This window comes from Arthrobacter sp. TJ-270, assembly GCF_058269075.1.
This window is the reverse complement of the sequence record NZ_JBZCNB010000003.1, coordinates 252,902-309,115: the sequence shown is the minus strand read 5'-3', so window position 1 is coordinate 309,115 and position 56,214 is coordinate 252,902. Positions and strand designations below refer to the sequence as shown.

57 protein-coding genes and 3 pseudogenes (1 of these 60 running past the window's edge) are annotated in these 56,214 nt (G+C 62.4%); 35 read left to right on the top strand and 25 right to left on the bottom strand.

The window, feature by feature from the left end:
- From ptsP to AC4D2M_RS08750, 3 genes are all read left to right on the top strand, one after another.
- A protein-coding gene (ptsP, locus tag AC4D2M_RS08760; RefSeq protein ID WP_490891302.1) for a phosphoenolpyruvate--protein phosphotransferase crosses the window boundary here: on the top strand, window positions 1-344 show its 3' end. Its footprint begins 1,342 nt before the window's first position; 344 of the gene's 1,686 nt are visible here — the last part of the coding sequence; its start codon lies beyond the left edge, outside the window; it ends in the stop codon at window positions 342-344.
- A gap of 79 nt (window positions 345-423) precedes the next feature.
- Window positions 424-639: a hypothetical protein gene (locus AC4D2M_RS08755; protein ID WP_490891301.1), complete on the top strand. Its 216-nt coding sequence runs from the start codon at window positions 424-426 to the stop codon at window positions 637-639.
- 61 nt (window positions 640-700) lie between these two features.
- Window positions 701-1,348, top strand: coding sequence for a hypothetical protein (locus tag AC4D2M_RS08750; RefSeq protein ID WP_490891300.1), 648 nt, complete (start codon window positions 701-703; stop codon window positions 1,346-1,348).
- 90 nt (window positions 1,349-1,438) lie between these two features.
- Here the strand turns inward: AC4D2M_RS08750 and AC4D2M_RS08745 are convergent, their stop codons facing one another.
- From AC4D2M_RS08745 to sigK, 3 genes are read right to left on the bottom strand one after another with little or no spacing between them, the layout of a single operon-like run.
- Window positions 1,439-1,861, bottom strand: coding sequence for a DUF3151 domain-containing protein (locus AC4D2M_RS08745; protein ID WP_490891299.1), 423 nt, complete (start codon window positions 1,859-1,861; stop codon window positions 1,439-1,441).
- Window positions 1,861-2,919 carry a class II fructose-bisphosphate aldolase gene (fbaA, locus tag AC4D2M_RS08740; RefSeq protein ID WP_490891297.1) on the bottom strand — a complete coding sequence of 353 codons (1,059 nt, stop codon included), beginning with the start codon at window positions 2,917-2,919 and terminating at the stop codon, window positions 1,861-1,863. The genes AC4D2M_RS08745 and fbaA overlap by 1 nt, the downstream gene beginning before the upstream one ends.
- A 57-nt stretch (window positions 2,920-2,976) precedes the next feature.
- Window positions 2,977-3,576, bottom strand: a complete 600-nt coding sequence (sigK, locus tag AC4D2M_RS08735) for an ECF RNA polymerase sigma factor SigK (protein ID WP_490891295.1) — start codon at window positions 3,574-3,576, stop codon at window positions 2,977-2,979.
- Between the two features lie 164 nt (window positions 3,577-3,740).
- On the opposite strand from sigK, the gene AC4D2M_RS08730 reads away from it, so the two are divergent.
- The gene (locus AC4D2M_RS08730) at window positions 3,741-4,247 is read left to right on the top strand and encodes a MarR family winged helix-turn-helix transcriptional regulator (protein ID WP_490891293.1); all 507 of its coding nucleotides are present in this window, start codon (window positions 3,741-3,743) and stop codon (window positions 4,245-4,247) included.
- Here the strand turns inward: AC4D2M_RS08730 and AC4D2M_RS08725 are convergent.
- Complete coding sequence (locus AC4D2M_RS08725; RefSeq protein WP_490891292.1) at window positions 4,244-4,891, bottom strand: TrmH family RNA methyltransferase; 648 nt, start codon at window positions 4,889-4,891, stop codon at window positions 4,244-4,246. The genes AC4D2M_RS08730 and AC4D2M_RS08725 overlap by 4 nt on opposite strands.
- A 64-nt stretch (window positions 4,892-4,955) precedes the next feature.
- Here AC4D2M_RS08725 and AC4D2M_RS08720 point away from each other — a divergent pair, with 64 nt between their 5' ends.
- On the top strand, window positions 4,956-5,735 hold the full coding sequence (locus tag AC4D2M_RS08720; protein WP_490891290.1) for an HAD-IIA family hydrolase: 780 nt from the start codon (window positions 4,956-4,958) through the stop codon (window positions 5,733-5,735).
- A gap of 12 nt (window positions 5,736-5,747) precedes the next feature.
- Here AC4D2M_RS08720 and AC4D2M_RS08715 read toward each other — a convergent pair whose 3' ends face one another.
- The 3 genes from AC4D2M_RS08715 to AC4D2M_RS08705 form a co-directional block, all read right to left on the bottom strand.
- Window positions 5,748-6,743, bottom strand: a complete 996-nt coding sequence (locus tag AC4D2M_RS08715) for a thioesterase domain-containing protein (protein WP_490891289.1) — start codon at window positions 6,741-6,743, stop codon at window positions 5,748-5,750.
- Window positions 6,743-7,306, bottom strand: coding sequence for an orotate phosphoribosyltransferase (pyrE, locus tag AC4D2M_RS08710; RefSeq protein WP_490891288.1), 564 nt, complete (start codon window positions 7,304-7,306; stop codon window positions 6,743-6,745). Before pyrE ends, AC4D2M_RS08715 begins: the two co-directional genes overlap by 1 nt.
- A 79-nt stretch (window positions 7,307-7,385) precedes the next feature.
- Window positions 7,386-8,429 carry an ROK family protein gene (locus tag AC4D2M_RS08705; RefSeq protein WP_490891287.1) on the bottom strand — a complete coding sequence of 348 codons (1,044 nt, stop codon included), beginning with the start codon at window positions 8,427-8,429 and terminating at the stop codon, window positions 7,386-7,388.
- A 287-nt stretch (window positions 8,430-8,716) separates the two neighbouring features.
- On the opposite strand from AC4D2M_RS08705, the gene AC4D2M_RS08700 reads away from it, so the two are divergent.
- The 12 genes from AC4D2M_RS08700 to AC4D2M_RS08645 all read left to right on the top strand — a co-directional run bounded on the left by AC4D2M_RS08700 (window position 8,717) and on the right by AC4D2M_RS08645 (window position 21,251).
- Window positions 8,717-10,222: a sugar ABC transporter ATP-binding protein gene (locus AC4D2M_RS08700; protein ID WP_490891285.1), complete on the top strand. Its 1,506-nt coding sequence runs from the start codon at window positions 8,717-8,719 to the stop codon at window positions 10,220-10,222.
- Entirely contained in the window at window positions 10,219-11,232 is a 1,014-nt protein-coding gene (locus tag AC4D2M_RS08695) for an ABC transporter permease (protein ID WP_490891283.1), read from the top strand. The genes AC4D2M_RS08700 and AC4D2M_RS08695 overlap by 4 nt, the downstream gene beginning before the upstream one ends.
- The gene (locus tag AC4D2M_RS08690) at window positions 11,229-12,338 is read left to right on the top strand and encodes an ABC transporter permease (RefSeq protein ID WP_490891282.1); all 1,110 of its coding nucleotides are present in this window, start codon (window positions 11,229-11,231) and stop codon (window positions 12,336-12,338) included. Before AC4D2M_RS08695 ends, AC4D2M_RS08690 begins: the two co-directional genes overlap by 4 nt.
- Window positions 12,338-13,567, top strand: a complete 1,230-nt coding sequence (locus tag AC4D2M_RS08685) for a substrate-binding domain-containing protein (RefSeq protein WP_490891395.1) — start codon at window positions 12,338-12,340, stop codon at window positions 13,565-13,567. The genes AC4D2M_RS08690 and AC4D2M_RS08685 overlap by 1 nt, the downstream gene beginning before the upstream one ends.
- A gap of 83 nt (window positions 13,568-13,650) precedes the next feature.
- Window positions 13,651-14,523 carry a sugar phosphate isomerase/epimerase family protein gene (locus AC4D2M_RS08680; RefSeq protein ID WP_490891281.1) on the top strand — a complete coding sequence of 291 codons (873 nt, stop codon included), beginning with the start codon at window positions 13,651-13,653 and terminating at the stop codon, window positions 14,521-14,523.
- A complete protein-coding gene (locus tag AC4D2M_RS08675; RefSeq protein ID WP_490891279.1) occupies window positions 14,520-15,689 on the top strand; it encodes a Gfo/Idh/MocA family protein in 1,170 nt (389 codons plus the stop codon). Before AC4D2M_RS08680 ends, AC4D2M_RS08675 begins: the two co-directional genes overlap by 4 nt.
- A 44-nt stretch (window positions 15,690-15,733) precedes the next feature.
- Window positions 15,734-16,480: a sugar phosphate isomerase/epimerase family protein gene (locus tag AC4D2M_RS08670; RefSeq protein ID WP_490891278.1), complete on the top strand. Its 747-nt coding sequence runs from the start codon at window positions 15,734-15,736 to the stop codon at window positions 16,478-16,480.
- The gene (locus tag AC4D2M_RS08665) at window positions 16,477-17,580 is read left to right on the top strand and encodes a Gfo/Idh/MocA family protein (protein WP_490891277.1); all 1,104 of its coding nucleotides are present in this window, start codon (window positions 16,477-16,479) and stop codon (window positions 17,578-17,580) included. The genes AC4D2M_RS08670 and AC4D2M_RS08665 overlap by 4 nt, the downstream gene beginning before the upstream one ends.
- A gap of 22 nt (window positions 17,581-17,602) precedes the next feature.
- Entirely contained in the window at window positions 17,603-18,601 is a 999-nt protein-coding gene (locus AC4D2M_RS08660; RefSeq protein ID WP_490891276.1) for a sugar phosphate isomerase/epimerase family protein, read from the top strand.
- An 84-nt stretch (window positions 18,602-18,685) separates the two neighbouring features.
- Window positions 18,686-19,522 (top strand): NAD(+) synthase, encoded by an 837-nt coding sequence (nadE, locus tag AC4D2M_RS08655; RefSeq protein WP_490891275.1) that lies wholly within the window; start codon window positions 18,686-18,688, stop codon window positions 19,520-19,522.
- A gap of 76 nt (window positions 19,523-19,598) precedes the next feature.
- Entirely contained in the window at window positions 19,599-20,399 is an 801-nt protein-coding gene (locus AC4D2M_RS08650; protein WP_490891274.1) for an exodeoxyribonuclease III, read from the top strand.
- Between the two features lie 3 nt (window positions 20,400-20,402).
- The gene (locus AC4D2M_RS08645; protein WP_490891273.1) at window positions 20,403-21,251 is read left to right on the top strand and encodes a DUF8083 family protein; all 849 of its coding nucleotides are present in this window, start codon (window positions 20,403-20,405) and stop codon (window positions 21,249-21,251) included.
- Here the strand turns inward: AC4D2M_RS08645 and AC4D2M_RS08640 are convergent.
- The 5 genes from AC4D2M_RS08640 to AC4D2M_RS08620 form a co-directional block, all read right to left on the bottom strand.
- Window positions 21,248-21,976: an alanine--tRNA ligase-related protein gene (locus AC4D2M_RS08640; protein WP_490891271.1), complete on the bottom strand. Its 729-nt coding sequence runs from the start codon at window positions 21,974-21,976 to the stop codon at window positions 21,248-21,250. The genes AC4D2M_RS08645 and AC4D2M_RS08640 overlap by 4 nt on opposite strands.
- A gap of 30 nt (window positions 21,977-22,006) precedes the next feature.
- A complete protein-coding gene (locus AC4D2M_RS08635) occupies window positions 22,007-23,017 on the bottom strand; it encodes a LacI family DNA-binding transcriptional regulator (RefSeq protein ID WP_490891269.1) in 1,011 nt (336 codons plus the stop codon).
- A gap of 6 nt (window positions 23,018-23,023) precedes the next feature.
- A complete protein-coding gene (locus AC4D2M_RS08630) occupies window positions 23,024-23,968 on the bottom strand; it encodes a carbohydrate ABC transporter permease (RefSeq protein WP_490891267.1) in 945 nt (314 codons plus the stop codon).
- Window positions 23,965-24,930, bottom strand: a complete 966-nt coding sequence (locus tag AC4D2M_RS08625) for a carbohydrate ABC transporter permease (RefSeq protein WP_490891265.1) — start codon at window positions 24,928-24,930, stop codon at window positions 23,965-23,967. Before AC4D2M_RS08625 ends, AC4D2M_RS08630 begins: the two co-directional genes overlap by 4 nt.
- Window positions 24,931-25,027: 97 nt before the next feature.
- Window positions 25,028-26,380 (bottom strand): ABC transporter substrate-binding protein, encoded by a 1,353-nt coding sequence (locus AC4D2M_RS08620; protein ID WP_490891263.1) that lies wholly within the window; start codon window positions 26,378-26,380, stop codon window positions 25,028-25,030.
- 159 nt (window positions 26,381-26,539) lie between these two features.
- Here AC4D2M_RS08620 and AC4D2M_RS08615 point away from each other — a divergent pair, with 159 nt between their 5' ends.
- Window positions 26,540-28,255 (top strand): glycoside hydrolase family 13 protein, encoded by a 1,716-nt coding sequence (locus tag AC4D2M_RS08615; RefSeq protein WP_490891261.1) that lies wholly within the window; start codon window positions 26,540-26,542, stop codon window positions 28,253-28,255.
- Window positions 28,256-28,297: 42 nt separating this feature from the next.
- On the opposite strand, the gene AC4D2M_RS08610 is transcribed toward AC4D2M_RS08615, so the two are convergent.
- From AC4D2M_RS08610 to AC4D2M_RS08570, 9 genes are all read right to left on the bottom strand, one after another.
- Window positions 28,298-28,906, bottom strand: coding sequence for a hypothetical protein (locus tag AC4D2M_RS08610; protein WP_490891260.1), 609 nt, complete (start codon window positions 28,904-28,906; stop codon window positions 28,298-28,300).
- Window positions 28,903-29,490 (bottom strand): DUF6286 domain-containing protein, encoded by a 588-nt coding sequence (locus AC4D2M_RS08605; RefSeq protein ID WP_490891259.1) that lies wholly within the window; start codon window positions 29,488-29,490, stop codon window positions 28,903-28,905. The genes AC4D2M_RS08610 and AC4D2M_RS08605 overlap by 4 nt, the downstream gene beginning before the upstream one ends.
- Window positions 29,487-29,861 (bottom strand): hypothetical protein, encoded by a 375-nt coding sequence (locus tag AC4D2M_RS08600; protein ID WP_490891258.1) that lies wholly within the window; start codon window positions 29,859-29,861, stop codon window positions 29,487-29,489. Before AC4D2M_RS08600 ends, AC4D2M_RS08605 begins: the two co-directional genes overlap by 4 nt.
- A complete protein-coding gene (locus AC4D2M_RS08595; RefSeq protein WP_490891257.1) occupies window positions 29,858-30,049 on the bottom strand; it encodes a DUF2273 domain-containing protein in 192 nt (63 codons plus the stop codon). Before AC4D2M_RS08595 ends, AC4D2M_RS08600 begins: the two co-directional genes overlap by 4 nt.
- An 8-nt stretch (window positions 30,050-30,057) precedes the next feature.
- The gene (locus AC4D2M_RS08590) at window positions 30,058-30,498 is read right to left on the bottom strand and encodes an Asp23/Gls24 family envelope stress response protein (RefSeq protein ID WP_490891256.1); all 441 of its coding nucleotides are present in this window, start codon (window positions 30,496-30,498) and stop codon (window positions 30,058-30,060) included.
- A 67-nt stretch (window positions 30,499-30,565) separates the two neighbouring features.
- A complete protein-coding gene (locus AC4D2M_RS08585) occupies window positions 30,566-31,042 on the bottom strand; it encodes a hypothetical protein (protein ID WP_490891255.1) in 477 nt (158 codons plus the stop codon).
- A gap of 135 nt (window positions 31,043-31,177) precedes the next feature.
- The gene (locus tag AC4D2M_RS08580; protein WP_490891253.1) at window positions 31,178-32,626 is read right to left on the bottom strand and encodes a glycosyltransferase family 2 protein; all 1,449 of its coding nucleotides are present in this window, start codon (window positions 32,624-32,626) and stop codon (window positions 31,178-31,180) included.
- Window positions 32,627-32,634: 8 nt separating this feature from the next.
- On the bottom strand, window positions 32,635-33,606 hold the full coding sequence (locus tag AC4D2M_RS08575) for a HEAT repeat domain-containing protein (RefSeq protein WP_490891252.1): 972 nt from the start codon (window positions 33,604-33,606) through the stop codon (window positions 32,635-32,637).
- Between the two features lie 5 nt (window positions 33,607-33,611).
- Window positions 33,612-33,980 carry a response regulator transcription factor gene (locus AC4D2M_RS08570; protein ID WP_490891250.1) on the bottom strand — a complete coding sequence of 123 codons (369 nt, stop codon included), beginning with the start codon at window positions 33,978-33,980 and terminating at the stop codon, window positions 33,612-33,614.
- A gap of 841 nt (window positions 33,981-34,821) precedes the next feature.
- Between AC4D2M_RS08570 and AC4D2M_RS08565 the strand changes: the two genes are divergently transcribed.
- The 8 genes from AC4D2M_RS08565 to AC4D2M_RS08530 all read left to right on the top strand — a co-directional run bounded on the left by AC4D2M_RS08565 (window position 34,822) and on the right by AC4D2M_RS08530 (window position 44,395).
- Entirely contained in the window at window positions 34,822-35,736 is a 915-nt protein-coding gene (locus AC4D2M_RS08565; RefSeq protein ID WP_490891249.1) for a glycosyltransferase family 2 protein, read from the top strand.
- Window positions 35,733-37,913, top strand: a complete 2,181-nt coding sequence (locus AC4D2M_RS08560; RefSeq protein ID WP_490891248.1) for a glycosyltransferase family 2 protein — start codon at window positions 35,733-35,735, stop codon at window positions 37,911-37,913. Before AC4D2M_RS08565 ends, AC4D2M_RS08560 begins: the two co-directional genes overlap by 4 nt.
- Window positions 37,910-38,710 (top strand): polysaccharide deacetylase family protein, encoded by an 801-nt coding sequence (locus AC4D2M_RS08555; RefSeq protein ID WP_490891247.1) that lies wholly within the window; start codon window positions 37,910-37,912, stop codon window positions 38,708-38,710. Before AC4D2M_RS08560 ends, AC4D2M_RS08555 begins: the two co-directional genes overlap by 4 nt.
- A complete protein-coding gene (locus AC4D2M_RS08550) occupies window positions 38,707-39,747 on the top strand; it encodes a GNAT family N-acetyltransferase (protein WP_490891246.1) in 1,041 nt (346 codons plus the stop codon). Before AC4D2M_RS08555 ends, AC4D2M_RS08550 begins: the two co-directional genes overlap by 4 nt.
- Window positions 39,748-39,860: 113 nt before the next feature.
- Entirely contained in the window at window positions 39,861-41,816 is a 1,956-nt protein-coding gene (locus AC4D2M_RS08545; protein WP_490891245.1) for a lipopolysaccharide biosynthesis protein, read from the top strand.
- On the top strand, window positions 41,794-42,180 hold the full coding sequence (locus AC4D2M_RS08540; protein ID WP_490891244.1) for a hypothetical protein: 387 nt from the start codon (window positions 41,794-41,796) through the stop codon (window positions 42,178-42,180). The genes AC4D2M_RS08545 and AC4D2M_RS08540 overlap by 23 nt, the downstream gene beginning before the upstream one ends.
- On the top strand, window positions 42,177-43,973 hold the full coding sequence (locus AC4D2M_RS08535; protein WP_490891242.1) for a hypothetical protein: 1,797 nt from the start codon (window positions 42,177-42,179) through the stop codon (window positions 43,971-43,973). The genes AC4D2M_RS08540 and AC4D2M_RS08535 overlap by 4 nt, the downstream gene beginning before the upstream one ends.
- Window positions 43,970-44,395, top strand: a complete 426-nt coding sequence (locus AC4D2M_RS08530) for a hypothetical protein (protein ID WP_490891240.1) — start codon at window positions 43,970-43,972, stop codon at window positions 44,393-44,395. The genes AC4D2M_RS08535 and AC4D2M_RS08530 overlap by 4 nt, the downstream gene beginning before the upstream one ends.
- A gap of 119 nt (window positions 44,396-44,514) precedes the next feature.
- Here AC4D2M_RS08530 and AC4D2M_RS08525 read toward each other — a convergent pair whose 3' ends face one another.
- Window positions 44,515-44,904, bottom strand: coding sequence for a hypothetical protein (locus tag AC4D2M_RS08525; RefSeq protein ID WP_490891239.1), 390 nt, complete (start codon window positions 44,902-44,904; stop codon window positions 44,515-44,517).
- Between the two features lie 178 nt (window positions 44,905-45,082).
- Between AC4D2M_RS08525 and AC4D2M_RS08520 the strand changes: the two genes are divergently transcribed.
- The 5 genes and pseudogenes from AC4D2M_RS08520 (at window position 45,083) to AC4D2M_RS08500 (ending at window position 49,406) form a co-directional block, all read left to right on the top strand.
- Window positions 45,083-45,940 (top strand): glycoside hydrolase family 16 protein, encoded by an 858-nt coding sequence (locus AC4D2M_RS08520; RefSeq protein WP_490891237.1) that lies wholly within the window; start codon window positions 45,083-45,085, stop codon window positions 45,938-45,940.
- A 196-nt stretch (window positions 45,941-46,136) separates the two neighbouring features.
- Window positions 46,137-46,325, top strand: a pseudogene (locus AC4D2M_RS08515) (IS110 family transposase); the annotation flags it as partial.
- A gap of 459 nt (window positions 46,326-46,784) precedes the next feature.
- A complete protein-coding gene (locus tag AC4D2M_RS08510) occupies window positions 46,785-47,423 on the top strand; it encodes a phage integrase central domain-containing protein (protein ID WP_490891236.1) in 639 nt (212 codons plus the stop codon).
- 12 nt (window positions 47,424-47,435) lie between these two features.
- Window positions 47,436-47,918, top strand: a pseudogene (locus tag AC4D2M_RS08505) (tyrosine-type recombinase/integrase); the annotation flags it as partial.
- Between the two features lie 166 nt (window positions 47,919-48,084).
- Window positions 48,085-49,406 (top strand): annotated as a pseudogene (locus AC4D2M_RS08500) (ISL3 family transposase).
- 245 nt (window positions 49,407-49,651) lie between these two features.
- On the opposite strand, the gene AC4D2M_RS08495 reads toward AC4D2M_RS08500, so the two are convergent.
- The gene (locus tag AC4D2M_RS08495; RefSeq protein WP_490891235.1) at window positions 49,652-50,812 is read right to left on the bottom strand and encodes a GNAT family N-acetyltransferase; all 1,161 of its coding nucleotides are present in this window, start codon (window positions 50,810-50,812) and stop codon (window positions 49,652-49,654) included.
- Between AC4D2M_RS08495 and AC4D2M_RS08490 the strand changes: the two genes are divergently transcribed.
- Window positions 50,805-51,545, top strand: a complete 741-nt coding sequence (locus AC4D2M_RS08490) for an ISL3 family transposase (protein ID WP_490891234.1) — start codon at window positions 50,805-50,807, stop codon at window positions 51,543-51,545. The two genes, AC4D2M_RS08495 and AC4D2M_RS08490, sit on opposite strands and share 8 nt — an antisense overlap.
- Window positions 51,506-51,811, top strand: coding sequence for an ISL3 family transposase (locus AC4D2M_RS08485; RefSeq protein WP_490891394.1), 306 nt, complete (start codon window positions 51,506-51,508; stop codon window positions 51,809-51,811). The genes AC4D2M_RS08490 and AC4D2M_RS08485 overlap by 40 nt, the downstream gene beginning before the upstream one ends.
- Window positions 51,812-52,015: 204 nt before the next feature.
- On the opposite strand, the gene AC4D2M_RS08480 is transcribed toward AC4D2M_RS08485, so the two are convergent.
- Window positions 52,016-53,512: a tyrosine-type recombinase/integrase gene (locus tag AC4D2M_RS08480; protein ID WP_490891233.1), complete on the bottom strand. Its 1,497-nt coding sequence runs from the start codon at window positions 53,510-53,512 to the stop codon at window positions 52,016-52,018.
- A 5-nt stretch (window positions 53,513-53,517) separates the two neighbouring features.
- Complete coding sequence (locus tag AC4D2M_RS08475; protein WP_490891232.1) at window positions 53,518-54,285, bottom strand: hypothetical protein; 768 nt, start codon at window positions 54,283-54,285, stop codon at window positions 53,518-53,520.
- Window positions 54,286-54,420: 135 nt separating this feature from the next.
- On the opposite strand from AC4D2M_RS08475, the gene AC4D2M_RS08470 reads away from it, so the two are divergent.
- The gene (locus AC4D2M_RS08470) at window positions 54,421-54,657 is read left to right on the top strand and encodes a helix-turn-helix domain-containing protein (protein WP_490891230.1); all 237 of its coding nucleotides are present in this window, start codon (window positions 54,421-54,423) and stop codon (window positions 54,655-54,657) included.
- Between the two features lie 776 nt (window positions 54,658-55,433).
- Entirely contained in the window at window positions 55,434-55,790 is a 357-nt protein-coding gene (locus AC4D2M_RS08465) for a helix-turn-helix domain-containing protein (protein WP_490891228.1), read from the top strand.
- The last annotated feature ends 424 nt before the right edge of the window (window positions 55,791-56,214 follow it).

Sequence of the window (56,214 nt, the reverse complement as noted above, 5' to 3'; positions counted from 1 at the left end):
AACTGGGGCCGCTGGCCGCCCTCAACACTCCTTGGCAACCGGCGGTGCTACGCCTCGTGCGCCTCTCCGTGGAAGGCGCCGGCACGGAAGGCAACGGCAAGCCGGTGGGCGTGTGCGGTGAGGCCGCAGCGGATCCTGCCCTCGCCGTCGTACTTGTGGGCCTGGGTGTCACCACGCTGTCCATGACAGCGCGGTCTCTGGCTGCCGTCGCGGCCGTTCTCAAGACCGTGACATTGGAGCAGGCGCAGGAACTGGCGCGGCTCGCGCTCACCGCGCGCACCGCCGAGGACGCACGTAATCTGGTCCGCGAGAAGCTTCCCGTACTGGACGAGCTGGGGCTCTGACGCTGTCGAGCGCCTTGACGCCGGCTGTCGCCGGGGCGTAGGACTCAGATGTCAGTTATTGCGAGCGTGAGGAGAGACCATGAGCGAAAGCACGTCGGACGAGCCGCAGGAAATCAACGAGGACCTGCCGGGCAAGCCGCCCGTTGACCCGGACGTCCAGTCCGATCCCGCCGCTGACGCCAGCAACCAGGGCGACTGGACCGGCGAGGGCGGGGCGACGCCGTCGGGCGCCGCAACGGACAGTGCGGATGACGACCGCCCCGTCAACGAGGAAGACGAACAACGCGAGGGTTAACGGCGCCGGTGCGCTCGACGCTCCAGTGGCGCGGACGGGCGCACCGTACATAATGGAAACCATGAGCGCCGAGACCGAACAATTCGTAGGACATATCGCGAGCCTGGGCACCACATCAGGGGTGCGCATCGTGATAGGCATGTGGGCCAGCTCCCCCCTGGGCGCATTCACCGACGTCATGGTGCAGAGCGCGGAAGGTACGCGAACGCTGCTGGCGCCGACGCAATCCGTTGCGGACTACGTTGCCGGAGCCTATTCCTTCGATATTGTGCGCACGGTTCCCCTGACCGTCAGCCTGGGTGAAGACTCGCTCGCTCTTGACGCCGGACCCCTGAAGGTCCGGGCGGACCTGGGCGAGATGACCACGGTCGGGCGTGTGCTCGGCCTCGTTCCCCGGTCAATCGGAACACATCCGCGCTGGCTCACCGCGATCAACCCGATCGCCAGGGTGCTCATGCCCGGTGTGCGCACCGCAGGCACCACGAAGGACGGCCGCCGGCAGTACTACGGCGTCACCGGTTCCCGGCTGATTACGTCCGCAACGGCGTCGTGGGCGGGCGATCCGCTCGGCGTGCTGACCAATGTGCGTCCGCGGGTACGTTTCGGGTTCAGTTCCGTACCGAAGAAGCCGCAGGTTGTAGACGTGACGACGACGGTGCTTCCGCTGACCGAATCGCCCTCCCGCGACACGGCGGGCGACCTCCTCTAGATCATCGCTAAAGAACCATCGAGAAACAGTACAGCGCCTGAGGGCCGCTCTCCCGCGGGAGAGCGGCCCTCAGTCATTACTGCCGAATGGTCAGGTTCCGGCGAGCTTTTCGCTTGCCTCGGGATCCGATTCACGCAGCAATTTGGCGATGCGTTCCGCTTCCTCGATCTCTCCGATGGAGGCAGCAGCACGGCCGAGCGCGTTCAACGCCCGCAGGAACCCACGGTTGGGTTCGTGTGAGTACGGCACCGGACCGGCACCACGCCACCCATTGCGCCGAAGGGAGTCCAGTCCACGATGGTAGCCGGTGCGCGCGTAGGCGTAGGACTCGATGGTCCGGCCTTCGCGGTACGCCTCGTCGGCGAGAATTGCCCACACCAACGACGACGTCGGGTGCTTGGCCGCCAGATCGACAGCCTCCTCCCCGGCCGCCAACCGCGACACCACATCGGGTTCCTCGGGCAGAAGAGTGGGCTCGGGGCCGAGGAGGTTCCTACGGAACTCGTCGGACATCAGAGTTTCTTGCCGGCTGAACCGAGGGACTTGGCAGCCTCGACAACGCGGGCAGCCAGGCCGGCTTCTGCGGAAGCGCCCCACACGCGGGGGTCGTAGGTCTTCTTGTTGCCTACCTCGCCGTCGACCTTGAGGACGCCGTCGTAGTTCTTGAACATGTGGTCCGCTACCGGGCGGGTGAACGCGTACTGCGTGTCGGTGTCGATATTCATCTTGATCACGCCGTAGGAAACGGCGTCCGCGATCTCCTGGTCAGAGGAGCCGGAACCACCGTGGAACACGAGGTCAAACGGGTTATCCTTGCCGATCTTCTGGCCCACCTGCTCCTGGATTTCCTTGAGGATCTCGGGGCGCAGCTTCACGCCACCGGGCTTGTAGACGCCGTGCACGTTTCCGAACGTGAGCGCAGTGATGTAGCGGCCGTTCTCTCCGGCGCCGAGAGCGTCGATGGTTGCCATCGCGTCCTCGACCGTGGTGTAAAGCTTGTCGTTGATGGCGTTTTCGACGCCGTCTTCCTCACCGCCGACGGTGCCGATCTCAACTTCGAGGATGATCTTCGCCGCCGCGGCGCGGGGCAGGATCTCCTTGGCGATCCGCAGGTTCTCCTCGAGGGTTTCCGCGGAGCCGTCCCACATGTGCGACTGAAACAGGGGGTCCTCGCCGCGCTTGACGGCTTCCTCGGATGCAGCCAGCAACGGCAGCACGAAGTCGTCGAGCTTGTCCTTCGGGCAGTGATCGGTGTGCAGGGCGATGTTCACGTCATAGCTCTTCGCGACCTCCTTCGCGAACGCTGCGAACCCGAGGGAACCGGCAACCATGTCCTTGACGGAGGCTCCGGACCAGTAGGCCGCACCGCCGGTGGAAACCTGCACGATGCCATCGGATCCTGCCTCGGCGAAACCACGGATAGCCGCGTTCAGGGTCTGGGAAGACGTAACGTTCACCGCGGGGTAGGCGAAGCCGCCTGCCTTCGCGCGGTCAATCATCTCGGCGTAAATGTCCGGTGTGGCGATGGGCATGGCAACTCCTCGTATGGTTTTGGGCGACTTGAGGCTCATGGGACATGCACCTCACTTCCGTCCCATCCTAACGAGGGCGGTAAATGCGTGGAAACCTTACGACACCAAGGAGGAATCCGGTTCGAGCGCGCTCCTCAGCCGCCCGAGCCCGTCCCTGATACGGGCCTTCACCGTTCCAAGCGGGGCTTCAAGCGCCTCAGCGACCTGAGCATAGGTAAGCCCCTTGTAATAAGCCATCTCAATTGCCTGCCGCTGCTTCTCGGTCAGTGCGGCGAGCGCCGTCCTCACCGCGAGCGATTCGTCCCACGCAATGACCGACTCGGTGACCTCATCGAACGGGGTGAGGACTTCCGTGGAGGACCAGCGGTCCAGCCTGTCGCGATGTGCCTGTTCGGAGCGGATCCTGTCAACCGCGCGCCGGTGCGCGAGAGTCATGAGCCAGGCAAAAGGCGAGCCAAGATCGGAAGAGAATTCACCGGCCTTATTCCAGACCTGGAGGAAAACCTCCTGGGTCACCTCCTCGGAAATGGTCGGGTCGACGACGATCCTGCGGACCAGGCCGAATACCCGCGCGCTGGTGAGACGGTAAAGAGAAGCAAAGGACTGCTCATCGCCGAGTCCCACCCGGGTCAACAGGTAGGCGAGGTCCGGCTCGGTTGACCGCCGGACAGACGGCGCTTCCCCGGGGAATGTCATTGCGAGACCAATAACCGCACCTCGTCGGGACCGATGAGCGACATCCTGGGCACCTCCGTACAGTTACTAGGCATCCTAGTAATTCGATAGTCTTCTCACTAGAGAACCTATATACAAGCTGACCATCCCGCAAGGCCGACTAGCAAAATGCTACGATGTTGCGCATGAGCACCGTTCCGCAAGTCGCCCCCAGCCCCTCGGGGTACTGGTATGAGCGAGCAGAGGGAATGGACGTTCTCAATGCGCTTCGGGACTATCGGGCCGCCGAGACAGCCATGCGTCGTCGTACCCGTTCCTCAATGGGAATGAATGAGAACGACCTCCTGGCGCTGCGTTACCTCTTTGAGGCGCAGCGGGACGGACGCGAAGTCAGCCCCAAGGAGCTCGCCACGAAGCTCGGTATCTCATCAGCGTCGACCACCACGCTGATCGACCGGCTTGCTCGGATGGGTCATGTCAGGCGCAAGCCGCACCCCAGGGACCGCCGTGCGCTGGTGTTGGAGGCGACCGCCGAATCAGACTGCGAAGTTCGCGAAACTATGGGCGACATGCACAAACGGATGATGAACGTAGCCCGGACCCTCACGCCCGCGGACGCCGCCGTCGTCGTTGATTTCCTGAACCGTATGCGGGAGGCCGTGGACACGATCGACAGCCGTCGCCGCGCCTAGCTTCGAGGAATGACCGGTTGCCCGAAGACGTGGCGCCGCACCCAGCCGTGCATGGCTATGGCAGCTGCCGCTGACGCGTTGATCGACCGGGTGGAGCCGAATTGGGCAATGGACAGCGTGGCATCGGCTGCAGCATGGACTTCGTCCGTAAGACCTGGGCCCTCCTGGCCGAACACCAGGACGCAATTGCGCGGAAGCTCGTAGGTTTCGAGCGGAACGGAGTCTGGAAAGTTGTCGATACCGATGACCCTGAGGCCGGCCGACTGCGCCCACTCGACGAATTCCTCCACCGTGGGATGGTGCCGTACGTGCTGGTAGCGGTCCGTGACCATGGCCCCGCGACGGTTCCACCGGCGTCGTCCGATGATGTGGACCTCACGCGCGAGAAACGCATTGGCGGTGCGTACCACTGAGCCAATGTTCAGGTCGTGCTGCCAATTCTCTATGGCAACGTGGAAGTCGTGTCGCTTCGAATCGAGGTCCGCGACGATGGCGTCGTGGTTCCAGTAGCGGTACTCATCGACAACGTTGCGGGTATCACCGTGCGCCAGCAGTTCCGGATCCCACTGGGGTCCGGACGGCCAGACGCCCTCCCAGGGCCCCACGCCCACGGCTGCCGGGGTGTTCTCGACGGTTTCATCCACCCCCCAAGACTAAGGTGAAAGACTGAAGGTCGGATTTATGTCCCTTTCAACACGGAAGAAGCGAATGCGCGAAAACGAACACATCGAATGCTGGCTGACCGATATGGATGGCGTCCTCGTCCATGAAAACCAGGCCATCCCAGGAGCTGCAGAGCTGATTGAACGCTGGGTAGCCACGTCCCGCCGGTTCCTCGTCCTCACGAATAACTCGATCTACACACCGCGGGACCTCGCTGCGCGGCTCAAGGCGTCCGGGCTGGAGGTCCCGGAGGAGAACCTGTGGACGTCGGCGCTTGCCACCGCCCAGTTCCTGCAGGATCAGCTGCCCGGCGGTCGCGCCTACGTGATCGGTGAGGCCGGACTAACGACGGCGCTGCATGAGGCAGGCTTTGTCCTCACCGACCAGAACCCGGACTATGTGGTTCTCGGCGAGACCCGCACCTACTCCTTCGAAGCGATCACGAAAGCCATCCGCCTCATCCTCGACGGCGCCCGGTTCATCGCCACCAACCCGGACACCACCGGCCCCTCCAAGGAGGGCCCGCTTCCCGCCACCGGCGCAATAGCGGCACTCATCACGGCAGCCACCAACCGCGAACCCTATATCGTCGGCAAGCCCAACCCCATGATGTTCCGCTCGGCCATGAACCAGATTGACGCACATTCGGAGACCACGGCCATGGTGGGTGACCGCATGGACACCGACATCATCGCGGGCATGGAAGCGGGGCTGCACACGGTCCTCGTCCTTACCGGCATTACGCAGCGCGCAGACATAGATGCTTACCCGTTCCGTCCGGCTCAGATTGTGGACTCCGTACAGGACCTCATCGAGCAGGTGTGACCGCCGCGGATTTCAGTAGAAGCTCTTGGTTGCTCCACCCGTCGGTATCGGGAGGAAATCCTGCTGCAGTTCCTGGACCACGGCCTGATAGATCAACGGATTCCATTGCGGGCTGGCGTGTGCCGGCAGTGCACCTTCGGTGATCAGGTCGGCTGAGACCATGTTGTCGGGAAATGCCGCCGCCCAGCCGGGCCGCGCCGTGGCATAATCCACCGTGCGGTCGTTCGGGTTGCCGACGAAAGCCAGTTTCGTGTTGCCCAGGTTGAACCGGGCAACGTTGTAGTGGAAGATATACGAGGCCTGCGACTGGATCAGCACACTGGACGGAGCCAGCGGCGAAAGCTGCTCGAGGGTCTGATCGACAATCTGGGACCAGGTGCGCTCGTTCTTGTGCACAATGCGCTCGGCCAGCTCATACCCCCCGCGAAGCACAGTCGGGACGCGGTAACCGGCCTCGTACAGGTAGACCACGCCGTCGAACATGGCCTGGTCGATGACGTCGAACCGGACATGCGGACTGGAATCCAGCACGATGAAGCGGACCTCGACGCCCACCTCCCGCAGCCGTGATGCAACCTCGACAGCCACCATCCCACCGAAACTGTGCCCGTAGAAGTACAGTGTCTTGATCTGCTGAGTGCGGATGTACCGCCGGAGGGAACCCACAATGGTGGAGACGTCGAGGCCGAGGTTGGAGTAGCCCATCACGGCCAGCCGTGCCCGCCGGCTCAGAACCGGGCGGAGCGAGTTCATGATCCACACGCCCTCCTCCCAGCTGGTCTTGTATCCCGGGAAGAGGATCCAGAGAGCGTTTGGGAAAGTGGCGTCCGCATATTCGTCCGCCACGGGAATGATAGTCAGTTCCTCCCGGGCTTCCTGGATCTGCCGCGTGACGAACAGGTCCGTAGCCAGCGCCAGGCTAAGGGCGGATCCCGTGAGGAAACGACGACGCGACATGCCCTTCAGGGCATGCGCGTATTCCAGTAGCCGCTCGGGATCGTTGGTCATTACTCCAGACCGAGTTCATCCTTGCTGTAAGCGAAGAGGTAGGGGACGCCGGCGTCTGCCTCGATCCGTTCCTTTGAGCCGGTATCGCGGTCCACGATGACGGCGACTGCCTTTACATTGCCGCCGGCCCTGCGCACGCCCTCCACCGCAGTTAGCGCGGACCCACCGGTAGTCGAGGTGTCTTCGAGAACGACGACGTCGCGGCCGGCGACATCGGGACCCTCAACTTGGCGTCCCATTCCGTACGTTTTCTGGGCCTTGCGGACAACAAAGGCGTCGATAGCGCGTCCATCCCGTGAGGCGACGTGCATGAGCGCAGTTCCGACGGGGTCGGCCCCCATTGTCAGCCCACCGGCGCACTGGAAGGTGATACCGGCGTCGTCGAGCAGGTCCAGCATGACCTCACCCACCAGAGCTGAGGCTTCGTGATGCAGGGTGACGCGGCGGAGATCGATGTAGTAATCAGCTTCCTTGCCGCTCGAGAGCGTTACCTTCCCCCTCACCACCGCCAGGTCCAGAATGAGATCGCGGAGTCGGTCACGGGCGGTGGGGAGATCGGTCATGGGATCCAGTTTAGTAGGCCCCGTCCTGTAGCCCGATACGTACGACGTCGGGCTGGGTGTCAAGCCTTCGGGCGGCGAGTCAGGTGGTGAATGTACTGGCTGCCTCGATGGCTTCAGGCGAAAGAACATGCGAGATTGCCATCGCCGCCGCGCCCAAGACACCGGCCCGCTGCCCTGCCACCGACGGCACAATCCGAAGGTGTTCAGTGGCAAGAGGAAGCGAACGGCGGTAGACCACCTCACGGATTCCAGCCAGCAAGTGCTCCCCCGCCTGGGCCAGGGAGCCGCCAATGACCACGACGGAGGGGTTGATGAGGTTCACGCAGGTGGCTAGAACGTCGCCGATGTCCCTACCAGCCTGCCTGATCACCCCAATGGCAGAAGCGTCTCCTGACCTCACCAGTTCGATCACGTCACGGCTGCTCGCGAGGTCCCTTCCGGTCAGTTCGTTCAGTGCGGAGGCGAGGGCCGGCCCGCCGGCGAGCGCCTCAAGGCAGCCCGTGTTGCCGCATCGGCACAGAAGTTCCCCTCCCCGAGGAACACGCACATGCCCGAGGTCGCCGGCGGTCCCTTGCGCACCGCGCTGCAACTGTCCTCCCGAGATGATCCCCGCCCCAATTCCGGTGGCGACCTTGATGAACATCAGGTCGGTCACCTCCGGCCAGCTCCCCGTCTGCTCACCCAAAGCCATGATGTTCACGTCGTTGTCCACGAGAACAGGGACATCGAAGCTGCGCTGCACAAAGTGGGGAACATCGAAACGGTCCCAACCGGGCATGATGGGCGGGTTGATGGGCATGCCCGTCTCATGCTCAACCGGGCCCGGAAGTCCGATTCCGATTGCTGCCAACTCAGATAGCCCCCGCTTCCCTCTGTCGAGGAGCAATCCGACAGCATCGATCAACCAACCGAGTACTCTTTCCGGTCCATCAGAGATGGTAATTTCTGCGCGCTCACTGACGATTTCTTTTCCGGACAGATCTGTCAGAACGACTATGGCATGCGTAGCTCCAATGTCGGCTCCGACCACAACGCGGGCGCCGGGATTCAGAGCAAACAACGACGGCGGCCGTCCGCCGGTCGACGCTGCGCCTCCGTAGGGAGCTATCAATCCGGTGCGCATGAGCCAGTCCACCCGAGATGCCACTGTAGAGCGGGCCAACCCGGTCAACAGTGCAAGCTCAGCGCGAGTGCGTGGCTGACCGTCCCGCAACAGTTGGAATACTTCGCTAGCCCCGGGCGCGGGCAGCGATGAGGACCGCTGAGTCGGGAATTCTGCGGTTGACTTGGGCACGCTTTTAGTAAAACACGCCACACTTCATGTCGTCACGCAGGTCGCTATCGGGCGTTCGTCGCCTGACTTTTGCCTGACTCTCGACAGAAGTATGCGACCTGTGTCACAGTGAAAACGTGGATGATGAAGTCAACGATCCAGTCCTGAGAGTCGAAGGGCTCACGAAGGCCTTCTATGGCGTTCAGGTCCTCAAGAATGCACACCTGGAACTGCATGCAGGTGAAGTGCACGGGCTTGTCGGTGAGAACGGTGCCGGGAAATCAACGTTGATGAAGCTCCTGGCAGGCGTCTACCAGCGGGATGCCGGGACTGTGGAGATTGCCGGCAAGTCCGTCGATTTCCATCACCCGACCCAGGCCCATGAGGCCGGGTTGTCAACCGTGTTCCAGGAGTTCAATCTGCTACCTGACCGCACCGTTGCGGAGAATATCTACCTTGGCCGGGAACCTCGCAAGGGGCCACTCGTGGACCGCAAGGCGATGCACGCCAACACTGCTGAACTACTGGGTCAGTTAGGCATCACGAGCATCGAGCCCTCCACCGAGGTGCGATCCCTGTCCGTCGCACAGCAGCAGATCGTCGAGATCGCGAAGGCTGTAAGTTATGACGCCCGCATCATCTCGATGGATGAGCCAACAGCCGCACTGGCGGGGCCAGAGGTCGCGTTGCTGTACGCGATCATCCGCCGTTTGAAGGATCGCGGCACTGCAATCCTCTACGTTTCACACCGGCTCAAGGAGATTTTCGATCTATGCGACACCATCACCGTGCTGAAAGACGGCGAGGTCGTCGGAACTCAGCCCGCGTCGAGCATGGACGACGCCGCTCTCGTGCGCATGATGGTTGGCCGCCCCATCTCGGCGTTCTTCCCGGACAAACTGGCCGGAACTGAACGCGGCAACGCGCTACTGACGATCGACGAGGGCGGAAATTTCCAGCTCGATTCGATTAACCTCACTCTTCACGCGGGTGAGATTGTCGGAGTCGCCGGCCTGCAGGGTTCGGGACGCACCGAACTGGTCGAGGCGATATTCGGGAGCCAACCTTTCACCCGTGGCCGGATGGAACTTGCCGGTGAACCCTACGAAGCACACAGTCCACGCCACGCGATCCGCCATCGTATTGCCCTCATTACCGAGGACCGGAAGTCGCAGGGGCTGAGCCTCAACCAGTCCATCCTGGACAACGCGCTTGGCGTCATCCGGTCCGTCTTCCCGGGGAAAACAGCAGCTGCCCGGGCGGGCGTACCCGGCGTATTCTCTTCGCTCGAGGTGGTCGCTCGCGACCTCGACCAGGAAGTTCAGTATCTCTCCGGCGGGAACCAGCAGAAGGTAGTGCTTGCCAAGTGGCTTGCGATCAACCCGCAAGTTGTCCTGTTGGACGAACCCACGCGCGGGATCGACGTCGGGGCGAAAGTCGCCGTCTATAACTTGATGCGCTCCCTCGCGGCGGAAGGAAGGGCCATTCTGATGGTCTCGAGTGAACTACCCGAAGTACTCGGCATGTCGGACCGAATCGTGGTCATGCGCGATGGCCGGATCGCAGGCGAGGTGTCCCCTGACAGCAGTGAAGAACAGGTCCTGCACCTCGCAACCGGTGCGCGAACGGAGGCCTTGTCATGAAGCGTCTGTCCTCAACCCACGTCGTTTACGCCGTAGTTCTGCTGACCATCATTGTGGGCGCAATCCTCGTCGGCGCTGCGGGACGCAACTTCTTCAGCACCGGCAATATATCCGCCGTCTTGACCGGCACCAGCGTGCTGGGTTTCATCGCCATCGGGCAAACCCTCGTGATCCTGGTGGGCAGTCTGGACCTCTCAGTTCCGTACGTTGTGAGCATGAGCAGCCTCATCGGAGCAGGGATTATGGCCAATCAGGCGTCCAACATCCTCCCCGCTGTTCTGCTCGCGCTACTCACCGCGGCGGTAATAGGACTGCTGAACGGGATCATCGTGTCCGGGCTCAAGATTCACGGTTTCATCGCCACGCTGGGCGTGGGCCTCATCGTTAGTGGCTACCTCGCTACCAACTACAAGGGCAGTTCAGGTCAGACGCCCCTGGAGTTCCGGCTCATCGGTGCCACTGGAATCGGTCCCGTTCCGATCTCAACACTGATTATGCTGGCATGCGCCGCCATAGTACTGCTCATGCTCACGAGAACGAGGCTGGGTCATCATATCTATGCAGTCGGCGGCGACATTTCGGTGGCGCGAATGTCCGGGATTCAGACCCACACTCCCATCATCGCAGCGCACGTCATCTGCTCAGTGATGGCGGGGCTCGCCGGCCTGCTGCTCGCTGCGCGCCTCGGCGTCGGCAGCCCGACAATCGGTACGCAGGGCGGGTACGCTCTGCTCTCCATCGCTGCGGTCGTACTCGGCGGCACGCTGCTCTCGGGCGGGAAGGGGTCACTGGTAGGCACTCTTGGCGGTGTTCTCATCTTCGCGATGATCGACAACATCATGAGCGTCATGCAGATCAACCCGTTCCTCAAAGACGTTGTGCGCGGGATCGTGATCGTGGTGGCGGTCGCCGTCTACGCGCGGCGCAAGACCACCAGCCGCACTGACAGATTTCCCACGACGCCGCGATTCAGGGGGAAGGATGCCATCAGGCAGGAGGTCGCCGCATGAGTACCGCTACCACGGCCCGTAACCAGCCTCTGAAGCAGAACCGGTCGTCTTCCGCGGAACGGTTCCTTCGCGCGCTGCGGACTCCGAGCGGAGCAGTCTTCGTACTCCTCCTCGTCCTCCTCATCGCCGTCATCGCGGCCAACCCCTCCTTCGGCGAGCCAGGGTCGCTGATCCGCTTCATCGGAAGGACGGCGCCCATAGCTATCGCAGCAATGGGTCAGTACTTCGTCATCGTAAGCGGCGAATTTGACCTATCGATGGGGTCAGTGGTGACCGCGCAGGTCATCATCGCAGGGAACCTTATCGGCCAGGATGACAGCCGAGCAATTCCCGTACTTGTTCTCATGCTGGTATTCGGTGCCTTCGTCGGCCTGGTCAACGGCCTGATCACCACTTTGCTGAAAGTGCCGAGCTTCATTGTCACGCTCGGAATGATGCTTGCCCTGCTCGGGCTGGTGCTCTACTGGACAGGGGGCGCTGCCACAGGCAACCCTGCGGACAGTTTTCGGCAGATTGGTCGAGGCGGCATCGAGGGTATCCCCGTAGTGGAGGTGCTGCCCTACCCCGTGATCATCCTAGTGGTTCTGGCTGTCGGCGCGTTCTGGATGATGCGCCGCCCGTACGGCCGTACGCTCATCGCAGTAGGTGACAATGCGCAGGCCGCCGCTCTGACTGGCGCACGGGTCTGGTGGGTCCGGACGAGGGCATTCATGCTTTCATCGCTCGCCGCGACGGTGGCCGGAGTCATCCTCGTCGGCTATGCCGGCGTGCACCCTTCAGTAGGGCGAGGCTATGAGTTCACCGCTATCACCGCCGTCGTGCTTGGCGGGGTCGTCCTCGGGGGCGGACGAGGCTGGGTCCTTTCCGCAGCGGCCGGCGCCTTCGCGCTCGAGATGTTGTTCACACTGCTGAATTTCGTCGGAGTCCAATCCACCTGGCGCGATACCGTCCAGGGCGCCATCATCATTCTCGCCGTTGCTGCGGGAACCCTAACCTGGCAGCGCCGTCGGCGCCGTCGGAGCAGTACCGCTCATGAACCGCAACATGCAGTAGCAGAAACAGTTGCACCATTGCCCGCTGTGGGCACCGATGAGGGAGGAAAATGATGCGCCGACGCATCCCAACACAGGTCACCGTGCTCGCAGCCGCAACGCTGCTCGCCCTGACCGCCTGTACCACTGATTCATCAATAGAAAACCCACCCTCCGCCGACGCCGGCGGAGATCCGGCAGCCACTCCAGCTGAAGAAAGCAGCGATGAATGGTTTGTCCAGGAGGAATACGACGAGCAGTTCGAGCAACGATCGACCACCTTCGAGGGTGACCCTGAAGCACCGTGGCTACAGTACATCGACGGTGAAATGACCGATACCTCGCAGTTCGCTGCCGAGGGCGGCCAGAAGGTCTGCTTCGCCAACGCCTCGATTTCCAACCCGTGGCGCCAGACCGGCTGGATCACCATGAACGAGCAGCTCAAGGTTCTGCAGGAGTCAGGGGTCATTTCCGAGATGGAGACCCGCGATGCGCAGGACGATGACAATACACAAATCGCCGACATCGATTACTTCATCGCCGAGGGCAACTGTGATGCGTTTGTCATCTCGCCGAACTCCACGGCGGCGCTTACCCCGGCGGTGGAACGGGCATGCGAAACCGGCAAGCCCGTAGTGGTCTTCGACCGGGGGGTCCAAACCGACTGTGCGACAACGTTCATTCACCCAATCGGCGGTTTCGCCTGGGGAATTGACTCCGCGAACTTCCTTGTCGATAACCTCGAAGAGGGCAACAAGGTCGTAGCCTTGAGGATTCTCCCCGGCGTGGACGTGCTTGAGCAGCGCTGGGCGGCAGCGGAGAAGATCTTCGAGGAGAACGGCATCGAAGCGGTGGATTACTTCACCGGTGCCGATCCGACCGAGATCAAGAAGATTATCTCCGACGAGCTGGCCACCGGGGATGTCCATGGCGTCTGGATGGATGCAGGTGACGGCGCGGTCGCAGCCATCGAGGCTTTCGAGGACGCCGGCGTGGACTACCCGGTGATGACCGGTGAGGACGAGATGAGTTTCCTGCGCAAGTGGGAAGATACCGGTCTGACCGGACTTGCGCCCGTCTACTCGAACTTCCAGTGGCGCACGCCGCTCCTGGCGCTCGAGAAGATCTTCGCCGGAGAGGAGATCCCAGCCGAATGGGTCCTGCCGCAGGAACCGATTACCGAAGACCAGCGCGCCGATTTCCTGGCTGATAACGAGGGCATGCCAGACGGTCACTACGCGAAGTTCGGTGGAGAGGACCTCCCCGGCTACCCCGACGTCTGGCAGGAACGCATCATCCCGTAACCCATCCATGAGTTGTCGCCTGGTTGCCCGCTCGACGCCGTTGAGTGAGCAACCAGGCGACAAGAACGTCAGGACAGAGAAACATGCACCGGCCTATCGGCGTCAACACCTGGGTGTGGGAATCGCCCCTGACCGACGCAACCATAGCCGAGCTCCTTCCGCGAATCGCAGGACAGGGCTTTGACGCGGTCGAGTTGCCGCTCGAGAACATCGGAGACTTCTCCGCACAGTCGGTCTCCAGCTCCCTCTCGGGCCTGAAGCCCTACATTGTCGGAGCAATGGCTCCCGGACGTGACCTGGTGCTTGCCGATCCCGCCACGATTACGGAGACGCAGCGGTACTTGAGCGCCTGCATACAGTTGGCTCACGAGGTCGGTGCCCCCGCCGTCTGTGGTCCGTTCTATTCGTCCACCGGCCGGCTGTGGCGCATGAGCAAGGATGAACGCAGCGAAGCCTATGCCGAACTACGCCGCAATCTTGCTCCACTGGCCGGCGAAGCGGCGAGCGTGGGCGTCGTGCTCGGCATCGAACCGCTCAACCGCTACGAAACATCGCTCCTCAACACCACTGCCCAGGCGCTGGAGGCGCTCGACCCTCTGCTCGGCCACGGAGTCGGGCTAGCGCTCGATACCTACCACCTGGGAATTGAAGAGCGGTCATCTGCCGACGCGATCAGGGCAGCCGGTGAACATCTGGTGCACCTGCAGGTCTGTGGGAATGATCGCGGCACCCCCGGCGGCGACCAGACTGACTGGGACGGCATCTTCGACGCCCTGGATACCATCGGTTATACCGGCGCGCTCAACATCGAAAGTTTCACAGCACTCAACGCGAGCATCGCCACGGCGGCCTCAATCTGGCGACCGCTGGCTGCCACGCAAGACAGACTGGCCGAGGACGGCCTCGCATTCCTGCGCATCATGCAGGACAGCACTACTAAGGAGAGACAGATATGACGACGGCGGCGCCAGCTCCCACTGCGGGAGACCTTCGCCCTGCCAGCCCGCTCGGAGTGGCTGTGCTTGGTTATTCGTTCATGGGGAAGGCACACTCCAACGCGTGGCGGAACGTCAACGCGTTCCATCCATCACCGCAGGTGGCTCAGAGAGTGCTGGTCGGCCGGGATGCCGCGCAGGTAGACGAAGCCGCACGGCAGTACGGCTGGGAGGAAAGCCTCACCGACTGGAGGCAGGTCCTCGACCGGGATGACATTCATATCGTCGACATCTGCACACCGGGCCACCTACACGCGGAGATAGCCCTTGCAGCACTCGAGGCCGGCAAGCATGTAATCGTCGAGAAGCCCCTGGCCAATACCCTTGCGGAAGCCGAGCTCATGGTCACGGCGGCCCAGCGCGCACGAGCCCGCGGGGTCCACTCGATGGTCGCCTTCAACTACCGCCGTGTTCCCGCACTCGCCCTCGCAAGGAAACTCATCAGCGAAGGCCGCCTCGGCGAGGTCAGGCAACTGCGTGTGAGCTACCTGCAGGACTGGTTAGCCGACGATGAGGCACCCATGACATGGCGACTACGACAGGAAACGGCTGGATCGGGCGCACTCGGCGACTTGGCCTCGCACGCCACCGACCAGGTGCGGTTCCTATGCGGTTCACCTATTGAGTCAGTCAGCGGATCAGTGAATACCTTTGTGAAGACACGCACGGGTCCAAACGGTCCGGAAGAGGTAACCGTCGACGACGCTGCCTGGGCAACCCTACGTCTCGCTTCCGGTGCGGTTGCCAGCCTGGAGGTGTCCCGTTTTGCCACCGGGCGAAAGAACTCGTTCGAGGTTGAGGTCTATGGGTCTCGAGGAAGCCTCTCCTTCAATCTCGAACGGTTGAATGAGTTGCAGTTCTTCGACGCAACAACGGATGTCGACTCCCAGGGCTTCAGGACCATCATGGTCACCGAACCCACGCACCCTTACCTGGAGGCGTGGTGGCCAGCCGGGCACATCGTTGGCTGGGACTCCACCTTCATCAATCAGGCGGCTGAATTCACCAATTCGATACGGACAGGTACCGCCCCCACGCCTTCCTTCGAGGACGGGCTCGAAGTACAGAAGGTGCTGGCCGCGATCGAAACGAGCGCTGCGCAGTCCAGCGCCGCCGTCGCACTCTGACCCACCTAGCTCTACTGCCAAAACCCCCACCGAAGGAGCAATGCGTGCAACTCTCCGTACAGCTGTACACCGTCCGAGACGCCCTCGAGTCAGACTTGGATACCACCATCGACAGACTTGCGTCGATGGGCTTCGAACGGGTCGAGCCCTATAACTTCGCGGCCAATACCGATGCGTTGGGTGCGGCACTCTCGCGTAACGGGATGAGCGCACCCTCGGGCCATGCACCGCTGCTCGACGGCGACCGGGACCTCATCTTCGAGGCCGCCCGCACGTTGGGCATCGGTACTGTCATCGACCCTCTTGTCGATCCCGTCCGCTGGACTACCGAGGAGGCGATCGTACAGACCGCCCAGGCACTCAATGAGGTTGCCGCCCTCGGAGCTGAGTACGGCATTACGGTCGGTTACCACAATCACTGGTGGGAAGTCGGAACCGACTTCGGCGGCCGCACCGGGCTTGAGGTGCTCGCTGAATCCCTGGACCCCGCCGTCGTGCTTGAAGTGGACACCTACTGGGTGGCTGTGGGTGGCCATGATCCCGCGGAGCTGCTCGGGAAGCTGGGCGACCGGGTCCGCTTCATCCACATCAAGGACGGGGCCGTCGACCAGGACAACAAGTCGCAGGTGGCCGTGGGCGCCGGGGGGATGAATATTCCCTCGGTGCTCGCGGCGGCCGCCTCCGTGGAGGTAGGCGTCATCGAACTGGACGACAGTGCCGGAGACCTGTTCCAGGCGCTGGAGGACAGCCTTCGGTATCTGCAGGCTGACGCGAAGCAGACGAACGCATGAGCGGGACTGTGGGGGTCGGCATCATTGGTGCCGGTGTTATCAGCAAGGAGTACCTGACCAACCTGACGGCGTTCCCTGATGTGCAGGTTCATATCGTCGCGGACCTCTTCGGGGAGGCGGCCCAGTCGCGTGCCGAGGACTTCGGTGTCCCGGCATGGGGGACGGTCGAGGATGCGCTGCAGCACCCCGAGGTAGAGATTATCGTCAACCTCACCACTCCCGCTGCGCATGTGCCGGTCGCGCTGGACGCGGTGGCGGCCGGGAAGCATGTGTGGAGTGAGAAGCCCTTCTCCCTCGACCGGGAGTCAGGCCTGTCTCTTCTGAAGGCGGCGTCCGACGCTGGCCTGAGGTCGGGATGCGCCCCGGACACGTTCCTCGGTGCCGGCCTGCAGACCGGCCTCCGCATGATCCAGCGCGGCGATATCGGAGTCCCGCTCACTGCGCTGACTCTCATGCAGTCCCCCGGTCCGGAAGCCTGGCACCCCAACCCGGCGTTCCTGTTTCAGGAGGGCGCCGGTCCGTTATTCGAAATGGGGCCCTACTACCTGACGGCCCTTGTCCAGGCTTTCGGCACGGTGAAAACCGTGGCAGCGCTCGGCTCGCGCTCTCGGGAGACCCGCGTGATCGGTTCCGGCCCGCGCGCCGGCGAGGAGTTCGCCGTTACCGTTCCCACGCACGTGAGCGCGCTGGTCCAGTTCGAGAGCGGCGCCTCCTCCACAAGCAACTTCAGTTTCGATTCCCCGCTCCCCCGGCACGGTTTCGTGGAGATCACCGGATCGGAAGCCACTATTGCCTTCCCGGACCCGAACATGTTCGACGGCGCCATCCGCCTCCACCGCCACGGCGCCGATGACTGGGAAACCCTCCCGGCCGTCGGTTCCACCTTCGGCCGCGGCACCGGAGTGCTCGACATGGCCCGCTCGATCCGCGCCGGTGTTCCGCACCGTGCACAGGGTGAAACGGCCTTCCACGTCCTCGACACCATGGCTTCGATTGCCGAATCGGTGGAAAACCGCACGTTCATTGACGTCGCTAGTTCCGCTGTGGCGGCCGAGCCCCTGCCCGAGGACTGGGACCCCACCACCCGGACGCTTTCCTGACCAATCACGCAAGGAGAAGATTATGGCACGCAACTTCACCCTGTTCACCGGCCAGTGGGCGGACCTGCCGTTCGAGAAGGTAGCCGAACTCGCCGGCCAGTGGGGGTACGACGGACTGGAGATCGCAGTCTCCGGTGATCATCTCGACGCCTGGCGCTGGGACGATGACGACTACATCCAGGAGCGGCTCGACATCCTGGAGCGCAACAACCTCAAGGTGTGGACCATCTCGAACCACCTCAAGGGCCAGGCTGTCTGCGACAACCCGATCGATTTCCGCCACGAAGCCATCGTCGGCCCCAAGGTCTGGGGCGACGGCGACCCCGAGGGCGTCCGGCAACGCGCCGCCGAGGAAATGAAGCTCACCGCACGGCTCGCCAAGAAGCTCGGGGTGAAGACCGTCGTCGGCTTCACCGGCTCGTCCATCTGGCAGTACGTCGCCATGTTCCCTCCAGTCAGCCAGGACGTGATCGACGCCGGCTACCAGGACTTCGCCGACCGCTGGAACCCCATCCTCGACGTATTCGATGAGTGCGGCGTGCGCTTCGCCCACGAGGTACACCCCTCCGAGATCGCCTACGACTACTGGTCCACTCGCCGCACGCTCGACGCCGTCGGAAACCGGCCCGCTTTCGGGCTCAACTGGGATCCGAGCCACTTCATGTGGCAGCAGATCGACCCGGTAGCCTTCATCTCCGACTTCGCGGACCGGATCTACCACGTGGACTGCAAGGACACGAAGATGCGGATGGGCGGAGGCCGTAACGGCATTCTGTCCTCGCACCTGCCCTGGGGAGATCCCCGCCGCGGCTGGGATTTTGTCTCGACCGGACGCGGCGACGTCCCATGGGAGGACAGCTTCCGGGCCCTCACCGCAATCGGCTATGACGGGCCCATCTCGGTTGAGTGGGAGGACGCCGGCATGGACCGTCTCGACGGTGCCCCCGAGGCGCTCGCTTTCCTCAAGAAGTTCGACTTCGCGCCGTCGTCGTTGTCCTTCGACGCTGCGTTCAAGCAGTAACCCACTGAAGTTTTTGTAGCCGATCTGCTGCTCTGATCTTGTTTTAACGGCAGATCCGCGACAAAAACTTAGTAACCTGTCCCCATGCGTGAACTCCAGGCGAAGATCATCGACGAAATGGGCGTAAGCCCCACCATCGACCCTGTAAAGGAGATCCGCCAGCGCGTGGACTTCCTGAAGGACTACGTCCAGGCCTCCGGGACCAAGGGCTTCGTGCTCGGGATCAGCGGCGGCCTGGACTCCACCCTCGCGGGAAAGCTGGCGCAGCAGGCGGCGGAGGAATTGCGGGCCGAGGGAACCGAAGCCTTCTTCGTGGCCGCCCGTCTGCCATATAAGGTCCAGCATGACGAGGATGACGCGCAGTCTGCCCTGGCCTTCATTTCTCCGGACCGGTCCGTCGTCTACAACGTTGCTCCCGCCGTCGACGGTTTTCAGCGCGAGTTTTCCAGTGCTGCCGGCAAAGAGATGTCCGATTTCAACAAGGGCAACGTGAAGGCCCGTGTACGCATGGTGGCCCAGTACGCACTGGCTGGCGAGGACAACCTGCTGGTCATCGGCACGGACCATGGAGCGGAATCCGTCACGGGCTTCTTCACGAAATACGGCGACGGCGGTGCGGACATCCTCCCGCTGTTTGGTCTGAACAAGAGGCAGAACCGCCAGCTCCTCAAGGAACTCGGCGCGGAGGAACGCCTCTACAACAAGATTCCCACCGCGGACCTGCTCGACGAGAACCCGGGGCAGACCGACGAGCACGAACTGGGCCTCACCTACGACCAGATCGACGACTACCTTGAGGGCCGTGATGTCCCCGAGGAAGCAGCCCGGCTCATCGAGCGCCGCTACCTGATGACCCGGCACAAGCGCACGGTCCCGGTCACCATCCACGATTCCTGGTGGCGCGGCACACCAGAATCCTGACCGCGGGGCGGGCGCCCTGACGCCTGATGGAGGACCGGTACCAAGCAAAACCCGCCGATTGGGTAACGTAGCCCCTGTGAAGATTGCGACCTGGAACGTCAATTCCCTCCGAGCCCGTGCCGACCGTGTGGAGGCCTGGCTCGACCGCTCCGACGTGGACGTTCTTGCCATCCAGGAAACCAAGTGCAAGGACGAGAACTTCCCCTGGGACATGTTCGAGAAGAGCGGCTACGAGGTGGCGCACTTCGGCACGAGCCAGTGGAACGGCGTCGCCATCGCTTCCCGTGTGGGTTTGACCGACGTCGAGCGCACCTTCCCGGGACAGCCCCTGTTCGGGAAGGACACCGACCCTGTGCAGGAGGCCCGCGCAATCGGCGCCACGTGCGGCGGCGTACGGGTGTGGAGCCTGTACGTCCCGAATGGCCGGGCGCTCGGAGATCCGCACATGGCGTACAAGATCGAATGGCTCGAACTGCTGCGCAAGCACGCCGTCGGGCTGCTGGAGGCGGACCCGTCAGCCCAGGTGGCGCTGACCGGTGACTGGAACATTGCGCCGCAGGATGAAGACGTCTGGGACATCGACCTCTTCCTCAACAACGGCTACACGCACGTCAGTCCGCCGGAGCGCGCCGCGTTCCATGCTTTCGAGGACTCCGGCTTCACCGACGTCGTCCGTCCGCACACCCCCGGCCCCGGCGTGTACACCTACTGGGACTACAAGCAGCTCAGCTTCCCCAAACGCATGGGAATGCGCATCGACTTCGTGCTGGCCTCCCCTGCCCTCGCCGAACGTGTCGGCGGAGCTTCGATCGACCGTGAGGAACGCAAGGGCAAGGGCGCATCCGACCATGCACCCGTCATCGTGGAGCTGACCTGACCCATGGTTCACATGCCGGGCACCGGCCGCAGCTTCCCCTACGTTTCCTTCCTGCGGGTTTATGAACCACTCGACGCGTTCAGCGACGCCCAGCAGCTCGCAATCCTGGAACAGCGGACCCGCGAGCGCCGGCTCACCGAGGCGATGGATCGTTTCGATGCGATGCGGCGCGTCACGCGTGCCGTCTCGGACCCTTTCCCGCACCATGCGCAGGACCTCGTGCGTGTGCTTCACTTCCCCCGCGGCAACGGCACCACCGCGCCCTTTTACTGCCCCAACCAGTTGGCCGTGCGCACCTTCCTCGCCGCCGAGTCCCTCGAGCAGACAATTCGCGGTCCGCTGATGGACGTGCTGCTCCCGGACATTGCCCGCGAGGCGCACCAGGCGCGGCTCGATCCGGAGACGCTCGCCGAGTCCACGGCGAAGCTGCACACCCGGTCCGCTACCTGGGGCGTCCCGTTCGCCTGGTTTGTGCTCATCCACGAGGACGACCTCACCGAGGTAGTGGACGACGACGGCGAAGTCCACACCGTCCGCGTGTCCGTCACCATCAGCGAGTGCATCGACCGTGCACGGCGCGCGGTCGCCAGCCTCGCGATCGCCGCCCCGGAACTGGACCTCCTTGAAGAGCTGACCGAGATCACCGAGTGGCTGGAGTCCTTCCGCCGTGATGCCGTCGTCGAACTGGACTACGGACCGGTGGCGGACCTGGTGTTCCCGGATGAGTCACCCATGGATGTCCGGATGGGCATCGAGTGCCTCGCGGAAGTGGACATGACCGGCGCGGCCGCAGCCTACCGGCGCCTCGCGTCGCGCTGGGTTCCCATCCGCCAGCTCGCCCGCGCCTCCTAGTTGACGCCGTCGACGGCGTAGGACACTTTCGTGATGCCCTTCTTTGACTTGACCCTGGTGATGTTGAGCTTTCCGACCTCCGCCACATCGCGCACATGGGTCCCGCCGCACGGCACCCCGAAGGTCTGGTTGTAGAGCACAATCCTTGCGGGCTTGTTGGTGGGGATGTTCTCCGGCACGTGCCTGCAGTATTCGCCCATGTCAGCGACCGGCATGAACCGGATCTCGTTGCTGCTGCCCTCATCGATGACCCGCCCGACCTCGCGTTCGATGCGCTGGCGGGTCTCCTCAATGTCTTCGGGGACGTCGCCGTTGTACTCGACGAAGGACATGTGCGGGTAGTGTGCGCCCTTGCCGGGCACCCATGGCAGGCCGAGCCGCTCGACGGCGAGGTCAACAATGTGCCCGGCTGAATGAAGCCTGGTATTCACCGCCCGTCGCTCCGCGTCCACCTCCAGTACGACGCCGGCACCCTCCGACGCAGAGCCCCCGCCCAGGTGGTGGACCACCCCGTGCTCGTCCAGACGCACCTCCTCCACGGTGAAGATAGCGTCGCCAGCGGAGATAGTCCCGGTGTCCCAGTCCTGTCCTCCGCCGCGGGGATAAAAGCAGGTTTGGTCGAGTTCGACATCGAGCCGGCCGTCGTCGAGCGTGGTAACCGCCGTAACGGTGGCGGAAGCGGTCAGCACATCAAAGTCATCGAGGTAGAGGAGGTCGGTAGCCATGCGTACAAGCGTAGCGACCGGGGCCCTCAGCTAGCAGGGCGCCGGGCCCGTCGAGGCGCGCCGGATGAGTTCGTGCTGCTGCGTGGGCGGATTCTGCACGGGCGGCACACCTTCCAGCTCGCTCAGGAGGAGTTCTGCTGCGAAGGCGCCCTGTTCTTCGGGCATTTGCCGCACTGTGGTCAGGCCCATGGGTTCGGCAAACTCGTGGTCGTCAATACCCGCGATCGAGAGCTCTTCGGGTACCCGGATGCCGAGCTCGGAAGCCGCAATCAGCGCACCGAAGGCCATCTCGTCGGAGGAGCAGAACAGCGCGGTGGGCCGTTCCCGCGCAGTCGAGAGCATCCGCTTCACCGCGATCTTCGCCTCGTTGAAGCGGAAATCACCGAACACGGACCATTCGTCGCGGACCGTCAACCCGTGGGCGGCCATCGTCGCGTGATAGGACTCTTCACGGATACGGGGTACCTCAAAGTACAGTCCGAAAGAACCGCCTCCGCGCACATGTCCGATCCGGGTGTGCCCTAGTGAAATCAGGTGCTCGACGGCGTCCCGAACGGCTGCGTCATCATCGATGCCGACATGACGCACGCCCTTAACCGAACCGCCCACCACAATGGTGGGCGATTCCAGCTCCCGAAGGGCGCGATGCTCGTCTTCAGTGAGTTCCATGCACATCACCAGGAGAGCATCGATCCGCTTTCGCAGGATCGAACGGTGGAACACACGTTCCCTGTTTACTCCCGTTCCACCCAGACTGAAGACGATGAGGTCATACCCGGCGGCACGGAGTTGACGGTCCACTCCCTCCAGGACGGCCGAGAAATACCAGGTTTCGATCATGGGCAGCAGCACGCCCATCGCCATTGTTCGTCCGGATGCCAATCCGGACGCGGCCGACGACGGCACGTAGCCGAGCTCCCGCGCCGCGCTTAGTACGCGGGCGCGGGTGCTCTCCGACACTCCAGTCAGTCCGCGCAGAGCGCGGGACACGGTCGCGGTTGACACCCCGGTGGCAACCGCAACATCCTCGATGCCGGTCACGTTGCATCAGCCCTTGAGGCCACCAGCAAGCAGCCCGCGGACAAAGTAGCGTTGCAGCCCGAAGAAAACGATCAACGGAACGATCATCGAAACGAACGCGCCCGCCGTCAGTCGGTGCCACTCTCCGCCGCGCGTTCCGGTCAGCTCGGCAAGCCGTTGCGTGATGGGCGCGACGTCGCCGGTGCCGCCGGAGAACACCAACGCCACCAACAAGTCATTCCAGACCCACAGGAACTGGAAGATCGCATAGGAAGCGAGTGCTGGAACCGACAGCGGAATGATGATGCGCCAAAAAATGGTCGCGTGCCCGGCACCGTCCACCCTCGCTGCTTCGATGACCTCGCCGGGGATCTCGGCGATGAAGTTGTGCAGGAGGAAGATGGCCAATGGCAGCGCGAAGATCGTGTGCGCCAGCCACAGTTGCGCGTAGGAACCCGAAGGCAGCAACTGGAACTCGCCGATCTGCAGGTTGACGAACAACGTCAGCAGCGGAATCAGCGCCATCTGCAGGGGAATGATCTGCAGTGCGAAGACGAAGACGAACAGAGTGTCCTTGCCGCGGAAACTGCTCCACGCGAAGATGTAGGCCGCCATCGAGGCGACCACCAACGGAATGAGGGTCGCGGGAATGACAATGGCGAGGGAGTTGACGAAGTACTGTCCGAGATTGGGCGACTGGCTGCTTCCTGAGACAAGCACATCCGCATAGTTATCGAGCGTGAGCTCGAAGTTGCCCAGGATGTTCCACCAACCGTTCCGGTTGATGTTTGCCTCCGGCCTGAAGGAGGAAATGAACAGTCCGGCAGTGGGCACGGTCCAGATGATCGCGATGATCACCGCAGCGATCGTGGCGCCACGGGAGGTCAAACGCTGTTTCACCCGCCGGGTAATGGGCGGGGCAGCCCGCTGATCGTCGTCCACCGTCATCGGCACGGCTGGTGTCGAGGTCATCGGATCTCCTTCTGCTTCTTGAGTACCCGAGCGTTGTAGATGACCACGGGCAGCACCATCAGGAACAGGACCAGTGCCAGGGCTGCTCCCCGGCCGGGCTCATTGGCCCGGAACGCCTGGGTATACATCTCGTTGGCGATCACCGACGTGTCATAGTTACCAGCCGTCATGGTGCGCACGATGTCGAACACCTTCAGCGTGATAATGGTAATGGTGGTTACCACTACCACCAGTGCGCCGCGGATGGACGGGATGGTGATGTTCCGGAACTGCTGCCATGCGCCCGCGCCGTCGAGCCGCGATGCCTCAATAACATCCGCCGGAATTCCCTTGATTGCCGCGGAAAGAATAACCATGGCAAACCCCACCTGAATCCACACCATTACTGCGATGAGGAAAAAGGTATTCCCCGGGGCGTCGAGCAGGAACTGTCGCGGCTCGCCTCCGAACCAGACGAGAATCTGATTCACCAGGCCGATCTGCTCTTGCTCTGGGCCGCGGTAGGCGTACATGAAATTCCAGATGATGCCCGCGCCGACCATGGAAATGGCCATCGGCATGAACACGAGGGCTTTCAGAACGCGCTCGCCGTGTGCCTTGTCGATGAACACCGCGTACACCAGCCCGATGATCGTCGAGAGCGTGGGAACGAGAATCACCCACAGCACGGTGTTCCTGAGCGTTACGAGCGCTGATGGGTTGGTGAACATCCAGATGAAGTTATCCAGACCGTTGATAGCCCCGTTACGGTCGGTGAACGCGAGGAAAGTGGTCTGCACTGCGGGCCAGACCATGCCCACGATGAGCAGTATCGCGGCCGGAGCCATGAAGCCAATGATCGTCGCTTTGTCGCGGAAAGATTTGGGTGCCCGGTCAACCAGCAGCATGATGATCCCGATGATGGCGGCAAAAATAGCCAAGGCGATCACCACCTGCAGGAATTTCTCGCCGAGATCCTCCATAACGCAGTCTCCTTTGTGGGAATACTCCCCTAAGAGCGAAGAAAGTCAGTAGGAACCCGGCGCACCGCGTAAGCGGTGCGCCGGGTTGGCGAAGGAACTACTGGGGCCAGCTGCTTTCGATGGTGTCAACCACTTCCTGCGTCGGCGTGCCGTTGATCCACTCGACGATGCCACTCCAGAAGGAGTTGGAGCCTACGGCACCGGGCATCAGGTCAGATGCATCAAAGCGGAAGACCGTATCTTCGCTCTGCAGCAGTTCGATGGACTGCTTATCCAGAGGACTCTGGGCAAGCGAGGCATCGAGTGCCTGGTTGGCGCTGATCGCGCCGCCCTCGGAAACGCGGTTGTTGGCGAACTCAGCAGAAGCCATGAAGGCCTGGAAGGCCTCGACCGCAGCCTCGTCCGAGTACGCAGCAACGATCTCGCCACCGCCCGTGATGGCATTGCTACCGGGTTCCTCGCCCGGCGTCATGAAGGCCCAGACGTCACCGTCTTCGGCAATTTCAGTACCTTCAGGCCAGTTCGATGCCTGGAAGGACGCCTGATGGTGCATGGCGCATGCTCCGTCGAGGACCGGCTGTCCGGCATCGGCAAACGGCGTGGTCAGAATCGAACGCACGTCGCCGAATCCACCGTTGACGTAATCGTCGTTCTTGAGAATTTCACCCACAGAATCAAATGCCTCGACGATCTGGGGATCGTTGAACGGGATTTCGTGGTTGACCCACTGGTCATAGACCTCGGGGCCTGCCTGGCGCAGCACATAGTCTTCGATCCAGTCGGTGCCCGGCCAACCCGTGGCCTCACCGGACTCGAATCCTGCGCACCAGGGCTTCATGGTTCCGTCGGCTGCGATCTCCTCGGTGAGGGTCATCATCTCGTCGAGGGTCTCAGGGATCTCCCACCCGTTCTCCTCGAAGATCGCCGGGGAGTACCAGACGTAGCCTTTCACATTGGCCAACATGGGAGCCCCATAGAACTCGCCGTCGACCGTTCCATAGCCCTTCCAGTCCTCGGACCAGTTCTCGTCGACAAGTGCTTCAACTGAGTCAGGGGCGGGCAGGACGTTGCCGCCGGCCACCTCAGCTGCGAGCAGACCCGGCTGCGGGAAGATCGCGATGTCCGGCGGGTTGCCGGCCTGTGAGCGGACGCCGATCTGGGTTTCGAATTCCTTCGAGCCTTCGTAGACAATTTCGGCGCCGGTGCACTGTTCGAAATCTGCCCAGGAGTTCTCAAGTCGCTCTGCCTCGATGTCCACGATGGTCGAGTAGACGTTCACCTCTTCGCCGTCGAAGGTTCCGTACTCCTCGTAGGCGGCGCAGTCCGCGGCCGGTTCCTCGCCGCCTCCTCCGTCGCCGTCGCCACCTGACCCACAGGCAGAGAGTGTGAGCGTAAGTACGCTGAGTGCCGCAATCGGCAGTACCGCTTTGCTTCCGCGAATAATCGCCATTAAATGACTCCTTTGTCCGGCAGCCGGGCACTGAGTGGGCGCCGCTGCCTAGCCTCTTGATAACATCAAAGTAAGCGCTTACGTTGTGATCTGCAACACCGAGTGGACCGTACTGCCCGGTCGATATCCAATCGTGACCCGCACCTGAAGGGGAGCCCCATGACCGTCTCCGATCTCTCAACCCCTACTCACCCGGCCCGGAACCAGCGTGGTGCCGCGTGGTGGGAAGACGCCGTCATCTATCAGATCTACCCCCGTTCATTTGCGGACGGGAACGGTGACGGCATGGGAGACCTTCACGGAATCACCGGCAAACTCCCCTACCTGCAGAACCTGGGAGTGAATGCCGTCTGGCTCTCACCCTTTTACGTCTCACCGCAGGCCGATGCCGGATACGACGTCGCGGATTACCGGGATGTCGACCCCCGGTTCGGCACCCTCCCCGACTTCGGCTCGATGCTCGCCGAAGCCCACCGGCGCGGCCTCAAGGTGATCGTCGATCTCGTCCCGAACCACACCTCCGATGAGCACGAGTGGTTCCAGGCCGCCCTGCGCTCCCCGAAGGGCTCCCGCGAACGCGACCGGTACATGTTCCGGGACGGACGCGGCGCGAACGGCGAACTGCCGCCGAACAACTGGCAATCCATTTTCGGCGGCAACGCCTGGACACGGATCGACGACGGTCAGTGGTACCTGCATCTCTTCGACACCAAGCAGCCGGACCTGAACTGGGAAAACCCCGAAGTTCATGAGGAAATGATCTCCATCCTGCGCTTCTGGCTGGACCGCGGCGTCGACGGCTTTCGCATCGACGTGGCGCACGGCCTGGTCAAGGCCGAGGGGCTTCCAGACTGGGCCGGCCGCGAAAGCATGGTCGGCGATGTGCACAACCCGGACGCGGCGGAGGAGGCAGCGGCAACCGAACCTACGCCCCCATACTTCGACCAGCCGGGCGTCCACGCCATCTACCGGGACTGGAACCGGGTCCTCGCCGAGTACCCCGGTGACCGCATGCTCGTGGCCGAAGCGTGGGTGGAGCCGACAGAACGGCTCTTCCACTATGTACGGCCCGACGAGATGCAACAGGCCTTCAACTTTGACTTCCTGCGCGCCGGCTGGGATGCCAAGCGCCTGAGTGTGAGCATCACCGAGTCCCTCGCGCAGGCTGGGAACGTCGGCGCACCCAGCACGTGGGTGCTGTCGAATCACGACACCGTCCGGCACACCACGCGCTTCGGCCTGCAGGATCCAACGCAGCTCCCCAAGGGCGTAGGAGCGCCGGATGAGCAGCCGGATGAGGCGCTTGGCCTGCGGCGCGGACGCGCGGGCATACTCACCATGCTTGCCCTGCCCGGCTCCGCGTACCTGTACCAGGGTGACGAGCTGGGGCTGCCCGAGCACACGGTGCTCGATGACGCCGTCCGCCAGGATCCAGCGTTCTTCAGGACCGAGGGTGTAGAGCGCGGCCGCGACGGTTGCCGCGTTCCGATTCCGTGGAAGGCAGATGCGCCGGGCTTCGGCTTCAGCACCACGGACGACGACGGCGCCGCCCCCTGGCTGCCGCAGCCCGCCAGCTTCGCCGGCTATGCGGCGGACGTGCAGATTGGCTGCCCGGGATCGGTTCACGAGCTCGTGAAGTCCGCGCTGGCGGAGCGCTCGGCGCGCCGCCTGGGGCGAGGATCACTCGAGTGGGCTCCGGAACACCGCCCCGAGGACGGCATCGTCGCCTTCACCAACGGGTCAGTGCTGCTGGTCGCGAACATGGGTGAGGAGCCCATTGAACTGCCTGCCGGCGTCGTCGTTGCCGCGAGCGCGGAGGATGCGGTGACCGACGGGGCGCTGCAGCCGGACGGCGCTGTGTGGATCGAGCGGTAAGGCACCAGGCCCGGGAGGGCACCGTGAGGTTGCGGCTAAGCGCTAGCGCACTCTCTCGGCGCGGGTGAAGCGCGTGCGGGCGCCGGAGCTGATACTGATCAGCACCGGGGTCTGCACGCCGAGGACATCGTCCAGCGCCGAAACGAGCGCCGAGACCTCTTCCGCCACAACATAGGGCGCTACCCCCTGCCGTGGAAAGACCCGCACCTTCAGCGCAGGCCGGCCGCGGAACTCATAGGTCGACACCGCTGAGTTCACCAGGTCCACCCGCTCGTCCAGCGCCGCCTTGAGCGCCTGCTCAGCTACGGCGGCGTTGATGGTGACGCTGCCGGGTACGGGATCGTCGTCGTCGTCATAGGCGAGCGTTCCCGAGCGGCCCTTCCCCTGGTTGGCCACCCACGCGATCATGAGGATAACCAGCAGGACCATGAGCAGGGCCACGACAATCCATAGCCAGCTGTCGCGCTGCCCTGGAAGCGTGGTGGATTCAAGCACGTTGCTGATTGCCTCAACGGCCTGTGCTGCCGTCGACTGCCACCAGCGGTCAACTCCGGGCGCACCGAGTGACAGCGCCAGGGCGCCCACCAGCATCAGGATCGCTCCGAACACCGCCAGCAGGATGCGGTTGATGATTCGCGGGGTCTGGTTCACTGCCCAATCACCCCTGACTGCGCCACGACCACACGGACCTCGGGTACGGGGTCGACGGCGCTGCGGCGGAGTTCGTCCTCCACCGCCGCCTGCACTGACCGGTCGTTGACCGGGATTCCCGACGTTGGGCGCACCTGCACCTCGACAATCCGCCGCCCGATCGTCACCAGTACCTGCTCCGGCGCCACACCCGCGGCGACACGTGCGCGGCGCGCCAGGGAGGAGGCCAGCACCTCCGAATCAACGACGACGGCGGCACGATCGTTCGGTATGCTCAGCCGGGCTTTCCTGCCGGGCAGGATGGCGGTCAGGAAGAAAAAGAGACCCACCAGGAAGATCAGCGCTCCGGCCGCGGCAAGCACGCTGGTGGATATGCCCGAGGGGAGGGATCCGACCCAGCCCGCAGCCTCCTCAGGCCCCAACAGCCACGGCTCCTGTCCGAGCGCCTTCAGTGCAGCCTCGAGCATCACATACAGGGACAGCAGAATGACGAGTACGGCGACGATAGTTGACGGTATTGCTCGGGACGTGTGTGTTTCCCGCCGGATGATGTCCGAGGTCAGGCGGGTGGTTTCGTCGTTCATCTGGCCCTCCCGCCGTCGGAAACGAGAGCGCCTGTGACGCGGATGTCCACGCGGCTCAAGCGCGATCCGCTCAGCTGCATGACGCGGTGCAGAATCTCCCCTTTGGCACGGTGCACCCGCTCCTCAACGGATCCGCCGAACACTTCAACGGCTGACGGATCCGCTGCCACCCTGTGCAGGGGAGGCACTGCGATGGGCAGGGAAAGGATCAGGGCAAGCAATCCCGCGTCGTCGAACCAGCTTGCCCGAATCTCCCGGACAGGCACGTGAAGCACATCGGAGGCAACGCCGCAGGCCGTGCTGGTCAGTGCCTGCGTGCTGATTCGATTGTGACCGGGGAGCCGCACCCGCGCGGCGGATGCGGGGGTCACGAGGACGAACGGCGTCCGGCCAGGGCGTCGCGCACGCTGCGAAGGTCGAGCTTGCCCTCTGCGACCCGGCCAACGAACGCGCCGATGGCCATGAAAAGGGCCACCAGAAGGAAACCCCAGAATTCGAAGATGAGGGCAGCGAAAGCCAGGATGGTACCCACGAGGATCCCGACGACAGTGAGGTTCATGGTGTCTCCTAGCTCGCCGCCGGGCGCGGCTTTTCGGGGGTCTTCGGATCATTCAGGCCGGGCACGTGCACATCATTGACCTCGACGTTGACTTCGATCACCTGCAGGCCCACGAGCTCACCGACCGCAGCGAAGACTGCTGCCCGGACCTGGTCCGCCACCGCCGTGAGCGGGTAGCCGTATTCGGCGACAAGGTTCACGTCCACAGCAGCCTGGATCTCGCCAACCTCCACGTGCACGCCCTGTGCCAGATCACTGGCACCGACGACGTCGCGTAGCGCTCCCAGCGCCCGTCCGGTTCCACTGCCCAGCGCATACACTCCCGGCACCTTACGGGCGGCAATAGCGGCGACCTTGGCAACGGCCGTTTCCGAGATGGTTGTCCTGCCGGTTGCCGAGGCAGCGATCGGCGTTAATCCCGCGGGCCGGGTTTCCTGCTCGTTTTCCATGCTGGGACCCTTTCTCTTTCGCCCAGCCTAACCCTTCCGCTGAACCTTTGACACGCACCGGAAACGGTCAGGGGGCGGGCTCGGTGCAGTGATCCGTAAGCCACTCCTGCACCGGCTTCAGCGCTTCCCGGAAGGCGGATTCATCGAACTGGCCGGCCCCGTCCTCACCGCCCTCCGCCGCATCCGCCACCCGAACGAAATGCGGCTTGAGCTCATCGGGCACCTTCCCGTGCAGATGGTCCAGCTGATGCTCAAGCTTCGCCATGCTTTCGGGGTCTTCATCCCCCATGAAACTGAGCGGTGCGAGCAGCACAGAGGAAACCCCAGCGGCCACGACAAGGCAGTCTTCCATTGCGGCTCCGGCGCTCTCCTCCTCGGCCAGCCTCGGGTGCGGTGCCGCCGACCCGGAAGGTGACGGCTGCGTCGCCCTGGACGGTTCGGGCGGCATGCTCAGGCTGCTTGTCGCTTCCGGCGCAGTCCCGGCACAGCCGGACAACACCAGAGCGGCAGCGCTCCAGGTGGCCGCGGCGAACAAGGGTTTCACGCCTGACGATCCTTCCAGTTGCGGGGGCTTGCCGATGGAACTCTCATTCCTGTCGGCTACGCTCCTCGATATTAACGGTCAACCGGGCAAGTCCTCTCCCAGAACCCTGTCCGCCCACACACGCATCGCCGTGGGTTACCGTGACGCGGTTTCGAACCCCGTCCGCGTCATGGTGCCCCACACCTGCTTCTTGCCGCGAAGTGCTGCCCACCACCCCTGAATGCGCCAGACTGCGGTGAGCTGGCGGTACCCGATGTTCTCCAGCACCGAAACCAGCAGCGCGGTCCCCAGGTCACGCCAGCGGTTGTAGCGGTGGAAGGAAGCTTCCTCCACCAGCAGCGCCATCAGGGACACGAAGATGGCATAGAGGTACGCCACCGCAATGAACGCGAGCGCGTAGGGCACATGGACCACGCCGAGCAGCAGGCCCAACGGGACGATGATGATCCCGAAGAGTTCGATTGCCGGGGCAATAAGCTCAAAGATCCAGTAGTACGGCAAAGCGATCATGCCTACAGTTCCGTAGCGCGGGTTGAAGGTCATGCCGCGGTATTTCACGAGGACCTCCCACAGACCGCGGTGCCACCGCCGTCGTTGTCGTGCGAGCACAGCGGCAGTGGAGGGCACCTCAGTCCAGCACACCGGCTCGGCGATGAAGATGACCCGGTACTTTCGTTTAGACTCGCGCATCATCCGGTGCAGCCGCATGACCAGCTCGAAGTCCTCGCCGATGCAATCCGGATCCAGCCCGCCTGCCTGGATCACCAGGTCACGCCGGAACATGCCGAACGCACCCGAAATCAGGATCAGCGAATTCAGCTGCGACCAGCCGGCGCGCCCGAGGAGGAACGAGCGCATGTACTCAACGATCTGGATGCGGGCGAAGTAATTCTTCGGCATATTCACGCCGACCACTCGGCCCGCCACCACCTCGCACCCGTTGGCGACGCGCACCACACCGCCGGTCGCGATCACCCGTTCGGGGTCATCCGTGAAGGGCTTCGACACCACCAGGAGAGAGTCAGGATCCAGCAGGCTGTCGGCGTCGACCATGACCACCAGGTCTTTCGACGCCACGTTCAGGCCCATGTTCAGCGAGTCCGACCGGCCGGAGTTTTCCTTGTCGATCACGACGATGGGCAGCGCAGTATCGCGTGCACGGTAGATGCTGCGGATGGTTCCGCGGACGGGCACCCTGGTCGAAACCTCCCGCCGGTCTTCAACGAGGTCGTACACATCGATCAGCGTTTGCAGCGTCTCATCCGAGCTGCCGTCGTTGATGACAACGACCTCGTGATCCGGATAACGCAGGTCCAGCACTGCGCGAACCGACGCGGCGATTACGGCTCCTTCGTTGTAGGCGGGCATGAGGACGGAGATGCCCGGGCTCAGCGGAGACGCGGCCGTTATACGGGACCCCGCGAAGGACTGCCGCCGAAGGTGCGCGCTGAAGTTCACGCTGGCAAGAATGATGAGCAGCAGAAGGGAGGTGTTGATGACAATGAAGTATGCGAGCACGGGGTACGCCGTCAGCTCGAAGAGCCATTGGATTCCCGATCTCAACGGATCCAGTACGTTGTCCATGCGCTCCCTCAGGCGTCCACGAGGATGCGGCGAACATCCGCATCAGCGCGCTCGATGACCCGGCGGCGCGTGTCCCGCGCCTCGGTGCCGGGCATCCCCTTGAGCGCTTCGCCGGCTGCCTGCCGGACCGACGACGGTGCCTCGCCTGAGCAGGAGATTTCCGCCAGCGCGCTGATGGCGGGCTGATAGCTCAGCCTGCCCAGGGACCGCGCGCAGGCGGCAATGACGACGTCGGACGCGTTCTCCCGCTTACTTTCCGACACCATGCACCGGAACAGTGCTTCCGCCGCTTCGGACATGAGCAACAGTCCGACGACGGCGGCAGACCCGTAGCGAATCCCGGCATCGCGATCCTTCAGTCCCTCGATGTACACATCGGGATCCTGCTCAGGCAGGTTGAGCAACGCTGTGACCGCGACGGAGTGGGGAATTCCGCTGCTCGGGGAGAGCGCGTCAAGCAGGTTGCCTCCTGCTTCCGGTCGGCCGGTGACACCGAGGGCACGGGCGGCCACGAGGCGCACTTCGAGGCTCCTGTCCCGCAGTGCCACAGTGAGGGGCCTGACAACTTCCCTGCCCCCGAAGATACCAAGCAGTTCCGCCGCAGCCGCCCGCTGGATGGCGCTTCGGGAGTTGATGCGCTCCAGGGAACGCCGCAGGAGGCCCCGACAGGCGAGGACGCGGATCATCGCCTCGCGCACATCTCCGCGGACCTCGGGAATCATGCGCAGGAGCGTTTCCTCTACGTGGGCGCCAACGGTGCCGGAAGTGGACACGAGGTCGTTCACGAGCGCATCCAGCGCGGCATCCTCAGCAACTGCAAGCTCCATGATGCGGCTGCGGATGGTCGCATCATGCACTGTCCGGCGACGCTCACGCGCCTGGCGCGAAGCCTTGACGATGACTACGGCGGCGAGCGCAAGAACGCAGGCAACAATCAGTACGACGACGGCGATCGCCAGCACCTCCCAGGAGACCAGCACAGGAATTAGCGGGCGAGAATGCCGGCAACCCGGGCTGCGAGCTCCCGGGGGCTGAACGGCTTGACGACGTAGTCGGTGATTCCGACTGCGAAGCCGTTCTCGATGTCACGTTCCTGGTTCTTCGCCGTCAGAAGGATTACGGGAACAGAGATGGGGGGCTCAGCTGCGCGCATCATCCGGACCATGTCCACTCCGGACATTCCGGGCATCATGACGTCCGAAATTACGAGACTGTAGTCGTTGGCCGTTGCCAGTTCCAGGCCGGCGACGCCGTCACCGGCGGTCTCCACGTCATAACCGCTGGACTGCAGCTTGGTCGCAACGAGATCGCGGATGTCCGCATCATCGTCGACAACCAGAATCCTATGTGGCATATTGCAGCCCCTCCCCGCGTTGCGTGCACCATTGCTCGTTCCCGAGACCTACCCTAATGGACGGGCCTCGGCACTGGATCAATTCGACACTGAAGCGCGGGGTGACGGCCGGGAGCAAAAGGAAGTTGGGCAAAGCAAAAGCCCCCGGTTTCCCAGGGGCTTTCAGTGGTGGCTCCGACCGGCGTCGATCCGGTGACCTTTCGAGTAAGAGTACCGCTCTGTCACCGGTTCTTGCGGAGTACCAGCATCTTCGACTGCCCCTAGTCAGGCTTGCTTTCTACTGCAATCCGCTTTCGTCCGTTGTCACCGAATATGCGGGATAGATGCGGGGTTCGGGACAGTCTCGGACGCTTGGCGGTCGATGCCGTGGTGCCCTCGCTGTCCGACCGCAAGGGCTCGGCCTGGACGGCGTCCAAGCGCCCTGCCTATGCCATGGGTACTCCTTATTGTTCGTGGGAATGGATTGCTTCCACATTTTGTCTGGGGTGTTCCGTGCCAACCATGTCCTGGCCGTCATGTGAGCGGCCGTGATGGACTCTGGCTGCTGGGCTTCATCGATGGGCTGGGATAGGCACTTGTCATCATCGCAGTTTCATACATTCTGCACTGCGCAAGCGATTCGCTGTCGGTTGCCCGAAGACTCAAATGCGTCCCACCAAGCCGCGCCGTTCGAGTAGGAGCCGAGTAATTGCGAGGGCTGGAGCACGCCACAAACCAGCCAAAACGAGTAGTGCTCTACTCGTGTGGTGAAACCACTTTGAGGCCTACATTGATGCCACATGCGTACAGGATGGGCGGCTCGCCTCGGTGAGGCACCAAGATTGAGAAGGAAATGACAAACATGAGCCCACTGAACGAAGACAATCAGCTACCACCGGCCGATCTTGCGCTTCCCATGATTCGCATATCCTCGGCCCAGCCGTCGGTTAGCCTCATTATCCCGACGCTCAATGAAGCCAAGAACCTCGCCCAGGTCTTGCCTTCGCTTCCTTCCATAGTCGACGAGTTGATCATCGTGGACAGTGAGTCTGTTGACGGGACTCTGGACGTCGTCCGCCAGCTGCGTCCTGACGCCATCATTGTCATGGAGCCCCGCCGCGGCAAGGGCCACGCTTTGCGCTCCGGGTTCAAGGCGGCGCACGGTGACATCATCGTCATGATGGATGCGGACGGGTCCATGGCTGCCCAAGACATCGCCGTCTTCGTGCAGACCCTCCAGGCCGGTGCCGACGTGGTCAAGGGATCGCGCTTTCTGCAAGGTGGTGGCAGCAGCGATCTAACGCTGTTGCGCTCGGCCGGCAACGTGGTCCTGACCCAGGCAGTTCGCATTGCATTCGGTGGTCGTTATTCCGATCTCTGCTATGGCTACATGGCCTTCTGGCGCTACGTGCTTCCGGCTTTCGAAGGCGAGGTGAGCGGTTTCGAAGTGGAAACTTTCCTCAATATCCGTGCATTGGCTGCTGGCCTGCGGGTCGTGGAAGTCGCGTCGTTCGAAAGTCCCCGACTTCACGGCGAAAGCAATTTGCGCACGTTCCGTGACGGCGCCCGCGTTCTTCGGACCATCGTCCATGAACGGCGGGGCCTGTCCCGAGCCCGGGCTGGCTTGGGCGTCCCCCGACCCACGAGCGGCTTCGGTGCCGTTGCTTCAGTGTCGCACTCCTCGAACGCCGGCCTCGGGCTTGCCGCGATGCCAGCCGCCGTCCGCGAGATGCCTAACAGCGCCGGTGTCATTTTGCAGGAGAACCCGGCCCAGTGACCGCCACAACGTGCGTAGTTATCTGCGCCTACACCGAAGGGCGCTGGAATGACCTCGTCGCGGCCGTCGCTTCTGTGCGTGGCCAATCTACACCGCCGGAACAGGTCGTAGTCGTGATTGACCATAACGAGGAGTTGCTGGACCGTGCCGGGCGGGAGCTGGTCGGAGTTGAGGTGGTTGCGAACAGCGGTCCGAAGGGGCTGTCAGGGGCCCGCAATACTGGTGTTGACGTGGCCACCGCCGAAGTGGTCGCTTTCCTTGACGACGACGCGACCGCTGGCCGGGATTGGTTGGTCCGCTTAACCGCGCACTACGCCGACTCCCGGGTTTTGGGGGTTGGCGGATCGGCCCGGCCCGCCTGGGATTTCGTGGAACCAGCGTGGTGGCCGGACGAGTTCGGTTGGGTCGTCGGCTGCAGCTACACAGGGCAGCCTGACCGGCTCGCACCGGTTCGCAACATGATGGGCTGCAACATGTCCATGCGCCGCAGCGTCTTCGATTCCGTGGGCGGGTTTGACGCCGAGCTGGGACGCACGGCAAACACGGCCGCGGGCTGTGAGGAGACCGAGTGGTGCATCAGAGCTTCCAAGGGCCACCCAGGCGGCCTGTTCCTTTACGAACCCGCCGCCGTCGTCTATCACCGAATCCCGGTGGGGCGGGCCCGCTGGTCCTATTTCCGTACCCGATGCCTCGCCGAAGGAATCTCCAAGGCGCGCGTATCACGGACTGTAGGTGTGTCCACTGGGCTTGCCGCGGAGCGAACCTACGTCAGACGGACGTTACCGGCGGCCGTGCTGCATAATCTCGTCGCCGCACTTCGAGGCGACCGGTGGGCGGCGGCTAGAGCCGGTGCCATCATGATAGGGCTTTCCTTAACCGCCGGTGGTTACGCGAAGGCACGTCTGTTTAGACCTGCCCTGCTGGCCACAGATCAAGCGGAAGTGCCGGCCGTCTTGCCGATGATCGTTGACTTGGAAGACTTGTCCGCTTCCCTCGCCGTACTTGATGGCGGCGTACATCACAAGCAGGCATGGTGCTTGGTCACATGTGGGGGGACTCCCGTCACCAAGGTACGCATTGAAGCCGACGACGAAAAACAGCTGACTGCAAACTTGGTTGCGCAGAGGTTGGAAGCGGCTTCGCTCGTGCCAGTTGCTGGCCTGGTGGCAGCGGTTCCCGGCCTATCCGACTTGTGCGCTCTTGGGGACCGTGGGACGGTGGTTATTGCCACCCGTAACCGGCCCGAACAACTTCTCGAGTGCATCGACTCCATCCTGGGCGGCAGTGTAGCGCCACAAAAGGTCGTCGTTGTAGACAATGCACCTTCAGATGAGCGGACGGCCGAGTCGATGGCAAGGCGCATTGAAGGCGATGAACGCCTTTCCTACGTGCGCGATGACCGGCCGGGGCTGGCCAACGCGCACAATGCGGCCCTGCCACACATAACCACTGAATTCGTGGCCTTCACCGACGACGACGTCCTGGTGGAGCACCGGTGGCTTGAACGCCTGCTCTTGGCTTTCGACGGGGGTGAAGGGATCGTCTGCGTCACGGGCATGATCGCGCCACGCGAGCTCGAAACCTTGCCACAACTGTGGGTTGAGGGCAAGGCGACTTACGACAAGGGGCTGCAGAAGCGCGAATTCAATATCTCGATGAACAACGATGAGCATCCGCTTCTCCCCTACGCCTCCGGTTCGTGCGGTTCAGGGGCGAACATGGCGTTCCGCACTGCGTACTTACGCGAGGAAGGCTTCGACCCGGCGCTGGGTACGGGAACGATCTCGATGGGTGGTGACGATCTAGCCGCCTTCTACGATGTTCTGAAGTCCGGACACCGCCTGGTACACGAGCCGGCTGCCATCGTGTTGCATCCACACCATCGTGACTATTCTGCGCTCCGCCGCCAAACGTACGGTTATGGCGCAGGGCTGGGCGCCCACTTAACCCGTTGCCTCATGCGCGATCCGAAGATGCTCCTGGTGCTATTTGCCCGGCGCACGGCCCTACGTACCCGTGCCGCGGCAATCTTGAACCCGCCGGCAATGGCCGGCCTGCCGCCGTATCCGCAGGATTTGCGGCGGCAACATCTCCGGGGATTGCTTTCGGGGCCCGGGCGCTACGTGCGGAGCCAACACCACGCCAAGCGAATCATTCAACCAGGGGGCGTTTCATGATGCCCGTCATACCAATTCTGCTCTACCACTCCATTGATGACCGACCCGCGGCGGGTTTCAAGCCATGGACCATCGGTCGCGCGCAGTTCGCAGACCATCTGGACCTGCTGGGCGGACTAGGCTATCACGCTTTATCGGTGGCTGATCTGATGAACTTCAGGTTGGCCGGCAAGCCAGCGCCTGAGGGGACCGTGGTGCTCACGTTCGACGACGGCCTGGCCGATTTTTCGACAAATGCATGGCCTCAGTTAAAGTCCCGCGGCCTCTCAGCAACCCTGTACGTCACAGCAGGTCTGGTGGGTGGTCGGAGTGACTGGCTTGCCCCACTCGGAGCCGGTTCCCTGCCAATGCTGGATTCGGAAGGAATCAGGGAGCTCGCGGACGACGGCGTGGAGATCGGCGCCCACAGCATGACGCATCCGCAGCTGGATTGCGTTCGCGCCGCAATCGCTCGCCGGGAAATCGTTGACAGCAAGCACAAGCTGGAATCGATTCTGGACCGGCGAGTCGACGCCTTCGCCTACCCGCACGGCTACCATACCCGGGCGATCAAGAAGATGGTGTCCGACGCAGGCTATACTTCTGCAGCCGCGGTCCGAAACGCGCTGAGCCACGACCAGGACGACCGATTTTCGCTAGCCCGTGTGACGGTGACGTCGGACTACACGCTCGACATGATCGAACGCGTGCTGCGTGGGCAGGGCGTTGAACGGGCCCGTCCCGGGGAGCGCTGGCGGACTACGGCCTGGCGACAGGTCCGCCGCTTCCGTGCAGGGACGGCGAGGTTCATGTCATGAGCGCATACACGGTGGTCACGCCAGCGCCGCGGGACACATGGCGACGACTCCTCTCCAACGATCGGGACGCGTTGCCCGACCATGCGCCGGAATGGGTGGACGCACTGGTGGCGGGCGGTTCCTACCAGGATGCCAGCCGCCTGTACTCCTTTGCAGATGGTCGCGAAGTGGTGCTGCCGCTCGTGAGGCGGCGCGGTCCCGTCGGCCTCGGCGGCTGGCTCGAGTCGTATCCGGCCGGCTGGGGCATCGGCGGACTCGTGGGATCGGACAGGAGCGCCGACATAGTGAGTGAAGTGCTGGGAGACCTGCACCGCCTCGGAATGCAGCGGGTGGCTATTCGACTGGACCCGCGCCGTTGGCAGATGTGGGACGGCACCCTCGACGACGACATCCTGACGATCCCGCGCCGTGCCCACGTGATCGATTTGGCTGGCGGGGAGGATGCCGCATGGGCCAATTTGTCCAAGTCCGCCCGACGCGGCGTCCGCGCCGCCGAGCGTGCAGGAATCCGTATCAAGACTGGCCACTCGGGGGCCCACTTGGAGGACTACTACCGACTGTTCCTCCTTTCCGTAGACAGGTGGGCGGAACAGCAACACGAACCTCGAGCACTGGCCCACGCGAGAGCGCGCCTCCGCGATCCCATGAACAAGCTGCAGACTATGGGCCGGCATCTAGGAACGCGCTTCGTGGTAACGCTGGCCTATCAGGGGGATGTGCCCCTGGCAGGATCGATCACCCTCTTCGGCCAAACCGCCCATGACACCCGGGCCGTGATGGACCGCGTTCAGGCGGGCTCCAACGGTGCGGGAGAGCTGGTGCTATGGACCACCATCAAGATGGCCTGCGACTTGGCATGCACCGCTTATCACTTGGGTGAGAGTGGTCGATCGACGAAGCTGGCGCAGTTCAAGGAGAAGTTTGGCGCCCGCCCCCACGACTATGCGGAACTACGGCTCGACCGCTTGCCGTGGAGCCGTGCAGATGCCGCTGCACGCGCGGTTGTCAAACGCATGGTGGGATTTCGTGATGTTTGACCGGTTTCCGTCTGCCCGACGGCGGTTCTTCGGCATGAGTGTCCTCCTTGCCGGCGGACCAGAGCTGGCTCCGACGGCCGATTTCGCTATCGGCCACGACCGGATCGAAAGTCATGACTAGTGCCAGGTTCAGCCTCGCCGGTTCACTGCGAGCCCGTCTGCAGGACCCCCTGCGTCGGGGAGCGGACGCCTTAATCATCGGCACCGGAATCACTTCGGTCCTCGGTTTGGTCTTCTGGGTCCTTGCCGCGCGGTCGTTGCCAACGACGACCGTGGGCATCGGCGCCGCTCTTATTTCAACGGTGACCTTGCTAGCCACGTTCTCGACGTTGGGGATGGAAAACGGTTTGCTGCGTTTCCTTCCTGCTGCTGGGGCAGCCACGGGGCGGCTCATCCTGACCTGCTATGCATTCTGCGCCGGGGCCGCGATGCTTGCCGCCGGGATATTCCTGATGGGACAGCCGTTGTGGGCCGAAAAGATGGACTTCCTGCGCGAGAGCCCCCTGAGCATGATCATATTTGCCGTCGGTACCGCAGCCTGGGTGGTCTACGTTCTGCAGGACCAGGTTTTGGTCGGGTTGCGCCACCCCGGCTGGGTACCATTGACAAACGGGGCAAGCTCCCTGCTCAAGATCCTCGCCCTACCACTACTGGCCAGTGCCGCGGCGTGGGCGATTTTCGCTGCAACCATCATCCCGGCTGTACTCGCCGTCATCGTCGTCGGCGCGTTGGTACTGCGATTCGCCCGGAATATCGCCGCCGCCGATCCGAGATCAGCCACGGAAGCGAAAATCTCGATGTCGGCCCTGATGCGGTTCGCCGGACCGGACCACGTGGCGAACCTGATGGGGCTGGCAACGATTGACGTCCTGACACTCATCGTGCTGCAGGTCGACGGTGCCGAGGCCAGCGCCCACTGGTACATTGCGAGCACCATCGGATACACGCTTTACCTGATCACCAGCAACGTTGGCAGCGCCTTGATCGCCGAATCAGCCCACGATCCGGAACATTCCGTGGCCCATGCTCGGCGTGCCCTGCTGCACTGCACCCAGCTGGTGGTCCCTGCGGCAGTTATCGGCGTTGTGGCGGCCCCCCTTGCGCTGCGCCTCTTCGGGACCGATTACGCGGAGAACGCCACGGCGATGCTGCAGTTGATCCTGATATCGGCCATCCCCCAACTGATCGTAGGAATCAGCGTGAGCACGGCGCGCGTACGCGGGGACATGAAGACGGTCCTCGGAGTATATGCATTCACCGGGCTCGCCACGTTGGGGGGAAGCTGGATTGGCCTTGAACTGTGGGGCCTCACCGGTATTGGCATCGCCATCCTGTTCAGCCAGAGCCTTGTGGCCGCATACCTGCTCCTGTCAGAACGCACCGGGTTATGGGAAAGACCACAGGGGTGGCGCGGCATGCTCAAGTCAGTGAGAGGAACTCCCTTAGCGCGACGAACACGGCGTAACCGGAAACTGGCGCAACTCTTGGTGGAGCCGGCCCTCGCGGCGTGCGGGTTGCCTGCTGACCGGACGTCCGCGTTGTTGACCTCGGATTCCGACACGCTGGTCGTCGCCGTGAAGGGCGACGACCAGCTGCTGATCTTGAAAATCGCCACGTCGACGCTGGCCTCCCAGAGCTTGAAACAACATGCTGATACCGTGCGGCGACTTCTCGTGGGACTTGAGTCCGACGCAGGGGCCCTGCTTCCGCGTATAACTCGCCGGGCGCAGGTGCACGGGAATGAGGTCGTCCTCGAGTCGGCCCTGCCCGGCGCGACGGACACGGCCACACTCTGTTCTGATGCCGTGAGTGCGGCCGCGTATGCGGCCATCGGCCGGGTCCACGAGGCGACGGGCGCGTCGCGCGTTGTGGACGAGGATCTCTTGGACCTGTGGATCGATCAGCCGGTGGACGTCATACGTCGCTCGTACCGGCGCCCCAGTACCGCGCGTAATCTAGAGCGGATTGCGCGGGAACTCCGACGGGGACTAGGCGGGCGCCAGATGCAAACGGCTTTGGTGCACGGCAACTATTGGGGGGGGAAACGTGCTCACAACAATCACGCCTGAGGGCCCGAGGATCAGCGGCATCATTGACTGGGAAAACGCGACCCCCTGGGGGATTCCGGATACTGACCTGGTGCACTGGTGGCTTACGAACCAACCCGGAGAACTCGGTGCCATCGTTGTGGAGGCCCTGGCCAATCCCGAGGCTGTTCGTTCAGGATTGTCTGGCCTCGGCGCGACGCGGGCCAACGCAGACGTAAAGACTGAACACATCATTCTGCTGACGTGGCTTTGGCACGTTTCGGCAGGATTGACCCGGGCATCGCCCAATAGGATGGGACTTATGTGGGTCGCGCGCAATGTTTCCCCCGTGGTCCACCTGTTCGACGGAAAAGAGTCCCAGTCACCGAAGGGGACGCCGCAATGAAGGCGCCAGTCGAACACACTACAACGGCGCAGACACCCGCGGTGGATTCCCCATTGCCTCTGGCCGCGCCGGCGCGTACGTCCGCATCCATGCCGCCGCCGAGCGGTCGAATTCGTTTCGTCACGTTGCGGCGCAATCTGGTGTTCCTCGTAGTCCCTTTCGCGGCCGTTCTTCTGTGGATCTTTGGATTCCTGGATGCGGACCCCCGGAATATGGGCGCACTGGGCTTGCTGTCCCTGTTCAACGTGGCCATCGTTAGCGCCCTCGTGCTACTCATCGGCGGTTTCCTCTACAGTCTTTACCGGGCCCGTCCGGGATGGGTGCTGGGCACCTACCTCGTCACCTACATTGCCCTGATACATGCCACGCCGCCGCTGCTATACGGGACTCTTCGCTATTCCTGGGCATACAAGCACGTTGGCATCGTTGATTACATTCTTCGCACCGGCTCCGTGGATACCAGCATCGACGTCGGGCAGATCTATCACAATTGGCCGGGCTTCTTCGCGGGCAGTGCCCTGCTTACCTCATTGACCGAACAACCAAACGCCCTCCAGATCGCTGGCTGGGCGCCCTTGGCATTCAACCTAATGAACCTGCTGGTCCTGCGCTACGTTTTCCGCGGCATGACCCGTAACCGGTCCCTGGTCTGGCTCGGGCTGTTGTTCTTCTTCCTGATCAACTGGGTCGGACAGGAGTACTTCTCCCCGCAAGCGCTGGCCTTCGTGCTGTATCTCGGACTGATCGGTCTACTAATCCGGCACTCAACCCATCGCACTCACATCGCGCCCTTCGCCATAATCGTCGCGACGCTCGCTGTCAGCCACCAAATCACGCCCTTGATGATGCTCTTCGCCGTCAGCGCCTTGGTCGCAACTCGCCGCGCCCGGGGCTGGTACCTCCCGCTTGTCGCGTTTGCCCTCGTGGCGGCATGGGCTCTGACAGGTGCACGCGACTACACGATGACGAACCTGCAGGAGCTGGTCACGGAATTCGGTAACCCAGTGGGCAACGCCGGTCAAACCCTCGACAAAGCGGCGACATTGAGCGGCGCAGAGTTGCTGGTGGTATGGGGCGGGCGTTTCACCGTGATCGTGGCCTCAGCCGTCGCGCTCCTGGGACTTGGACGTCGAATGCACGGGCGAGATCTGCGGGTGACCGCAACAGTGCTCATGATCCTGCCCACCCTGCTGGTCTTAACGACCGGCTTTGGCGGTGAGGTCCTCTTCCGCGCCTTTTTATTCGCGGCGCCGTTCATCGCCTTCCTCGCGGCTGACGCCTGCCTACCCCGAAGTTCTCCTGGTTTCCCCCCGCTCAGTCTGCTCGCTGCCTCCATCACTGCTGTCCTGGTCGTACCGGGATTTCTCCTGGGTTACTACGGTAAGGAACGCCAGAACTACTTCACTCCCGCAGAAGTACAAGCGGCAACTTGGGTGGGTGCCCACGCACAACCGGGGTCATTGCTCGTAGAGGGCAGCACCAATTACCCGACACGCTTTCTCGATTACGAGAAGTTCACCCATGTCCCCATCAGTCTCGAACCAGGTGATTCAATCGTGCAACTGCTGGCCGACCCTGCGGGAATATTGACGGAGTGGCTCAATGACCCGCAATACACCGATGCCTACGTGCTCATCAGCCGGGGACAAACCCCCGCGGTGGACACCTTGTCGATGCCGGAGGGAAGCCTTGAGCGGATCGAGTTCGCGTTGCGCCACAGCAACAGTTTCCGCATCGCCTTTGAAACGCCCGACGCCGTGGTGTTCACTCTGTCAGAATCAGGAGCACAATGATGCGTGGACGAAACGCGTGGACCTTGGCAGCCGCGGTCGCTGTTTTTGCATTGCTTTGCATTCTTGCTGTTGCCGTGACAGAAATACGGCTGATTCTCATGGCCGCCTTCTGCCTACTGGTGCCAGGCTACGGCTGGGCCCATCGAATGCAGCTCAAGGATCGCGGTGACACACTGGCGATGACCGTCGTTCTCAGTTTGTGCGCTTCAGTATTGGTGGGAACCGCGCTGGCTGTTAGCGGCTTGTGGTCGCCTCTCGCAGGACTTATTATTCTCGTTCTCATCACATTAGGAGGATTCGCGCCCATACCCGGCGTTACGCCCTTTCGAAAGGAATTTAAATCCGTCTCGTTCAGCGTCCCGGCCAACGGAAGTACCTCGGACAGCGGAAATACCCCCGCGGATGAATTCCATCGTTTGTAGTCGGAGCTCCCCGCACCGGCAGAATAGCGTCATCGCCAGCGAGGAGGCTCGCTCTCTTACAGGTCCAGCTGTGTCTCGTATGCCGGGAAGACATGGAGCGTGGCACACTTTCACGTTCATTAAGCCTCGATCCACCGACCCGTTGTGAGGGTCCACGTGCCGGCGACCTCGTCGAAGATGGCGTCGGTGTATTCGATGCTCTTCCGCGCGTCGGCGGGGATGGAGGCGATGGCCCGATTCACGGCCGGATCCATGCGCAAGGTCACCGAGACATTGGCCCCGCCGGCCAAGGCGGCCGAGACAGGGGCGTATCCGTAGGAGGCCGAATCGAAGCGGCAGAGCACCGGCGTACCGTCGAGGACGCGGCCCAGGGCGGCTGGGGCGCCGGTGACCAGGTGCCCGGCTCCGCGGACTGAATTCGCCGCGCCCTTGCGCAAGCGTTGGGCCAGGATGACCGGGGCGGTGTCGGCGGTGGATGCGATGGCCAGGACGCCCGGAGTTTTGCTCAAATCGGACCAACGCTAGAAGCACTGAACTGGTGTTCCCATCGTGCCCATGCCACGGTGGAGGAAGTCCGTTGCTCGGGGCACGCCCAAAGCCATTTGGTGTTGGCAGGACATGGCGGGATGCGTTCGCCGGAGCTAGCATCGGATGATGAGAACGAAGAGGGAATTCCGTTGGGGAATCGTGGCCGGACTCATCATCGTTGGCTCGTTGTTGGCAGGATGCTCCTCCCCTGACATCGGCACAACGCCAGGAGACGTCCGGGTACGGCCAGCAGATGACCCAAGAGTTGGAAGCCATCCTGGTGCGAATTCGAAGCAAGGGATCCTGCTGGACGATGGTTTCGATGGGAATACGCTCGGAGCCTCTACTTGGAATACGTGTCATTGGTGGCAGGATCGCGGTTGCACGATCGTCACAAACAATGAGCTCGAATGGTACCTTCCTCAGCAGGTGCAGGTTTCCGATGGGGCTCTACACATGACTGCCGAGCGCAGCGAGATTTCGGCCTCCAACGGCAGGGATTATGCCTTCGCCTCCGGCATGGTGACAACTGGACCACCAGCCCATGACATGCCGTCCAAACTTCAATTCACTTACGGGAAAGTCGAGGTCAGGTTTCAGGTGCCTTCGGGGCGTGGCCTATGGCCGGCAATCTGGCTCCTTCCTGCAAGCGAGGACTCGCGGCCAGAAATAGACATGTTAGAAGTAACCGGTGAGGATACGGGCCGCCTGATCATGCACTTGCATCCAAAAGACAGGTCAGCGCCATCCATTGGGAAGGATTATTTCCTCCCGGAAGGGCGATCTCTGGCTGACGGTTGGCACACCATCTCCCTGGACTGGTCCCCCAACAAATTGACCTATCTACTCGACGGAAAGCAAGTATGGCAAGTATTAGGCAAGCAGGTGCCGGATGAGCCGATGTACTTGGTGATGAACTTGGCCGTCGGGGGAGATTATCCGGGAAATCCGGATAAGAACACCACGTTCCCGGCGGTCTTCAAGATTGACCGTGTCAGAATTCTAGGCAATAGCTGACTATGGAATGAGGTTGACTGCCCGTTACATTTATTCAGTCTCCGAAGGCTGGGGATATGGTCGTTGGAACCGGTATGGCTTTCTTGCCCTGTCATTGATGATCCGGGGGAGTTGTCGCCGGTTTCGGAGGCGCTTGTTGACCGCTGATAGGTACAAGGCCGGGCAGGGATGGTTTAGGTCTCTTGGGAGCGCCAGCGTGGACGAAGGATTCGATGATTACTGCGGGCTGGATGTCGCCAAGTCCGAACACCACGCCACGGCGCTGGGCAACGGCTGTTCGGCAAGCCGCTGCCACAGGATGAAGCCAAGCTGAGGGGATTGTTCAGCGGGCTTCAGCAGCACGGAAAAGTGCTGCTGGTGGTGGACCAGCCGAACACGAAGCCGGTGCTGAGAGCCTGGGTGGATCGGGCGCTCTCCGGAGGCAGCATAGAACTGACGGGCGCTGACCACCAGCATGCCCACGACCCCCGTACCGACACTTGTGACGCACATCAGGACGCCGCTATCGTTCGGCGCAGTAGCGGCCCGTTGACCGCCGACGAACGCAACGCGCACGTAGACGCCCTCTGGGAGGCGATGCTCGAGCCGCCCGAAGGTGCAGAGTACCGTCGCTCTCGACATCCGAGAGTCAGCCTCGCGGAATCACGCGCCGCAAAGAAGTTGGGCCTTCCACCTCTCGAAGTTCAACAACGAGCCATCCAGCTCTGGGGGCGCTCACTCGAGGCGGAGGCACTCACCAGGGCAGGCGATGACAGCACGCCCCAGGCCCGCGGCCGTGTCACTCGCGTGCTTGTTGACGAGATCCGCGCCGCAATAGAGGGGAGGACCAGTGCCTAGGCCGAGAATGGGAATCGGTACCTACGGCACCATCAACACGACGGAGGTGCAGCCCGGCAAGTGGCGGGCCCGTACGCGTTACCGGTACGGCGATGGCAAGGCTCGGCAGGTCGAGCGGTTCGGCAGCAGCCGGGCCAAAGCGGAGTTTGCCTTGAGGCAGGCGCTCGTGACGATCGAGGCCACCCGGGGTGGCGAACTCAAGCCGACGACGACGCTCCGCGTGCTCGGGCAGATGTTCCTCGAGCACAAGCGTGATCTGCAGCGCTCGGAAGAGACCCTCGAGACATACGGGTACGCCGTGTCAGCACACATAAGTCCGCGCATCGGTGACCTCAGCGTCTCCGAGGCCAAACCGGACCGGCTCCACAAGTTCATCAACGCCGTGACGAAGGAATCAGGCCACGGCGCCGCGAAGAACTGCCGTTCGGTCCTGAGCGGCATGATGACGCTTGCCGTAAGCAATGGCGCGATCCCTAGAAACCCCGTTCACGATATCGAGCGCATCGCCACGCCCAAGGGGAGGAAGGGTGCGTCTGCCATCACTCCTGGCGACCTCCCCGAACTGATGAGCAAGCTCAGGTCCGCACCGAGTTTGATCGAGCAGGACACCGTCGAGCTACTCGACTTCATGGTTGCCTCAGGCTAGCGGGTCGGTGAGGTATGCGCTCTTGACGTCTCCTCGATCGATTTCTCAGCGGGCACCGCCGAGGTGGAGGCAACCAACGTCAGGGTGAACGGAGTGGGCATCGTCAGGCAACCGGTTCCGAAGACGGCTGCCTCTCACCGCTTAACGCCCCTGCCCGGTCCGACAATGAGTATGCTGCGCCGCCGTCACGAGCGACTCAAGGAGCACACGACCCTGCTGTTCCCCACGGTCCAGTTGAGTCTTCGTGACCCCTCCAATACTCAACGTGAACTTCGCGACATCCGCCTCTCGCTTGGCTATCCAAAGCTGATGACCCACACCTTCCGCAAGACGGCGGCTACGATCCTCGACCGGGCGGGCATGTCAGCAGCCGAGATCGCGGCGTACCTCGGGCACGCGAATCCATCGATGACTCAGGACGTCTACATGAACACGCTCGAAGGTGAGACCCGGGCCGGCACCATCATGCAGGAGCAGCTCGCTGGCCTCATTTGAAAGTGCGGGGTTTACGGGCCCTTCGCAGATGAGCATGGTTAGGGCTGTTTGAGGACGGCGCCGCAGTTGGGTTTGTTTGCGGTGCGGCGTGGTGCGGGAGGAAGAAGGCCAGGGCCTCTTTGAATTGGTAGCGAACAAGCAAACCAATAACCAAAGAGACCCCGACATGAATAACTCTATGTCTTGTTCCGATGGCCGGTGGTGCACACGCGCGGACGCTCTGCTCGGTGTCGACGGCATTCACGTCTCCTTTGTCACGGCAGCCGAAAGGTCCCTGGTACTGGGCGTCGAGACCGGTGAGGATCTCACCGGTTGTCCGGACTGCGGCGTCGTAGCCGTGGGCCACGGCCGCCGGCGGGTTCGGCTTCATGACATACCGTGTTTCGGCAGGCCAGTGATGCTGTTGTGGGCCAAGCGTGTCTGGCGGTGCCCGGACCGTGACTGCCCGCGAACGACGTTCACCGAGGACCATGCCCTGGCCAGTCCGAGGGCGAAACTCACCGCAAGGGCAGCCGCCTGGGCAACGAATGCGCTGCAGCATTTCGATACCTCCGTTTCTGCCCTTGCCCACCAGCTGGGCGTCTCCTGGCACACGGTCTGGGACGCGGTGAAGAGTGAGGCCACTGGGCGGATCTCGGCGGCCGGCAGGCTGTCAGGTGTCGATGCGCTCGGCGTAGACGAGCATGCCTGGTCCCACAAAGGTCCTCCCGGCACGGGGATGGTCACCGGGATCGTGGACCACACCCGCGACGAGAACGGCGTGGTTCACGCCAGGCTGCTGGACCTCGTCCCGGGCCGGTCCGGGAAGGCCTACGCGGACTGGCTCAAAGACCAGGGCATCGGGTTCACCGCCGGGATCAAGACCGCCGCGCTGGATCCGTTCCGCGGGTACGCGAACGCGATCCGTGATGAACTCCCCGAGGCCATCACCGTCCTGGATGCTTTCCATGTCGTCAAACTCAGGTCCGCCATGGTTGATGAGGTCAGACGCCGGGTCCAGCAGGACACCCTCGGACACCGTGGACGCAAGGGCGACCCGCTCTACGGGATCCGCAGGACCCTGCAAATCGGCGCCGAACACCTCACCGACAAGCAAGCCGCCAGGCTCGATGCCAAACTCGCCCTTGGCGACCCCGGCCAGGAAGTCACCTCGCCTGGCAGTGCTACCAGAAGCTCCGCAACATCTACCACGCCCCTCCGGCTCGCGGACGGGAACTCGTGATCGAAGTGATCTCATCTTTTCCAACCTGCCCGATCCCGGAAGTCGCCCGCCTCGGCAGGACACTCAAACAATGGAAGGCCGCAATCCTGGCCTACTTCGACACCTTCGGCGCATCAAACGGCCCTACCGAAGCGATCAACGGCGTCATCGAAACCACCCGCCGCATCGCCCGCGGCTTCCGGAACTTCACCAACTACAGAATCAGATGCCTACTCTCAGCCGGCGGTCACCGACCCTATCGCAAGAACACCGTCAACCATGCCTAAATGCGAAGGGCCCCTTTTGTCAGCAGCACCATTCCGTTCACCCACGCCGGGTCCGCGTCCTACCCCGCCTTCCCTGGACCTGCTGGCATGAGTCCTGCCGGAACGTGGTGAGCAAGTCGTTGGCTAACAGGGCGCCGCGCCCTTACTAAAATGGCGAGTGGTAAAGAGGTTTCAGTGAAAATTGGGACTATCCGAGAACGAGGTTCCGTGGATGATCTAAGCTCCTAAGCATATTGTGCCTTCTGTTAAGGCCCCTTTCGGCGACTCCGCTCGCTGCTTTTAGCATTTGCTGCTGCCTGACGAATTCTTCCAAGACCGTTCAATGCGGAACGAGCAGCGGTTCTAAGTCGCGGAGTCCCCAACACTACTTTTAGCAGAGCACGTTTCGGGCTTTGCTGAAGCCGACGACATAATGCAGCAGGGGACTGGCGCTGAATCCAGCCTTCGGCCACCTGATCATCGAAGTTCTTGAACCACTGCTTGTATTCCTCGCTGCCCTTGCCGAGGTCTAGGCGAACAAGCCCGTCCTTGCCTGCCGTCTCGATAAGGTGAAGGAGGCATATCGTCCCTGGAGAGTAGGACGCGAGACCCGTGTCATAAGTGGGAAACCAATGGGCTAACCGATCTGGTGCCCAAAGCGAGAGGCATAGTGCGGCCACGCGCTCACCCGCCTCTAAACGAGTCAGACGCACCTGGAAGTCGTCCGTACGGGTGGCGAACAATTCTTCAACGAAGCCACAAAACCGATGATCCGCGAAACGGTCTTTGCGTCCGGTCCTTATGTATTGAGCCGACTTCCAGGACATCAATTGCGTGAGATCAGCGGGCGCCAGGGAGTCGAATACAAAGTTGCACAAGCCAACTTCGCGATCGAGTTTCCGTTGTTTCCGAAGCACCTGTCTGATGTGCGAGGAAGTCTGCCGCTTGTCCTTGAGCCATTCCTCAAAATTAGCGGCGAGGTCGACTACAGGCGTGGGCAGCAGCTCAGTCGGCCCTGCGAGCGAGAACAGGGACGACTGGTGCCCCGCTATATGATCGAATTCTAGAACCGCTAAGCCGCAAGCCTTGAGTAGTTCAAGTGGATCGAATGAATATTCTTGGCTACAAATCAACGCTTGAGTATCTGAGAGGTTGTACGCCAAAGTCTTCCCTACCTGAAAAAGGCGCTTCTCATGAGGGAAAAACCCAACGATGCCCGTCTCGTCCTCGAGGACGGCCACCCGGGCTGAATCGAAATGATTAGCAAAGGCGACTGCAAATTCAGGAGCGAGAAAAGGGCTGGCCAGTCGAGGGTCATCCTTCTGCCACTTGCGCCAGAGGTGCAACTCATCGAAACCGAGCTCATATGGTTTGCAGATCGAGACTTTCACATAATCAAGATACAGAGAACCGAATGGTGTGGCCATACTTAACTTCACCGCAAGGGCAGCCGCCTGGGCAACGAATGCGCTGCAGCATTTCGATACCTCCGTTTCTGCCCTTGCCCACCAGCTGGGCGTCTCCTGGCACACGGTCTGGGACGCGGTGAAGAGTGAGGCCACTGGGCGGATCTCGGCGGCCGGCAGGCTGTCAGGTGTCGATGCGCTCGGCGTAGACGAGCATGCCTGGTCCCACAAAGGTCCTCCCGGCACGGGGATGGTCACCGGGATCGTGGACCACACCCGCGACGAGAACGGCGTGGTTCACGCCAGGCTGCTGGACCTCGTCCCGGGCCGGTCCGGGAAGGCCTACGCGGACTGGCTCAAAGACCAGGGCATCGGGTTCACCGCCGGGATCAAGACCGCCGCGCTGGATCCGTTCCGCGGGTACGCGAACGCGATCCGTGATGAACTCCCCGAGGCCATCACCGTCCTGGATGCTTTCCATGTCGTCAAACTCGGGTCCGCCATGGTTGATGAGGTCAGACGCCGGGTCCAGCAGGACACCCTCGGACACCGTGGACGCAAGGGCGACCCGCTCTACGGGATCCGCAGGACCCTGCAAATCGGCGCCGAACACCTCACCGACAAGCAAGCCGCCAGGCTCGATGCCAAACTCGCCCTTGGCGACCCCGGCCAGGAAGTCACCTCGCCTGGCAGTGCTACCAGAAGCTCCGCAACATCTACCACGCCCCTCCGGCTCGCGGACGGGAACTCGTGATCGAAGTGATCTCATCTTTTCCAACCTGCCCGATCCCGGAAGTCGCCCGCCTCGGCAGGACACTCAAACAATGGAAGGCCGCAATCCTGGCCTACTTCGACACCTTCGGCGCATCAAACGGCCCTACCGAAGCGATCAACGGCGTCATCGAAACCACCCGCCGCATCGCCCGCGGCTTCCGGAACTTCACCAACTACAGAATCAGATGCCTACTCTCAGCCGGCGGTCACCGACCCTATCGCAAGAACACCGTCAACCATGCCTAAATGCGAAGGGCCGGTTTACGCGGGGTACCGGACGGTTAGACACAAAAAACCCCCGGGCTTCCGGGGGTTTCGTGGCTCCGACCGGCGTCGATCCGGTGACCTTTCGATTTTCAGTCGAACGGTGAAGAGCCCTACTTCCCAATGATTACGCGGGGCTTGCGCCCGCGTACCAAGGGTTTACCAGAGTAGCGCCTGAAATATCGGCTACCCCGCCAACCCGTCCAGCCTCGCAGCGGAATCGTAAAAGTCGTCGTCGAACAAGTCAGCATAGGTGTTGAGCGTGGTGGTTGCGTCCTTGTGTCCCGCGATCCTTTGAACGTGCTTCACATTCTTCGTTACTTGCAGATAGAGACTAACTGCAGTGTGCCGCAGGTCGTGAAAGACGGGCGGGTTGAAGTCCATGTCCCCGTGTTGCAATCGGATGTGCCGGAGGCTCAACAGCTTCTGGCGGAGGTCGTCGGACAGCCTCTCGTCGGTCGCCGCCAACCGCCAGAGTTCGGGTCCCGTACCTCCACCCAGCTCCAAGCCCTTGTCCTGCAGAACCCGCGCCGCAGCACCGGCCGTCAGATCCCCATACAGGGCTAGCCCCTTGCGGAGCTCGACAACCCCGAGCGCCGCCTGCAGCGTAGCGACGGCAGTTCCTGCCAGTTCCCTAGCCGGCGCGTAATAGCGCCGGGTGAAGTTCGAGTTCCTCATCGGCTTTCCTGCCGCTGAAGTGAAGATCAGCGCGCTGCTGTCCTTACCTGCGACACACCGGACGAGATCCGGTACGAGCGATGCGGGAAGGGGCACCTCTCGGCTGTCAGATCCTTTTGTCGCGCCTAGCTGTGGCTCTCCGTAGACCTCGGAGTAGGCGCGTTTCACGGTCGCCAGGGGGCGCGGCCCAAGGTCCAGGTCGCGTACCTGTAGGGCAGTGACCTCCCCCCATCTGAGACCAGTCAACCCCGTGAAACGAATCAGCAGCTCGTGGCTCCCGGCACAGGCTGCCAACCTGTCCAGCTGGCGAAAGGTGAGGTATACGGGCTCTCGTTGAACTTTGATTCTCGGGATGTAGTCGCGCTCACCGCTGGCATCCTTCGCAGGATTGAAGGCGAGCAGTTTCTGGCCGACCGCAAAATCAAGAATCCGGGCGAACTGCTTGGCAGCTCGTGCCCGAGTGTTAGAGGTAGCTGTCCCTCCGTCGACGCCTTTCATGGTCTGCGCCCACTCGGACACATCCTCGTACGCGATGTTACTGAGGGGATGATCCTGCCACCGAGGCGCAATCATCTTCTCGTACAGCCACCTGTATCCCTGTACCGTCTTCGGTTTGGCCGGGCCGCTACCTCGGGATCCCGCGGTTTCGATTCGAGCAATCCAACGTTCGTACAGCTCCGCAACAGTGATCCCTTGCGCCTTTTTCGGGTCCACGTAGCTTCGATTGCGGACTGCCTTCGTCTGCTCTTCGTGAAATGCCTGGGCTTCATCTCGGAGCTTGAAGCGCTTCGTCTTCCAGTTTCCCCTGTTGTCCTGATAACCAGCTTCCCAGCGATGCGGCTTCAACTTCGAAACTTCCGGCAACGTCGTTCCCCGCGCTCGAGAGAACTCCTTTTGGCGCGCCGCGAAGGCGCGCGCCTTGTCCTCCGTCTCATACTCGTTCCTCAGTCGCTTCCCGGAAATACTGGAGTAAGTGACAGCCCAGGCGAGCTTTTTGATCGCCATCGAGGTCAGTCCTCGTTTCCATCATCTAGACCGGCGAGATCCCCGGCACCTTCAGCGATCAACGCGGCCGAGATAGTTCCTGCGGGGAGCCGATACTCCTTGGCTATCGACTCCACAGACTTCCCATCCAAACGAAGCTGGCGCAGACCAGGGAACTTCGGGTCGGTGTACAGCATGCCCAGAGGTGTCACCTCTCCGGACGCTCGGCCTTGCTCCCCGGCCGTGAGTAGCAACCTTCTCCGAGCTTCCTTAATGCGTTGCGCCATCATGGCGGGCGAGATGTTCAGCTGTTCAGCGAGTGTTGCCGTGGCCTTAGCGTTCCCACGGCGAAGCTCCTCGCAATAAGCAACGGCCAGAGCGGCATATTCGGGGTTCTCTCGTGTTGCTTTCTTATCCTTCCAACTGTTCAGTCTCTGATTGATGAACTGTCGGCTCTCTCCCATGCGTCGCCGCATCTCCCCTCGCGCCTCTTCGCGTCTCTGAACCCGCTCGATGGCTCCCGCAAAAAGCTGCTCGGGCGTCTGCTCTGGCCAGCCCATCACCGCTGTCTCGGATCGCAATCCCCTGACGACTATTTGTTTACCGGACCAGGAATCACCATCTCTTACTAGCTCAATAGCAGCTGCCCATCCATCGCCCCGACGAATGACCATCGCACCATCTCCATAGATGCGCTCGAGGGGCATCGCTGAAAGCCGGCCATCCCGATGCCGGATCGAGCGGTCCAAAAATTCTGACAAGGAGGGGGCGCTGGACCTAAGTTCTGGCGTCATCAGCCGATCATATCGCTTCAAAGAAACTTCCTTCCAATCAAAGTTTGACAGCTCTTAGTGGCTGTCAATATTATCCATTTCTATCACCCTGAATCAGAGCGAGCAACTCTGATTCAGACTCGAAAGGATCATACTTTGCCTGACCCGAAAAATATCACCGGTCCCACCATGGGTGGGCTGGATGAGTCTGCTCTAACCAGGTCTATATACCTGACTCGCAGTGAGGCTTCGCTGTACCTAAACCTGCCGTCGAGCTGGCTGGCGAACAACGCAAGGAGAGGCCCGCGCTACATCAAGATTGGTGGGCACGTGCGGTACTCGGTGGCCGCTCTCGATGCCTTCATGGCTGCGCACGAGGGGAGGCACCCGTGACGGTAGGGAAAGTCGACCGGATGAGAATGTGCCTCGCTCACGTCCACGAGCCAGGACTTGGTGATCTGGGATCGTCTCTCCGACCCTGGCCGGCGACTTCAACTCAGAGATTGGTGTCTCGGTTATTTCGCCGCCATGCGGCGGCGTAATAGCCGAGGGCGACGCCGCTAGGGTCGGTGAGCCACCCCAACCCGCTTATAGCCGTCACCGTTCTTCCCCGACGGAAGCTGCCGGCGCCAACCGCCGCCATCGATACCCTCAGGCATTCATTCCGTTCAGGCGGCATGCCTGGGGTGTCGGGTAATTCCTCAGTCCTTAACTCCTATACACGGTCACCACTGAACGCGATCACGCTTCAGCGTGCCACTATCCCGAAAGGTAACGTCATGCCATCCCATCCCGATTCGAAACTCAGTTCCCGTGTCTCGCTCGACCTTGACAAAGCGAGGTATCGAGGACTGCAGAGATTCTGTCATGAAGCCGCAGAAGAACTGAACGTGCCGAAGGTTGCGCAAGTGGACGTACTCCGCGCGCTACTAACGCAATTGCAGGAGGAGCCGTACCTCCGTAAGCAAATCATCTCGAGGTTGTAAGGAGGGTCTAGTTCGTGGTGCCCGATCTGAATGCCACGCACCCCGTGAAATTTCGGGCACTAACGCCCCATCATTTTTTCCATCGTCAAAGGAGCCGCCGTCGGAACCCATTCTTCTACCTTCGATCTCTTCGAGGGTGTTGACGTCCTTAACACGTTGCCTAAGGAGTTCAGCCATGGCGCTATGGAACTAGCGCTCAGGCACTCACGCCTGAAGAAGGGCATCATTACCCTTCAAGCCATGCTCCAGTACGCCGACAAAGAAGGCTGGACCTGTGTTAGCAAAGCACGGCTTGCGGAAGAAACTGGTGTATCAACACGCACGGTCCAGCGTCATTGGGAGGCGGCCCGGTCGGCCGGCTACTTAACCTCTTTCGATTACCCCGAGGCGATGCGAAGAACCTCCGACCACTGGCTCAAGTGGCCCGGGATGCAAGCCGAAACTGATCCGTGGGTTTCCGGTTTGATCGAAGCGATCGAGCGTTACCTTCGTGATTTGGTGGAACCGCCGCTCGAAACCATGGGACCTCCGCCCTTCTGAGTTTGACAGCAGTTGAGATGTTTTGTCTCCCTATATAAGTAAGTATCAGAGGGCCAGCAACAACGACGGTTGGCCCGGTGAGAACGCTCCGTGGAGAACGCTCCGTGATATAGGTGAATGCTCGATGGCGGTGGACCCAAACCACACAAGCGATGAAGGGGGCCGCGGGCGCAGCCTCTCACCTGAAGGGTATGAATCCTTAGGTGTGGCGGGGCGGAGCCCCGCACCAACAGGATGCGAGTCTTTCAGGTGTGGCGGGGCGGAGCCCCGCACCAACAGGATGCGAGTCTTTCAGGTGTGGCGGGGCGGAGCCCCGCACCAACAGGATGCGAGTCTTTCAGGTGTGGCGGGGCGGAGCCCCGCACCAACAGGATGCGAGTCTTTCAGGTGTGGCGGGGCGGAGCCCCGCACCAACAGGATGCCA

Bases quoted from the DNA above. Each gene is read 5' to 3' on its own strand.
- AC4D2M_RS08745 (WP_490891299.1), bottom strand. From the start codon at position 1,861: ATGTCCGACGAGTTCCGTAGGAACCTCCTCGGCCCCGAGCCCACTCTT.
- AC4D2M_RS08665 (WP_490891277.1), top strand. From the start codon at position 16,477: ATGAGCGGGACTGTGGGGGTCGGCATCATTGGTGCCGGTGTTATCAGC.
- AC4D2M_RS08675 (WP_490891279.1), top strand. From the start codon at position 14,520: ATGACGACGGCGGCGCCAGCTCCCACTGCGGGAGACCTTCGCCCTGCC.
- AC4D2M_RS08715 (WP_490891289.1), bottom strand. From the start codon at position 6,743: ATGACCAACGATCCCGAGCGGCTACTGGAATACGCGCATGCCCTGAAG.
- AC4D2M_RS08510 (WP_490891236.1), top strand. From the start codon at position 46,785: ATGGGAATCGGTACCTACGGCACCATCAACACGACGGAGGTGCAGCCC.
- AC4D2M_RS08565 (WP_490891249.1), top strand. From the start codon at position 34,822: ATGAGCCCACTGAACGAAGACAATCAGCTACCACCGGCCGATCTTGCG.
- AC4D2M_RS08730 (WP_490891293.1), top strand. From the start codon at position 3,741: ATGAGCACCGTTCCGCAAGTCGCCCCCAGCCCCTCGGGGTACTGGTAT.
- AC4D2M_RS08475 (WP_490891232.1), bottom strand. From the start codon at position 54,285: ATGACGCCAGAACTTAGGTCCAGCGCCCCCTCCTTGTCAGAATTTTTG.
- AC4D2M_RS08590 (WP_490891256.1), bottom strand. From the start codon at position 30,498: ATGGAAAACGAGCAGGAAACCCGGCCCGCGGGATTAACGCCGATCGCT.
- AC4D2M_RS08640 (WP_490891271.1), bottom strand. From the start codon at position 21,976: ATGGCTACCGACCTCCTCTACCTCGATGACTTTGATGTGCTGACCGCT.
- AC4D2M_RS08680 (WP_490891281.1), top strand. From the start codon at position 13,651: ATGCACCGGCCTATCGGCGTCAACACCTGGGTGTGGGAATCGCCCCTG.
- AC4D2M_RS08595 (WP_490891257.1), bottom strand. From the start codon at position 30,049: ATGAACCTCACTGTCGTCGGGATCCTCGTGGGTACCATCCTGGCTTTC.
- AC4D2M_RS08625 (WP_490891265.1), bottom strand. From the start codon at position 24,930: ATGGAGGATCTCGGCGAGAAATTCCTGCAGGTGGTGATCGCCTTGGCT.
- AC4D2M_RS08530 (WP_490891240.1), top strand. From the start codon at position 43,970: ATGATGCGTGGACGAAACGCGTGGACCTTGGCAGCCGCGGTCGCTGTT.
- AC4D2M_RS08550 (WP_490891246.1), top strand. From the start codon at position 38,707: ATGAGCGCATACACGGTGGTCACGCCAGCGCCGCGGGACACATGGCGA.
- AC4D2M_RS08755 (WP_490891301.1), top strand. From the start codon at position 424: ATGAGCGAAAGCACGTCGGACGAGCCGCAGGAAATCAACGAGGACCTG.
- sigK (WP_490891295.1), bottom strand. From the start codon at position 3,576: ATGACATTCCCCGGGGAAGCGCCGTCTGTCCGGCGGTCAACCGAGCCG.
- nadE (WP_490891275.1), top strand. From the start codon at position 18,686: ATGCGTGAACTCCAGGCGAAGATCATCGACGAAATGGGCGTAAGCCCC.
- AC4D2M_RS08690 (WP_490891282.1), top strand. From the start codon at position 11,229: ATGAGTACCGCTACCACGGCCCGTAACCAGCCTCTGAAGCAGAACCGG.
- AC4D2M_RS08630 (WP_490891267.1), bottom strand. From the start codon at position 23,968: ATGACCTCGACACCAGCCGTGCCGATGACGGTGGACGACGATCAGCGG.
- AC4D2M_RS08495 (WP_490891235.1), bottom strand. From the start codon at position 50,812: ATGGCCACACCATTCGGTTCTCTGTATCTTGATTATGTGAAAGTCTCG.
- AC4D2M_RS08545 (WP_490891245.1), top strand. From the start codon at position 39,861: ATGACTAGTGCCAGGTTCAGCCTCGCCGGTTCACTGCGAGCCCGTCTG.
- AC4D2M_RS08570 (WP_490891250.1), bottom strand. From the start codon at position 33,980: ATGCCACATAGGATTCTGGTTGTCGACGATGATGCGGACATCCGCGAT.
- AC4D2M_RS08645 (WP_490891273.1), top strand. From the start codon at position 20,403: ATGGTTCACATGCCGGGCACCGGCCGCAGCTTCCCCTACGTTTCCTTC.
- AC4D2M_RS08580 (WP_490891253.1), bottom strand. From the start codon at position 32,626: ATGGACAACGTACTGGATCCGTTGAGATCGGGAATCCAATGGCTCTTC.
- AC4D2M_RS08480 (WP_490891233.1), bottom strand. From the start codon at position 53,512: ATGGCGATCAAAAAGCTCGCCTGGGCTGTCACTTACTCCAGTATTTCC.
- pyrE (WP_490891288.1), bottom strand. From the start codon at position 7,306: ATGACCGATCTCCCCACCGCCCGTGACCGACTCCGCGATCTCATTCTG.
- AC4D2M_RS08720 (WP_490891290.1), top strand. From the start codon at position 4,956: ATGCGCGAAAACGAACACATCGAATGCTGGCTGACCGATATGGATGGC.
- AC4D2M_RS08695 (WP_490891283.1), top strand. From the start codon at position 10,219: ATGAAGCGTCTGTCCTCAACCCACGTCGTTTACGCCGTAGTTCTGCTG.
- AC4D2M_RS08535 (WP_490891242.1), top strand. From the start codon at position 42,177: ATGAAGGCGCCAGTCGAACACACTACAACGGCGCAGACACCCGCGGTG.
- AC4D2M_RS08750 (WP_490891300.1), top strand. From the start codon at position 701: ATGAGCGCCGAGACCGAACAATTCGTAGGACATATCGCGAGCCTGGGC.
- AC4D2M_RS08555 (WP_490891247.1), top strand. From the start codon at position 37,910: ATGATGCCCGTCATACCAATTCTGCTCTACCACTCCATTGATGACCGA.
- AC4D2M_RS08660 (WP_490891276.1), top strand. From the start codon at position 17,603: ATGGCACGCAACTTCACCCTGTTCACCGGCCAGTGGGCGGACCTGCCG.
- AC4D2M_RS08705 (WP_490891287.1), bottom strand. From the start codon at position 8,429: ATGCGCACCGGATTGATAGCTCCCTACGGAGGCGCAGCGTCGACCGGC.
- AC4D2M_RS08615 (WP_490891261.1), top strand. From the start codon at position 26,540: ATGACCGTCTCCGATCTCTCAACCCCTACTCACCCGGCCCGGAACCAG.
- fbaA (WP_490891297.1), bottom strand. From the start codon at position 2,919: ATGAGCCTCAAGTCGCCCAAAACCATACGAGGAGTTGCCATGCCCATC.
- AC4D2M_RS08620 (WP_490891263.1), bottom strand. From the start codon at position 26,380: ATGGCGATTATTCGCGGAAGCAAAGCGGTACTGCCGATTGCGGCACTC.
- AC4D2M_RS08685 (WP_490891395.1), top strand. From the start codon at position 12,338: ATGCGCCGACGCATCCCAACACAGGTCACCGTGCTCGCAGCCGCAACG.
- AC4D2M_RS08605 (WP_490891259.1), bottom strand. From the start codon at position 29,490: ATGAACGACGAAACCACCCGCCTGACCTCGGACATCATCCGGCGGGAA.
- AC4D2M_RS08465 (WP_490891228.1), top strand. From the start codon at position 55,434: ATGGAACTAGCGCTCAGGCACTCACGCCTGAAGAAGGGCATCATTACC.